The 57,474-nt window shown below is 62.8% G+C and carries 50 protein-coding genes, 1 tRNA gene and 2 pseudogenes (1 of these 53 only partly in view); 33 read left to right on the forward strand and 20 right to left on the reverse strand.

Annotated features, from left to right (window positions below):
* A pseudogene (locus AC0L3C_RS25220) lies at positions 1-1,062 on the forward strand (caspase family protein); the annotation flags it as partial.
* Between the two features lie 65 nt (positions 1,063-1,127).
* Here the strand turns inward: AC0L3C_RS25220 and AC0L3C_RS25225 are convergent.
* The gene (locus AC0L3C_RS25225) at positions 1,128-1,361 is read right to left on the reverse strand and encodes a hypothetical protein (protein WP_473263872.1); all 234 of its coding nucleotides are present in this window, start codon (positions 1,359-1,361) and stop codon (positions 1,128-1,130) included.
* A 210-nt stretch (positions 1,362-1,571) separates the two neighbouring features.
* On the opposite strand from AC0L3C_RS25225, the gene AC0L3C_RS25230 reads away from it, so the two are divergent.
* The 19 genes from AC0L3C_RS25230 to AC0L3C_RS25320 all read left to right on the forward strand — a co-directional run bounded on the left by AC0L3C_RS25230 (position 1,572) and on the right by AC0L3C_RS25320 (position 25,071).
* Positions 1,572-2,234: a response regulator gene (locus tag AC0L3C_RS25230; protein WP_473263871.1), complete on the forward strand. Its 663-nt coding sequence runs from the start codon at positions 1,572-1,574 to the stop codon at positions 2,232-2,234.
* A complete protein-coding gene (locus AC0L3C_RS25235) occupies positions 2,234-3,655 on the forward strand; it encodes a sensor histidine kinase (RefSeq protein WP_473409218.1) in 1,422 nt (473 codons plus the stop codon). Before AC0L3C_RS25230 ends, AC0L3C_RS25235 begins: the two co-directional genes overlap by 1 nt.
* A gap of 137 nt (positions 3,656-3,792) precedes the next feature.
* On the forward strand, positions 3,793-4,812 hold the full coding sequence (locus AC0L3C_RS25240) for an ABC transporter substrate-binding protein (RefSeq protein ID WP_473409219.1): 1,020 nt from the start codon (positions 3,793-3,795) through the stop codon (positions 4,810-4,812).
* 269 nt (positions 4,813-5,081) lie between these two features.
* Complete coding sequence (tcuC, locus tag AC0L3C_RS25245) at positions 5,082-6,389, forward strand: tricarballylate/proton symporter TcuC (RefSeq protein WP_473409220.1); 1,308 nt, start codon at positions 5,082-5,084, stop codon at positions 6,387-6,389.
* A 77-nt stretch (positions 6,390-6,466) separates the two neighbouring features.
* On the forward strand, positions 6,467-7,264 hold the full coding sequence (locus AC0L3C_RS25250) for a substrate-binding domain-containing protein (RefSeq protein ID WP_473409221.1): 798 nt from the start codon (positions 6,467-6,469) through the stop codon (positions 7,262-7,264).
* 50 nt (positions 7,265-7,314) lie between these two features.
* Positions 7,315-10,029 carry an aconitate hydratase AcnA gene (gene acnA, locus AC0L3C_RS25255; protein ID WP_473409289.1) on the forward strand — a complete coding sequence of 905 codons (2,715 nt, stop codon included), beginning with the start codon at positions 7,315-7,317 and terminating at the stop codon, positions 10,027-10,029.
* A gap of 23 nt (positions 10,030-10,052) precedes the next feature.
* Positions 10,053-11,375: an MFS transporter gene (locus AC0L3C_RS25260; RefSeq protein ID WP_473409222.1), complete on the forward strand. Its 1,323-nt coding sequence runs from the start codon at positions 10,053-10,055 to the stop codon at positions 11,373-11,375.
* 63 nt (positions 11,376-11,438) lie between these two features.
* The gene (locus AC0L3C_RS25265) at positions 11,439-12,479 is read left to right on the forward strand and encodes an isocitrate/isopropylmalate dehydrogenase family protein (RefSeq protein ID WP_473283531.1); all 1,041 of its coding nucleotides are present in this window, start codon (positions 11,439-11,441) and stop codon (positions 12,477-12,479) included.
* A 3-nt stretch (positions 12,480-12,482) separates the two neighbouring features.
* Positions 12,483-13,805 (forward strand): MFS family transporter, encoded by a 1,323-nt coding sequence (locus tag AC0L3C_RS25270; RefSeq protein ID WP_473263864.1) that lies wholly within the window; start codon positions 12,483-12,485, stop codon positions 13,803-13,805.
* A 72-nt stretch (positions 13,806-13,877) separates the two neighbouring features.
* A complete protein-coding gene (locus tag AC0L3C_RS25275) occupies positions 13,878-15,536 on the forward strand; it encodes an acetolactate synthase large subunit (RefSeq protein WP_473409223.1) in 1,659 nt (552 codons plus the stop codon).
* Positions 15,537-15,608: 72 nt separating this feature from the next.
* Entirely contained in the window at positions 15,609-15,977 is a 369-nt protein-coding gene (locus AC0L3C_RS25280; RefSeq protein WP_007597440.1) for a phasin family protein, read from the forward strand.
* 124 nt (positions 15,978-16,101) lie between these two features.
* Positions 16,102-18,072: an acetate--CoA ligase gene (acs, locus tag AC0L3C_RS25285; RefSeq protein WP_473263861.1), complete on the forward strand. Its 1,971-nt coding sequence runs from the start codon at positions 16,102-16,104 to the stop codon at positions 18,070-18,072.
* The gene (gene ppa / locus AC0L3C_RS25290; RefSeq protein ID WP_354169193.1) at positions 18,069-18,596 is read left to right on the forward strand and encodes an inorganic diphosphatase; all 528 of its coding nucleotides are present in this window, start codon (positions 18,069-18,071) and stop codon (positions 18,594-18,596) included. Before acs ends, ppa begins: the two co-directional genes overlap by 4 nt.
* 21 nt (positions 18,597-18,617) lie before the next feature.
* Entirely contained in the window at positions 18,618-19,232 is a 615-nt protein-coding gene (locus AC0L3C_RS25295; protein WP_473263860.1) for an adenylate kinase, read from the forward strand.
* Positions 19,229-20,401 carry an iron-containing alcohol dehydrogenase gene (locus AC0L3C_RS25300; RefSeq protein ID WP_473409224.1) on the forward strand — a complete coding sequence of 391 codons (1,173 nt, stop codon included), beginning with the start codon at positions 19,229-19,231 and terminating at the stop codon, positions 20,399-20,401. Before AC0L3C_RS25295 ends, AC0L3C_RS25300 begins: the two co-directional genes overlap by 4 nt.
* Positions 20,402-20,425: 24 nt before the next feature.
* Complete coding sequence (locus AC0L3C_RS25305; protein WP_473409225.1) at positions 20,426-21,100, forward strand: poly(R)-hydroxyalkanoic acid synthase subunit PhaE; 675 nt, start codon at positions 20,426-20,428, stop codon at positions 21,098-21,100.
* Positions 21,097-22,218 (forward strand): class III poly(R)-hydroxyalkanoic acid synthase subunit PhaC, encoded by a 1,122-nt coding sequence (phaC, locus tag AC0L3C_RS25310; protein WP_473409226.1) that lies wholly within the window; start codon positions 21,097-21,099, stop codon positions 22,216-22,218. Before AC0L3C_RS25305 ends, phaC begins: the two co-directional genes overlap by 4 nt.
* The gene (locus tag AC0L3C_RS25315; RefSeq protein ID WP_473263856.1) at positions 22,218-24,140 is read left to right on the forward strand and encodes an acyl CoA:acetate/3-ketoacid CoA transferase; all 1,923 of its coding nucleotides are present in this window, start codon (positions 22,218-22,220) and stop codon (positions 24,138-24,140) included. Before phaC ends, AC0L3C_RS25315 begins: the two co-directional genes overlap by 1 nt.
* 82 nt (positions 24,141-24,222) lie before the next feature.
* Positions 24,223-25,071 carry an alpha/beta fold hydrolase gene (locus tag AC0L3C_RS25320; RefSeq protein WP_473409227.1) on the forward strand — a complete coding sequence of 283 codons (849 nt, stop codon included), beginning with the start codon at positions 24,223-24,225 and terminating at the stop codon, positions 25,069-25,071.
* Positions 25,072-25,145: 74 nt separating this feature from the next.
* Here the strand turns inward: AC0L3C_RS25320 and AC0L3C_RS25325 are convergent, their stop codons facing one another.
* A complete protein-coding gene (locus tag AC0L3C_RS25325; RefSeq protein ID WP_473409228.1) occupies positions 25,146-25,298 on the reverse strand; it encodes a hypothetical protein in 153 nt (50 codons plus the stop codon).
* A gap of 44 nt (positions 25,299-25,342) precedes the next feature.
* Here AC0L3C_RS25325 and AC0L3C_RS25330 point away from each other — a divergent pair, with 44 nt between their 5' ends.
* Positions 25,343-25,669 (forward strand): EthD family reductase, encoded by a 327-nt coding sequence (locus AC0L3C_RS25330; RefSeq protein WP_473263853.1) that lies wholly within the window; start codon positions 25,343-25,345, stop codon positions 25,667-25,669.
* A gap of 596 nt (positions 25,670-26,265) precedes the next feature.
* Here AC0L3C_RS25330 and AC0L3C_RS25335 read toward each other — a convergent pair.
* Positions 26,266-26,350: transfer RNA gene (locus AC0L3C_RS25335), tRNA-Leu, on the reverse strand.
* A gap of 155 nt (positions 26,351-26,505) precedes the next feature.
* Here AC0L3C_RS25335 and AC0L3C_RS25340 point away from each other — a divergent pair.
* Positions 26,506-27,045, forward strand: a complete 540-nt coding sequence (locus tag AC0L3C_RS25340; protein WP_473263852.1) for a disulfide bond formation protein B — start codon at positions 26,506-26,508, stop codon at positions 27,043-27,045.
* A gap of 3 nt (positions 27,046-27,048) precedes the next feature.
* Here AC0L3C_RS25340 and AC0L3C_RS25345 read toward each other — a convergent pair whose 3' ends face one another.
* Positions 27,049-28,134, reverse strand: a complete 1,086-nt coding sequence (locus AC0L3C_RS25345; RefSeq protein ID WP_473283517.1) for an AbrB family transcriptional regulator — start codon at positions 28,132-28,134, stop codon at positions 27,049-27,051.
* Positions 28,135-28,231: 97 nt separating this feature from the next.
* Positions 28,232-28,516: a PsiF family protein gene (locus AC0L3C_RS25350; protein ID WP_473409229.1), complete on the reverse strand. Its 285-nt coding sequence runs from the start codon at positions 28,514-28,516 to the stop codon at positions 28,232-28,234.
* Positions 28,517-28,718: 202 nt separating this feature from the next.
* Here AC0L3C_RS25350 and AC0L3C_RS25355 point away from each other — a divergent pair, with 202 nt between their 5' ends.
* Positions 28,719-29,210: a hypothetical protein gene (locus tag AC0L3C_RS25355; protein WP_473263849.1), complete on the forward strand. Its 492-nt coding sequence runs from the start codon at positions 28,719-28,721 to the stop codon at positions 29,208-29,210.
* Between the two features lie 47 nt (positions 29,211-29,257).
* Here the strand turns inward: AC0L3C_RS25355 and AC0L3C_RS25360 are convergent, their stop codons facing one another.
* Positions 29,258-29,806 (reverse strand): TetR/AcrR family transcriptional regulator, encoded by a 549-nt coding sequence (locus AC0L3C_RS25360; RefSeq protein WP_473409230.1) that lies wholly within the window; start codon positions 29,804-29,806, stop codon positions 29,258-29,260.
* A 108-nt stretch (positions 29,807-29,914) separates the two neighbouring features.
* On the opposite strand from AC0L3C_RS25360, the gene AC0L3C_RS25365 reads away from it, so the two are divergent.
* The 3 genes from AC0L3C_RS25365 to AC0L3C_RS25375 all read left to right on the forward strand — a co-directional run bounded on the left by AC0L3C_RS25365 (position 29,915) and on the right by AC0L3C_RS25375 (position 31,581).
* Positions 29,915-30,343 carry an acyl-CoA thioesterase gene (locus AC0L3C_RS25365; RefSeq protein ID WP_473409231.1) on the forward strand — a complete coding sequence of 143 codons (429 nt, stop codon included), beginning with the start codon at positions 29,915-29,917 and terminating at the stop codon, positions 30,341-30,343.
* A gap of 3 nt (positions 30,344-30,346) precedes the next feature.
* Positions 30,347-30,823, forward strand: coding sequence for a PaaI family thioesterase (locus tag AC0L3C_RS25370; RefSeq protein WP_473283509.1), 477 nt, complete (start codon positions 30,347-30,349; stop codon positions 30,821-30,823).
* A gap of 98 nt (positions 30,824-30,921) precedes the next feature.
* Entirely contained in the window at positions 30,922-31,581 is a 660-nt protein-coding gene (locus tag AC0L3C_RS25375) for a DsbA family protein (protein WP_473409232.1), read from the forward strand.
* Positions 31,582-31,663: 82 nt separating this feature from the next.
* Here AC0L3C_RS25375 and AC0L3C_RS25380 read toward each other — a convergent pair whose 3' ends face one another.
* The 3 genes from AC0L3C_RS25380 to AC0L3C_RS25390 form a co-directional block, all read right to left on the reverse strand.
* Positions 31,664-31,870 (reverse strand): hypothetical protein, encoded by a 207-nt coding sequence (locus AC0L3C_RS25380; RefSeq protein ID WP_473263845.1) that lies wholly within the window; start codon positions 31,868-31,870, stop codon positions 31,664-31,666.
* A gap of 82 nt (positions 31,871-31,952) precedes the next feature.
* Positions 31,953-33,023 (reverse strand): phospholipase, encoded by a 1,071-nt coding sequence (locus AC0L3C_RS25385; RefSeq protein ID WP_473409233.1) that lies wholly within the window; start codon positions 33,021-33,023, stop codon positions 31,953-31,955.
* Positions 33,024-33,051: 28 nt separating this feature from the next.
* Positions 33,052-34,023 (reverse strand): S1C family serine protease, encoded by a 972-nt coding sequence (locus AC0L3C_RS25390; RefSeq protein WP_473263843.1) that lies wholly within the window; start codon positions 34,021-34,023, stop codon positions 33,052-33,054.
* A 279-nt stretch (positions 34,024-34,302) separates the two neighbouring features.
* Between AC0L3C_RS25390 and AC0L3C_RS25395 the strand changes: the two genes are divergently transcribed.
* From AC0L3C_RS25395 to AC0L3C_RS25420, 6 genes are all read left to right on the forward strand, one after another.
* Positions 34,303-35,721 (forward strand): M20 family metallopeptidase, encoded by a 1,419-nt coding sequence (locus AC0L3C_RS25395; RefSeq protein WP_473263842.1) that lies wholly within the window; start codon positions 34,303-34,305, stop codon positions 35,719-35,721.
* A 262-nt stretch (positions 35,722-35,983) separates the two neighbouring features.
* The gene (locus tag AC0L3C_RS25400; RefSeq protein ID WP_473263841.1) at positions 35,984-37,774 is read left to right on the forward strand and encodes a peptide ABC transporter substrate-binding protein; all 1,791 of its coding nucleotides are present in this window, start codon (positions 35,984-35,986) and stop codon (positions 37,772-37,774) included.
* A gap of 28 nt (positions 37,775-37,802) precedes the next feature.
* The gene (locus tag AC0L3C_RS25405; protein WP_007597394.1) at positions 37,803-38,762 is read left to right on the forward strand and encodes an ABC transporter permease; all 960 of its coding nucleotides are present in this window, start codon (positions 37,803-37,805) and stop codon (positions 38,760-38,762) included.
* Positions 38,728-39,645, forward strand: coding sequence for an ABC transporter permease (locus tag AC0L3C_RS25410; RefSeq protein ID WP_007615333.1), 918 nt, complete (start codon positions 38,728-38,730; stop codon positions 39,643-39,645). The genes AC0L3C_RS25405 and AC0L3C_RS25410 overlap by 35 nt, the downstream gene beginning before the upstream one ends.
* Positions 39,645-40,640 carry an ABC transporter ATP-binding protein gene (locus tag AC0L3C_RS25415; RefSeq protein ID WP_473409234.1) on the forward strand — a complete coding sequence of 332 codons (996 nt, stop codon included), beginning with the start codon at positions 39,645-39,647 and terminating at the stop codon, positions 40,638-40,640. Before AC0L3C_RS25410 ends, AC0L3C_RS25415 begins: the two co-directional genes overlap by 1 nt.
* Positions 40,637-41,605: an ABC transporter ATP-binding protein gene (locus tag AC0L3C_RS25420; RefSeq protein ID WP_027565638.1), complete on the forward strand. Its 969-nt coding sequence runs from the start codon at positions 40,637-40,639 to the stop codon at positions 41,603-41,605. The genes AC0L3C_RS25415 and AC0L3C_RS25420 overlap by 4 nt, the downstream gene beginning before the upstream one ends.
* Positions 41,606-41,629: 24 nt before the next feature.
* Here AC0L3C_RS25420 and AC0L3C_RS25425 read toward each other — a convergent pair.
* From AC0L3C_RS25425 to AC0L3C_RS25435, 3 genes and pseudogenes are all read right to left on the reverse strand, one after another.
* Positions 41,630-42,277: pseudogene (locus AC0L3C_RS25425) on the reverse strand (HAD family hydrolase).
* A 65-nt stretch (positions 42,278-42,342) separates the two neighbouring features.
* Positions 42,343-44,247, reverse strand: coding sequence for a sensor domain-containing diguanylate cyclase (locus AC0L3C_RS25430; RefSeq protein ID WP_473409235.1), 1,905 nt, complete (start codon positions 44,245-44,247; stop codon positions 42,343-42,345).
* Positions 44,248-44,414: 167 nt separating this feature from the next.
* On the reverse strand, positions 44,415-44,636 hold the full coding sequence (locus AC0L3C_RS25435) for a dodecin (protein ID WP_473263838.1): 222 nt from the start codon (positions 44,634-44,636) through the stop codon (positions 44,415-44,417).
* A gap of 293 nt (positions 44,637-44,929) precedes the next feature.
* On the opposite strand from AC0L3C_RS25435, the gene AC0L3C_RS25440 reads away from it, so the two are divergent.
* Entirely contained in the window at positions 44,930-45,931 is a 1,002-nt protein-coding gene (locus AC0L3C_RS25440) for a glycoside hydrolase family 16 protein (protein ID WP_473409236.1), read from the forward strand.
* A gap of 676 nt (positions 45,932-46,607) precedes the next feature.
* Here the strand turns inward: AC0L3C_RS25440 and AC0L3C_RS25445 are convergent.
* The 8 genes from AC0L3C_RS25445 to AC0L3C_RS25480 form a co-directional block, all read right to left on the reverse strand.
* A complete protein-coding gene (locus tag AC0L3C_RS25445; protein ID WP_473409237.1) occupies positions 46,608-48,524 on the reverse strand; it encodes a TniQ family protein in 1,917 nt (638 codons plus the stop codon).
* Positions 48,525-48,526: 2 nt separating this feature from the next.
* Entirely contained in the window at positions 48,527-49,672 is a 1,146-nt protein-coding gene (locus AC0L3C_RS25450) for an AAA family ATPase (protein ID WP_473409238.1), read from the reverse strand.
* A gap of 8 nt (positions 49,673-49,680) precedes the next feature.
* Positions 49,681-52,146 (reverse strand): Mu transposase C-terminal domain-containing protein, encoded by a 2,466-nt coding sequence (locus AC0L3C_RS25455; protein WP_473409239.1) that lies wholly within the window; start codon positions 52,144-52,146, stop codon positions 49,681-49,683.
* A gap of 87 nt (positions 52,147-52,233) precedes the next feature.
* Positions 52,234-52,896, reverse strand: coding sequence for a TnsA endonuclease N-terminal domain-containing protein (locus tag AC0L3C_RS25460; protein ID WP_473409240.1), 663 nt, complete (start codon positions 52,894-52,896; stop codon positions 52,234-52,236).
* A complete protein-coding gene (locus AC0L3C_RS25465; RefSeq protein WP_473409241.1) occupies positions 52,893-53,285 on the reverse strand; it encodes a hypothetical protein in 393 nt (130 codons plus the stop codon). The genes AC0L3C_RS25460 and AC0L3C_RS25465 overlap by 4 nt, the downstream gene beginning before the upstream one ends.
* A 937-nt stretch (positions 53,286-54,222) precedes the next feature.
* Positions 54,223-56,112, reverse strand: a complete 1,890-nt coding sequence (locus tag AC0L3C_RS25470; RefSeq protein WP_473409242.1) for an AAA family ATPase — start codon at positions 56,110-56,112, stop codon at positions 54,223-54,225.
* Between the two features lie 254 nt (positions 56,113-56,366).
* On the reverse strand, positions 56,367-56,957 hold the full coding sequence (locus AC0L3C_RS25475) for a hypothetical protein (protein WP_473409243.1): 591 nt from the start codon (positions 56,955-56,957) through the stop codon (positions 56,367-56,369).
* 81 nt (positions 56,958-57,038) lie between these two features.
* Positions 57,039-57,474, reverse strand: the 3' portion of a protein-coding gene (locus AC0L3C_RS25480) for a metallophosphoesterase (protein WP_473409244.1). 419 nt of this gene lie beyond the right edge of the window; only the last 436 of its 855 coding nucleotides appear in the window; its start codon lies beyond the right edge, outside the window; its stop codon occupies positions 57,039-57,041.

Raw genomic sequence — 57,474 nt, forward strand, 5'->3', positions numbered from 1 at the left:
TCGCTCGGTGGCGACACCGTGGCGCTGGTGCCGCAGGTTGCGCCGCCGGTCGATCCGAACGCGGAAGCCCGGCGGGATTATGAGCTTGCAGCTCAGGCCGGCACCAAGCAGGCTTGGCTATCCTTTCTCGCCGTTCATGCCAGCGGTATCTATGCCAGCTTTGCGCATGCGGCGCTCGACAAGCTCGAGGCCGCAGAAAAAATAAGTGAGAACGCCGATGCCGTACAGCGGCAGGCCGAGCAGCAGGTCCGGCAGAAGAGCGACGATTTCAGGAAACAGATCGAGGAGCAGGCGGCGCGCGAGACCGAACGGGCCACGCAGCAGATCTCCGAGCAGGCCCGGCGCGATCTGGAGAAGGAGCGCCAACGCCTCGCCGACCAGGCCAGGCGCGAGCTCGACGATGCCCGGCGGCAGGTTGCGGAGGCGCGCCGGCAGGCCGAGGACGCGGCCCTTCAGGTCGAGCAGGCGAAGAAGCAGGCCGCGCTGGAAGCGCAGCAACAGATCGAGGCGGCGAAGCGCGAGGCAGACCGGCGCGAGAAGGAGCGCCAGGCTACGCTTGCGGCTCTGACCCCGCCCGCCGCGCCGCCTGCTGCTCTCGCCGTGGCGCCGACCACTGCGCCGGCGATGGATCCTGCGGACATCGCCCGCTTGCTCCAGGCGCACCTGAAGCGCGTCGGTTGCGATCCCGTTGCGGCCGATGGCGCCTGGACTGCACCGTCGCAGAAGGCGCTCGACAGCTTCAACAGATATGCCGGCACCAAATTCGACGTCAAGATCGCAAGCCTCGATGCGCTCGATGCGGTGCGCGCCCGGCCCGATCGCATCTGTCCGCTGGTTTGTGCGAGGGGGCAAAAGGCGGTTGGCGACCGCTGCGTCCAGATCGTCTGTGACAACAAATTCGTGCTGGACGCCCAGGGCGTGTGCCAGCGGCGTCCCGATCCGCCGCCGCAGAAGCCAAAGGCTGTGTCCCGCCACGAACCGAGCTCGCGCGCGCCGTCTGCTCCGGCCAGCAGCGAGGGCGGCAAATGTTATACCTATGGCGGAAAGCAGTACTGCCAGTGATGCAACGTTGCTCGCCCCGAGTTGAGGGGCTGGTGAGATCCTCGCGTCCGTCCAGGATGCTCCCTCTACGAAGCCTCTCCCCGCGGCGGCGGATATCTCCGGGCCAGCGCCGACAGCGGCAAGTGTCGCTCGCCCTCCGGCAGCTCCAGATAGGCGAGCACGAGCGGCCGTTTCCAGTCACCGACGCCGAAATCCATCGCCATCCATTTCTGCGGTTCGGGGCCCTCGAGACCGCGCACCCAGACGAAATAGCGGGGGAGATCGTCGGTTTCCCTTTCCGTCGCGCGTCTCCTGGCCATCAAAGCTGCTCGCTGTATCATTACCTGTTACACACGATATAGGGACTGGCCCGGCGAAGTCGAACCGTCGGGGGAGGGGAGGGACTGGTCTCGTCGATCCAGTCCGCTAGGATCCGCGAGGAAGCTCCGATTTGATCTTTCGATACTGTCCTTCTAGCCTCACGTTGACGTCTCCCTCGCACGGGTGGTGCGAACGCAAGGGTTTGTTCAGTGAGGATTCTGATTGTCGAGGACGATGCCGCCATGGCGCGGGGCCTTGCCGAGCGGCTCAAGCTGTCCGGGTTCGCGGTCGATATAGAGTCCGATGGCGCTTCGGCGGCGCAGACCGCTTTGCTGGAACCCTACAGCCTCATCATCCTGGACATCAACTTGCCGAACGTGTCGGGTTTCGGCGTCCTGCACAGGATACGGCAAGCCGGGGCGACCGTTCCGGTCATGATTCTGACTGCCCGTTACGCGACCGGCGACAAGGTCAGCGGGCTCGATCTCGGCGCCGACGATTATCTCTCCAAGCCATTTGATATCGCCGAATTTGATGCCCGCGTTCGTGCGCTCGTGAGGAGGGGACAGGGGCTTCCCAATCCAACCTTGATCTGTGGCCCGCTCGCGTTCGACCGCGCCGCGGGCACGATTACATTGAGCGGCCGGCCGCTTGAATTGCGACGGCGCGAGTTTGCCGTGCTGGAGGTGCTGATGACCCGCGCCGGCAAAGTCGTGTCGAAGGAGCGCCTGATCGCGGAGGTGTTTGGCTTCGACGAGGCGGTAGCGCCGAACGCGGCGGAACTCTATGTTGGTCGCGTTCGCCAGAAACTCGGTCCCGCCGGGCCGCGGATCCGAACCGTCCGCGGGCTGGGCTATCTGCTGGAGGTATAGTGATCGCCACCTGGCGGCCGTCGTTGAGGCGAACGCTCCTCACCAATCTGGTGGCGCCCGCCATCGTACTGGCGATGGTGCTTGGACTCGGCGGTATGCTGCTGATCCAGCGCGTTGTGCAGACAGTTCATGACCGGTTGCTCGATGGGTCGGTTCTCGCTATCGCCGAACGCGTCGGCGTGGAAGATGGCGAACTGACCGTCGACTTGCCGCAGGTTGCGCTCGGCATGCTGGAAAGCCAGTCGCACGACAGCATCTATTACAGCGTGACTTATCTTGGCGAATTGATCACCGGTTACAAGGATCTTCCGCTCGCCGGGTTCGATCGATTGAAGGCCGGCGAAACCGGTCATGGCGATGGCGCGTATCGCGGCAAAGCGGTTCGTATCGGTGCGCAGGCGCGGCAGGTCTACGGCCGGCCAGGGTTGGTCGTCGTCGCAGTTGCCGAAACGGTGCAGGCGCGCCGCGTCGTCGAACGTGAAATGCTGATTGGATTGGTGATGCTCGAGGGCGGGTTGATTGGCCTCATCGCTTGCCTCGGCTGGTACGCGGTCGATCGAGGCCTGAGGCCGCTTGGCGAACTCAAGCAAGAAATCGACGCGCGCGGTATTCAGGGCGGTCCAAATCTCAATCCGCTCGACCTTTCCCGGGTGCCGCAGGAAGCTTTAGCACCGGCGCTCGCGGTAAATTCCCTGCTACAGCGGCTGGATCTGGCCATTGGACTGGTACGCCGATTCACCGCCGATGCCTCGCACCAGATGCGAACGCCATTGGCGATATTGCGGACGCATCTCGATCTGGTGCGACGCCTGGGGTCGGAGACGCCGGCGGGCAAATCTGCCCTCGACGAGGTCGATAACGCCATCAACCGCCTTGAACGGCTGCTCGGACAGCTCGTCACATTGGCTCGGGCCGACGAGCAGAACATTGCGCAACCGGCCGCGGAGAACGTTGACCTGAATGAGGTCGCCTTCAATGTCCTGTCGGAGCGTGCCCCACAGGCTTTCGCGCGCGACATCGACGTCCAGTTCGATCGATTTGACGGTCCCGCGGTCATCGCCGGCAATACCGTCCTGATTGGCGAATTGCTGGCAAACCTGATCGACAATGCCATCCGCTACAACCGACCCGGCGGGTTGGTCCTAGTTCGCGCGGTTGTTGACGCCACGACCGCGCGAATTGAAGTCGAGGATACCGGTCCGGGAATTCCGGAAGCCCATCTGGCCCGTGTCTTCGAGCGTTTCTATCGGATTCCGACGGCGAACGGACCTGAGGGCAGCGGCCTTGGACTGGCCATCGTGAAAGCGCTGTCGGACCGCCTCGGAGCTCAAATCGTGCTTGCACCTGGCCCGGAAGGCCGGGGTCTGCGGGTTTCCGTGAGCTTTCCTCTTGCCAAGCGTGACCGTGAAAGCTCAAGTTGAGGCTGGATTGTGCGCTGCTGTAGAAGTGGCCGCAGTCCCGAACCAAACTGAAGTTCGCAAGCCGATGAGGAAACGTCACGATGGCGGCTACGAGAGCCTTGGCCTTGTGCGTTGGAATCTTGCTGGCGTGGCCTGCCATGTCGGAGCAGGCGCAGCTCGGCCCTCTCAAGGGGCAAGCATCCGCTACCGCCGGAGCTCGAGAGCAACTCAACATCGTATCGACTACCCAGGACGCGGACGTCGCCGACTTGCTTGCCGATTTCCGGGCAAGTCATCCGGACATCGAGATCGTCCATACAAAGATCAATTCCAACGACATCTACAATCAAGTCGTGGATCCCTCGACCTCGAGCGCAGCCCCCGGAGACATTGTCTGGAGCTCCGCGATGGATCTGCAGATCAAGCTCGTCAATGACGGCTATGCCCAACCCTATGTGTCGAAGGAAATTGCGCATATCCCGGATTGGGCAATCTGGAAAGACGAAGCCTATGCCATCACGGCGGAGCCGATTGTCATTGTTTATAACAAGAACCTCGTTGCGGAGTCCGATGTCCCTCGAACCCGCGCAGATCTGAAGAGCCTTCTGAGCCGGAGGCGCGATACCTATCGGGGCAAGATCGCAACCTATGACCCGGAGCAGAGCGGGACCGGATTCCTGTTCATCACGCGCGATGCCGGAATCACGAGGACGACGTGGGATATGGTCCGTGCCTTTGGCGGCGCCGGTATCAAGCTCTACTCGACCACCGGAACGGTGCTTGATCGAATTTCATCCGGCGAACATCTGATCGCCTACAATATGATAGGGTCTTACGCGATCGAACGGGCCAAGGAAGATGCCTCTATCGGAATCGTGTTTCCTGCCGACTACATCACCTTGATGTCGCGCATAGCCTTCATACCGGTCACCGCGCCGCACCCGGAATCCGCGAAACTGTTTCTTGACTACTTGCTTTCGGAGCGCGGCCAGAAATTTCTCCTGGCCCGATCGGTCGGTCCTGTGCGTCTCGGCCTCGGTGCACAAGGCGTGATACCTGCGGATCGCAGCGGCGCGGTCAAGCCGATCCATATTGGTGCAGAATTGCTCACCTATCTCGATCAATCGAAACGAGCGAGCTTTCTCAAAGAGTGGCGCCGCGCATTGCAGGACCGATAGAAATCCACGGATCTGGATTTCAAACGGAACAACATCGAGAGAAGCCCCCGTATCTGCCGGCTCGTCAGGCGCGCCGTCTTCAACCCGATTTTCCTGCGGGGTGCATCAGCGACAGGTTGGTGACAGGCAGCTGATATACGATGAGGCAGCAATCGTGGCTTGAACGATCGCACCTCGCGTATCGGTCAACCCGGCCGCGATCAGGTTTCCAACACCTGCCAGACGGGTGGACAAGAGAAAAAATCATAAACGATAAAAGGGAGGACGGCATGACGGCTACCACCGGACAGTCGAAGCTTGGCATGGTGCTCCGCGTCACCAGTGGCAACTTTCTTGAGATGTTCGATTTCTTTCTGTCGGGCGTCTACGCGTCGTACATCGCCAAAGCATTCTTCCCGCTCGAAAATGAATACGCGTCATTGCTGCTGACCTTTGTCGCGTTTGGCGCAGGCTTTCTGATGCGTCCGCTCGGCGCCATCATCCTCGGCGCCTACGTGGATCGGATCGGCCGACGCCAAGGCCTGATCGTTACATTGTCGATCATGGCTGCCGGCACGGTGCTCATCGCGTTCGTGCCAAGTTACGCAACCATTGGCATATTGGCCCCGATCCTCGTCTTGGTTGGACGCCTGCTGCAAGGCTTCTCGGCTGGCGTCGAGCTTGGTGGTGTTTCCGTCTATCTCTCGGAAATGGCCACACCGGGAAAGAAGGGTTTTTACGCCAGCTGGCAATCGGCAAGTCAACAGGTCGCGATCATCGTCTCGGCCTCGCTGGGTTTCGCTCTCAATGCATGGCTTGCACCGGCGCAACTTGACGATTGGGGCTGGCGCATTCCGTTCTTCATCGGCTGCCTGATCGTTCCTTTCGTGTTCTTCATTCGACGCTCGCTGCAGGAAACCGATGAATTCCTGGCGCGGAAGCATCATCCGACACCCCGCGAGATCTATCGCTCCATCCTCGCAAACTGGAGCATTGTTCTTGCCGGGATGATGATGGTGATCATGACCACGGTGTCGTTCTACCTCATTACCGTCTACACGCCGACATTCGGCAAATCGGTCCTCAAGCTGACCGCGGCCGATGGCCTGATCGTGACGATTTGCGTGGGAATATCGAATTTCATCTGGCTTCCCATCATGGGCTCGTTGTCCGATCGGATTGGTCGTCGGCCGATCCTCATCGCCTTTTCGACTCTGGCAATTCTGACTGCATATCCCGCGCTTTCTTGGTTGGCCGCAGGCCCGACGTTCCCGAAGATGCTGACGGTCCTACTTTGGTTGTCTTTCATCTACGCCAGCTACAACGGTGCGATGATCGTCGCATTGACCGAAGTCATGCCGGTGGGTGTACGAACGTCGGGATTCTCCCTCGCATATAGTCTGGCAACGACGTTCGGCGGGTTTACGGCAGCGATCTGCACCTGGCTGATCGCTGCCACTGGTGACAATGCGTCACCGGGATATTGGATGAGCGCGGCTGCGCTCTGTGGTCTGGCCGGGACGTACCTCGTTTACAGGCCGCAGGAACGACGCGCGCTATCCGGCGCCAATTCGGTCGAGACGGTGATAGGGACGTGACCACCAAAGTGCTCGATGACGTCGACCGTCATCGAGCATGCACAGTCCCCGAATAAATGCATCGAAGGAAATTGCCGATGAGCGTGACCATCGTCGTGCGCAGGCTAGTTGCGCTGAGCTTGCTGATTGTTTTGACGGCCGCGGCGGGAATCGCCGGGGCGTCCGAGGTCAGGGTCATGATCTCTGGGGGCTTGGCGACGCCTTATAAGGAGCTCGTACCGCAGTTTGAACGCGCTACGGGAAACACGGTCGTCACGGCCTATGGCCCTTCGATGGGTACGACGGAGAACGCCATCCCCGTGCGACTGGCACGTGGGGAGGCAGCGGACGTGCTCATCATGGTCGGCGACGCGCTGGGCGAAATGATCGACCAGGGCAAGGCGGTCAGAAGCAGCCGCGTCGACCTGGTACGTTCGCCGATCGGGATCGCGGTACGCGCCGGGGCGTCAAAGCCTGACATCGGTACGCCCGACGCATTGAAACAGGCGCTGTTGAACGCGAAGTCGGTTGCGTACTCCGATAGCGCCAGCGGCGTCTATGTCGGCACTGAGCTGTTCAAGCGTCTCGGGATTGCCGCCGAGATGAAGGACAAAGCCAAAATGATTCCGGCGGAGCCGGTCGCGAGTGTTGTTGCACGCGGTGACGCCGAACTCGGCTTTCAACAAATCAGTGAACTTCTGCCGATCGCTGGAGCCGACCTTGTCGGGCCGCTCCCGCCAGACGTCCAGAAGATCACGATCTTTTCTGCAGGCATAACCTCCAGTGCCAGTCAGCCGGAAGCCGGACGGGCTCTCATTGCCTTCCTAGCTTCAGCTGCAGCTGCTCCGGCTCTGAAAAAAGCGGGTCTCGATCCCTTCGCAGCATCGGAGAAATAGACCGGCTTCAGATCTGCGGGAGGCGGACGATTCCAGGGAAGGGGGACTTTATAGTGAAGCAGTATCTCAACAGCTTCGGTGCACGCCAGACACTTGTCGTCGGTGCAAAGACCTACGCCTACTATTCGCTTGCCGCGGCGGAAAAGAATGGCCTTCCCAGCGTCTCCCGGCTGCCATTCTCCCTGAAAGTCATCATCGAGAACATGCTGCGCAACGAAGACGGCCGCAGCACGAGCAAGGCTGACATCGAGCATGCCGCGCTGTGGAGCCAGGACAAGGGCTCGGCCGAGAAGGAAATCGCCTTCAGGCCGGCCCGGGTGCTGATGCAGGATTTCACCGGCGTTCCGGCAGTCGTCGATCTTGCCGCGATGCGCGACGCCATGAAATCCCTCGGCGGAGATCCACAAAAGATCAATCCGCTGGTGCCCGTGGATCTCGTCATCGATCACTCCGTCATCGTCGATGCTTTCGGCAATGGTCGGGCGCTGGCCAGGAACGTCGAGCTCGAATACCAGCGCAACGGCGAGCGATATCGCTTCCTGAAATGGGGGCAGGGCGCATTCTCGAATTTCCGGGTGGTCCCTCCGGGGACCGGTATCTGCCACCAGGTCAACCTGGAATTCCTGGCTCAGACGATCTGGACCGGCCCGGCCGAAGACGGCGAGAGTGAACTGGCCTATCCCGATACGTTGGTCGGCACGGATTCGCACACTACGATGGTCAACGGCCTGGCCGTACTCGGATGGGGTGTCGGCGGTATCGAGGCTGAGGCTGTCATGCTCGGCCAGCAAATTTCGATGCTGCTGCCGCAAGTCGTCGGTTTCAAGCTCACCGGCCGGCTCAAGGAGGGCGTCACGGCGACCGATCTTGTGCTGACCGTGACGCAGATGCTGCGCAAGCGCGGCGTCGTGGGCAAATTCGTCGAGTTCTACGGCCCGGGGCTCGACGACATGACGGTGGCGGACCGTGCGACCATTGCGAATATGGCGCCGGAATATGGCGCGACCTGCGGCTTCTTCCCGATCGACCAGCGAACGATTGACTATCTGACCACCACCGGCCGCGATGCCGCCCGCGTCGCGCTGGTCAAGGCCTATGCCGAAGCCCAGGGCATGTGGCGCTCCGCCGATACCCCGGATCCGGTGTTCACGGACTCCCTGCAACTCGACATGACCGATGTCGTGCCGTCGATCGCCGGACCAAAGCGGCCACAGGATCGCGTGACGCTCGATACCGCGAAAAGTGCCTTCCTCGGCGCTATGGATCAGGAGTTCCGGCAAATCGCGCAGACCGGCACGCGGCATCGCGTCGAAGGCGAAAACTTCGATCTCGGTCACGGCGACGTGGTGATCGCCGCCATCACGTCGTGCACGAACACGTCGAATCCCGGCGTCATGCTGGCGGCAGGACTGCTGGCGCGCAATGCCGTCGCCAAAGGGCTGAGGACAAAGCCATGGGTCAAGACCTCGCTCGCGCCGGGGTCGCAGATCGTCGAGGAGTACTTCAGGAAATCGGGTCTTCAAACCGATCTCGACAGGCTCGGCTTTAATGTGGTCGGTTTCGGCTGCACGACCTGCATCGGAAATTCCGGCCCGCTTCAGGAAGCAATCTCCGACACCATCTCGGGCAACGACCTCGTGGCGGTCGCGGTTCTCTCCGGCAATCGCAACTTCGAGGGGCGGGTCAATCCGGACGTGCGGGCGAACTATCTGGCGTCGCCGCCGCTGGTCGTCGCCTATGCGCTTGCCGGATCGATGGCATTGGATCTGGTGAAGGAGCCGCTTGGCCTGGGCAGCGATGGAAAGCCGGTGTATCTGCGGGATATCTGGCCCTCGAGCAAGGATGTGCAGGATTGCATCGATCGCACGATCGGCAGCGAGATGTTCAAGGCGCGCTATTCGGACGTCTTCAGCGGCGATACCAACTGGAAGAATATCGGCGTCACCAAGGGGCAAACCTACGAGTGGGACCAGGTTTCGACTTATGTCCAGAACCCACCATACTTCGTCGGGATGACCAGGGAGCCGACGCCTCCCACCGACGTGATCAATGCACGCATTCTTGGCATGTTTCTCGATTCGATCACCACCGATCACATCTCGCCCGCTGGTTCGATCAAGGAAAGCAGTCCCGCCGGGCGTTATCTGCGCGACCACCAGATCCGCGTCGTCGACTTCAATCAATACGGCACCCGCCGCGGCAACCATGAAGTGATGATGCGGGGCACGTTCGTCAACATCCGCATCAAGAACCAGATGGTGAAGGACGAAGCCGACAAGGTGGTCGAAGGCGGCTATGCCATTCACCAGCCGAGTGGCCAGCGGATGTCGATCTACGATGCCGCCATGCGCTACCAGGCCGACAAGGTGCCGCTGGTGGTCTTCGCCGGCAAGGAATACGGCACAGGTTCGTCGCGCGATTGGGCGGCCAAGGGCACCAACCTTCTCGGTATTCGCGCCGTTATTGCCGAAAGTTTTGAGCGCATTCACCGATCCAACCTCGTCGGCATGGGCGTGATGCCGCTGGTGTTCGAGGAGGGTACGTCCTGGCGGTCGCTCGGACTGAAAGGCGACGAGATCGTGACCTTGCGCGGAATCGAGAGCGGCCTGCTGCCGCGCCAGAAGCTTGCGATCGAGATCCGTGGGTCCGATGGCGCGAGTAGGGCCGCGGTCCCCTTGACCTGCCGCATCGATACGCTCGACGAGCTCGAATATTTCCGCAACGGCGGAATTCTTCAATACGTCTTACGCCAACTGGCCGTCTAGCCCCGACCGATCATGAGGACGCCATGACTTCAACTGCTGCGCAGCCATCGCACATGGAAAAGGAAACGATGCGGAAGGTGACGTTCCGCATCATTCCCTTCCTGATGGTCTGTTACTTCATCGCGTTCGTCGACCGCGTCAACGCCGGTTTCGCCGCGCTGCAGATGAACCAGGATATCGGCCTCTCGTCGGCCGCGTTCGGCCTTGGAGGCGGGCTGTTCTACATCACCTATGTCCTTTGCGAGGTGCCTAGCAATCTGGCGATGGAGAAGGTAGGAGCCCGGCTCTGGATCGCGCGGATCATGATTACGTGGGGCATCGTCGCCGCATGCATGGCGCTGGTGGTTGGGCCCAACTCGTTTTATCTCGTGCGAATGTTGCTGGGAGCTGCCGAGGCAGGGTTCTTTCCGGGCGTCATTCTCTATTTGACCTACTGGTTCCCCGCCGAATACCGCGGCCGGATCGTCGCGATCTTCATGGTTGCCATTCCGATTTCGAGTTTCCTCGGCTCGCCGATTTCCGCCTCGTTGCTGCAGCTTGAGGGATATCTCGGCTATCACGGCTGGCAGTGGATGTTCGTGCTGGAGGCGGTACCTGCGGTCCTTCTCGGCATCGCCTCGTTCTTCGTGCTGCCCAACGGTCCTGCCAATGCGCGATGGCTCACCGATGCGCAGCGCAACTGGCTGGCCAATAGATTGGCCGCCGACACTTCTTCGCCGAAAAAGGCCGCGGCGCATTTGTCGCTTTGGCAGGTCGTGTCCAACAAATATGTTCTCGCCGCGTCGCTGATCTATGCCGGCGCGTCCGGCTCGAGCCAGGTTCTGTCGCTGTGGCAGCCCCAGATCATCAAGTCGTTCGGCCTGAGCAACATGGAAACCGGGTTGGTCAATTCCATCCCGTTCGGAATTGCATCGGTGCTGATGGTGCTCTGGGGCCGGAATTCGGATCGCACGCGCGAGCGAACCTGGCACACCGCGATTCCGCTGCTGCTCTTGGCGGTCAGCCTTTCGCTTGCTCCATTCACCAGTGCGCTGCTTCCGGTGGTCCTGTTGCTGTGTGTCTCCGTCACCGCCACCTACATCGTCAAGGGGCCGTTCTGGGCGCTTGCGACGGAATGGATGTCGGCTGGCGTTGCCGCCGCCGCGATCGCGCAGGTCAACGCGATTGGAAATATCGGCGGATTCCTGGGGAGCTATCTGCTCGGCGTGATCAAGGATGCCACTGGCAGCTACTCACTGGGGCTGCTGCCGCTTGCCGCTCTGTCCGGCGCGGGATGCATCATGGTGCTGGCGCTCGGCCGAAATCCGCAACGCGACGCCGTGGCCGTGCAGGAGCCAGTCCATTGAACGCCGGGCCAACGTTTCGAAGGACGCCGGCTGAGAACGCCGTTTCATTCATGGGGATTTGCGATGACCACAGCTAAATCACTGCAGAAGCGGCCCGCCACGCTCATTCCAGGCGACGGTATCGGCCCCGAGATCGTGAAATCGGCCGTCGACATTCTCGAAGCGCTAGGCTCTCCATTCGAATGGGATATCCAGCAGGGTGGCTTGGCCGCGATCGAGGATTGCCGTGATCCGCTGCCGCAGGCGACGCTGGACAGCATCCGGCGCACGCGGCTTGCCCTGAAGGGCCCGCTAACGACCCCGGTGGGGGGAGGATTCCGCTCGATCAATGTTCGTCTGCGCGAGGAGTTCGGCCTTTACGCCAATCTGCGGCCGGTTCGAAGCATGGTTCCCGGAGGACGATTCGACGAAATCGATATCGTGCTGGTCCGAGAGAACCTCGGCGGCCTCTATGTCGCTTTCGAACACTACATCCCGATCGGGGACGATCCGCACGCGGTCGCCATTTCGACCGGGGTCAATACCCGCGAAGGATCGCGCAAGATCATCGAATTCGCATTCGACTACGCGCTCAAGAACGGTCGCAAGAAGGTGACCGTCGTGCACAAGGCCAACGTGCTGAAGGCGCTGACCGGCATCTTTCTCGAGGTCGGTCACGAGGTTGCAAAGAAATACGAAGGCAAGGTCAAGATGGACGATCGAATCGTCGATGCGACCGCCATGCAGCTCGTCATGAATCCCTGGCAGTTCGACGTCATCGTCACCACCAATTTGTTCGGTGACATCCTGTCCGATCAGCTCGCCGGCCTGGTCGGCGGCCTCGGTATGGCGCCCGGTGCCAACATCGGACCGGATGCGGCGATCTTCGAGGCCGTGCACGGCTCGGCGCCGGATATCGCTGGTAAGGGAATCGCCAATCCGCTCGCTTTGCTGCTGGCAGTCGGGCTGATGCTGGAGCACATTGATCAGCCTGATCTCGCAATCCGTCTTAGAGCGGCAATTGATCAGGTCTTGCGCAAGGACGGCGTCCGCACGCCCGATCTGGGCGGAAAGGCGTCCACTGGCGACTTCACGCGAAGCATCATCCGTCGGTTGGGAGGGTAAGCAATGACCGCTATTGTTGCGTCGCACGCGGCAATCCCCGTTGATAGCACGGCGCAAAAGCTCTCGCGTATCAAAGCGATCGTGGCTGCCTCGTCGGGAAACCTGGTCGAGTGGTACGACTTTTATGCTTACGCATTTACCTCGATCTATTTCGCGGCCGCGTTCTTCCCGTCGGGCGACCAGACCAGCCAGTTGCTGGCGACGGCGGGCATTTTCGCCGTAGGGTTCTTCATGCGGCCGCTCGGTGGCTGGCTGTTCGGTTGGATCGCCGACGCGCATGGCCGCAAGAATTCGATGGTGCTGTCGGTGCTCCTGATGTGTGCCGGATCCCTGATGATCGGGATGCTGCCCACGTACCAAACAATCGGCGCGGCGGCGCCGGCTTTGCTGCTGTTTGCGCGCATGGCGCAAGGCCTGTCGGTCGGCGGAGAATATGGAACGGCGGCAACTTATATGAGCGAGATTGCCGGCAAGGGCAACCGCGGGTTCTATTCGTCCTTCCAGTATGTCACGCTCATCGGCGGACAACTTCTCGCGCTCCTCGTCGTAGTGGTTCTGCAGCAGACCTTGTCGATCGACGAGTTGAAGGAATGGGGATGGCGGGTTCCATTCCTGTTCGGAGCCGTCGCAGCCGTTGTGGCGTTGTATCTCCGCCGCTCGTTGCAGGAAACGGCGTCGGCAGAGACCATGCATCGCAAGGAGGCTGGTTCTCTCGCCGGCCTCTGGCATCACAAGCGCGCGCTGCTGATCGTTCTCGCATTCACGATCGGCGGATCGCTGTTTTTCTATACGTTTACGACCTACATGCAGAAGTTCCTGGTCAATAGCGTGAAGCTGGATGCCAAGGTGGTCAGCTCGATCATGACCGCTGCCCTGATCGCCTTCATGCTGCTGCAGCCGGCGTTCGGGATGCTCTCGGACCGGATTGGTCGCCGCAACAACATGCTTCTGTTCAGCGGATGCGCGACGCTGGCCGCGGTGCCGCTGTTGATGATGTTGTCCAGCACGACCAGCGTCTATGCCGTTTTCGGCCTGATCATGGTCGGCCTCATGATTGCATGTTTCTACACCTCGATTAGCGGCGTCGTGAAGGCCGAGCTGTTTCCGCCCGAGGTACGCGCGCTTGGGGTCGGGCTTCCTTACGCTATTGCAAATGCGATGTTCGGCGGAACCGCCGAGTATGTTGCGTTGTCACTGAAATCGTCCGGATACGAAACGGTATTCTTCTGGTACGTCGCGGCGATGGCTTTCGTTGCCTTCATTGCCTCGCTCTGGATGCCAGACACGAGGACGCGAGGCTATCTCGAAGGCGATGGCCGGATCTGATCGAACACCACGGGCCTCGTCCATGCGTGGGATGGTGTCTGCTGAGAAGTGAATTGAAAGGGAGACGCGCTAATGCCGAAGGGTTCAGATCTACTGGTTGCCGCGCTCGAGAACGAGGGCGTCGACCGGATTTTCGGTGTTCCCGGTGAAGAGAACCTCGATGTCGTGGAAAGCCTGCGCAACTCTTCGATCAAGCTGATCCTGACACGCCACGAGCAAGGCGCGGCCTTCATGGCCGCGACTTATGGACGGCTGACCGGCAAGCCCGGCGTGTGCATCACCACGCTTGGCCCTGGCGCATTGAACCTGACAACTGGCGCCGCCTACGCGCTGCTCGGTGCCATGCCCATGATCATGCTCACGGGTCAGAAGGGCATCATGAGCAGCCGGCAGGCCAAATTCCAGATCGTCGACGTGGTCAGCGCTTTCAAGCCGTTGACCAAGCTGTCGCTCCAGATCGTCAGTACGACAAGCATTCCGACGATCGTTCGCGATGCCTTCCGGATCGCCATGGAAGAGCGTCCGGGTCCGGTTCTCCTGGAACTGCCCGAGGACATCGCGGGCGAGGAAGCCGAAGACGTCGCGATGGTGGCGCCGCATCCGATCGAGATTCCGGTCGCTCATCGTGCCTCGCTGGACCGCGCCGCCGACATGATCCTCAAGGCCAAGCGGCCATTGATCATGCTCGGCGCCGCCGCGTCCCGGCCGCGCAGCACGGCTGGCATCGGTGGCTTCGTCCGCCGCACGAAAATTCCGTTCTTCACCACACAAATGGGCAAAGGAACGGTACCTGGCGGCAGCAATCTCTACATGGGAACGGCGGCGCTCAGCGAGCGCGATTACGTGCATGAAGCGGTCGACCGGGCCGACCTGATTATTGCCATCGGTCACGACACGATCGAAAAGCCGCCATTCATCATGGGCCCGAAAGGTCCTCAAGTCATCCACGTCAGCTACACGCCGGCCAACGTGGAGCGGGTCTACTTTCCGCAATGCGAAGTGGTCGGCGATGTCGGGCCGAGCCTGGAGTTGCTGGCCGACCGTCTCGAGGGGCGATTGCATCATGCCGGCGCGCTGTTGAGCCTTCGCGAGGGCATCTTGGCCCGGATCGGCGATCGCGCCACCGAGGAGCGCTGGCCGCCGACACCGCAACGCATCGTGCACGATGTGCGAAAGGTCATTCCCGAAGACGGCGTCGTCGCGCTGGATAACGGGATGTACAAGATCTGGTTCGCCCGCAACTACCGCACCTATGTGGCGAACACGCTGCTGCTGGATAACGCGCTCGCGACAATGGGCGCCGGGCTGCCATCCGCCATGATGGCGGCGATGTTGCATCCGGAACGTCGCGTGCTCGCGGTCTGCGGCGACGGCGGCTTCATGATGAATTCGCAGGAGATGGAAACCGCGGTTCGCCTCAAATTGAATCTCGTCGTGCTGATCCTGGAAGATTCGGCCTATGGCATGATCCGCTGGAAACAGGCGGTCGATAGTTTCCCGGACTTCGGCCTTACGTTCGGCAATCCGGATTTCGTCAAATATGCCGAGAGCTACGGCGCGAGAGGCTCGCGGGTCGAAAGCACGGATTCATTGATTCCGACGCTCGAAAACGCGTTCAAGGGCGGCGGTGTGCACCTCGTCGTGGTGCCGATCGACTACAGCGAAAATACACGCGTGCTCGTGGATGAACTTCGCGAGAAGCTGAAACAGGTCGTTGAGCCGGCCGTGTGAGCCGTCGGCAAGGGTCGATTGAGCAGCTGAGCTGAAATTGGCGTGGTCGTAACGCCGGCAATGGAGAGTGCAATGAGTGAGCAGATCAACGAGCAGGCCGAGAAGATGCGGGAAATGGCGCAGACCACGCTCGACAAGGCGAAAGAGGCCGTGTCGAAGTACATAACCGAATCCCAGAAATTGAGAGAGAAGGCCGATTCCAGCGTTCGCTCAACCTATTCGGCTGCGAAGGAGATGAACGAAAGAGCCGTCGCGTTCGCCGAGGAAAATGTGGCTTCGGGTTTCGAGCTTGCGCAACGGCTGTTGCATGCCAAGGACCCGCAGGAAATGAGCGCGGTTTATCAAAGCCATCTCAAGGAGCAGATGGACAAAATGAACGCGCAGTTTCGCGAGCTTGCAAGTGCGATGAGCCCACCGTCGACCGTCGACCTGAATAAGTGAGGCCGGTTGCCTCAAATCGAGATCAAATCGCCTGATCACTGGATGTTGCTTGCACGCGGTCCGAGCGCGGACGATGCATCATCCTCAAGACAATCGTATCGCGGTGTGTCGGGGAGGCTCCAGGGTGGGCACAGAAAAGTCAGATACAGTGATCCATGACGTGCCGGCCGGCTGGTCACAGCGGGCTCATGCTGACGCTGCGAAATACAGCCGCATGTATGCCTCGTCGGTATCGACGCCGGATGCTTTCTGGGCGGAGCACGGCAAGCGGATCGACTGGATCAAGCCGTTCACGAAGGTGAAGAACACGTCCTTCGCGCCCGGCAACGTCTCGATCAAGTGGTTCGAGGACGGCACCACGAATGTCGCCACGAACTGCATCGACCGGCATCTTGCCCGGCGTGCCGGCCAGGTCGCGATCATCTGGGAGGGCGACGATCCCGCCGAATCCAGGCACATCACCTACGCGGAGTTGCACGATCAGGTCTGTCGTTTCGCCAATGTCCTGAAAAGTCACGGTGTGAAGAAAGGCGACACCGTCACGATCTACCTGCCCATGATTCCGGAAGCCGCCTATGCCATGCTCGCCTGCGCGCGGATCGGGGCGGTCCATTCCATCGTGTTCGGCGGGTTCTCGCCGGATGCGCTGGCCGGGCGCATCGAGGGCTGCCAGTCCAAAGTCGTGATCACCGCCGATGAGGGGTTGCGCGGCGGCCGCAAGGTACCGCTGAAGGTCAATGCCGACGACGCGGTCAAGAAGGCGACCGGCATCGTCAAGACGGTGATCGTGGTCAAGCGCACCGGCGGTGCAATCGACTGGGTCGACGGCCGCGACGTCTGGTACGCGGACGAAGTGGCAAAGGCTTCGACCGATTGCGCGCCGGTCGAAATGAATGCGGAGGACCCGCTGTTCCTTCTCTACACGTCGGGTTCAACCGGTGCTCCAAAGGGCGTCGTTCACAGCACGGGTGGCTATCTCGTTTTTGCGTCGATGACGCACCAATATGTGTTCGACTATCACGACGGCGATGTCTACTGGTGCACCGCCGATGTCGGCTGGGTCACCGGCCACAGCTACATCGTCTACGGCCCGCTGGCCAACGGCGCGACCACGCTGATGTTCGAGGGGATACCGAATTATCCCTCGACATCGCGCTTTTGGCAAGTCGTCGACAAACACAAGGTCAACATCTTCTACACCGCGCCGACCGCGATCCGTTCGTTGATGGGGGCGGGCGAAGGGCCGGTCAAACAGACCAGCCGTGCATCGCTGCGGTTGCTCGGCTCGGTCGGCGAGCCGATCAATCCGGAAGCGTGGGAATGGTATCACCGCGTCGTCGGTGATGGACGTTGTCCGATCGTCGACACCTGGTGGCAGACCGAGACCGGCGGCATCCTGATCTCGCCGCTTCCCGGCGCGACGGCCTTGAAGCCCGGTTCGGCAACCCTGCCGTTTTTCGGGGTGATGCCGGAAGTGGTGGACGCAAATGGCGTCGTGCTGACCGGCGCGTGCGAAGGCAATCTCGTCATTGCGGACTCCTGGCCGGGCCAGATGCGCACGGTCTATGGTGATCACGAACGCTTCATGCAGACCTATTTCGCGACATATCCGGGCAAGTATTTCACCGGCGATGGCTGCCGCCGCGATGCCGACGGGTACTACTGGATCACCGGTCGCGTCGACGACGTCATCAACGTCTCCGGTCATCGCATGGGGACCGCCGAAGTCGAAAGCGCGCTCGTTGCCCACCAGAAAGTCTCCGAAGCCGCCGTCGTCGGCTTTCCGCACGACATCAAGGGGCAGGGCATCTACGCCTACGTCACGTTGATGTCCGATGCGGAGCCATCCGGGGAATTGCGCAAGGAGCTGGTGGCCTGGGTCCGCAAGGAGATCGGACCGATCGCCGCACCTGACGTCATTCAGTTTGCGCCGGGCCTGCCCAAGACCCGCTCTGGAAAGATCATGCGTCGGATTTTGCGCAAGATCGCCGAGGACGAAGTCGGCGCGCTCGGCGATACCTCGACCCTGGCCGATCCCGCCGTGGTCGACGATCTCATCAAGAATCGCCACGGCCGAAAGCCGGTGTCGACATGAATATTGAAGCGATTTCGATCGGTGACAACCCTCCTGAAGACGTCAATGTCATCATCGAGGTTCCGATCGGCGGTGAACCGATCAAATACGAAATGAACAAGGCGGCCGGCGCGCTGTTTGTCGATCGCTTCCTGTATACGCCGATGCGCTATCCCGGAAATTACGGCTTCGTGCCGCACACGCTTTCAGACGATGGCGATCCGATCGACGTCCTCGTGGCCAATTCGCGGCCGATCGCTCCCGGCGCCGTAATCAATGTGCGGCCGATCGGCGTGCTCAAGATGGACGACGAGGGCGGCGGCGACGAGAAGATCATCGCCGTGCCGATGCCGAAACTGACGATGCGCTATGCCCACGTCAACGGGATCGCTGACATGCCGCAGATCGCGATCGAGCAGATCCAGCACTTCTTTGAGCACTACAAGGATCTGGAGCCTGGGAAGTGGGTGAAGGTGATCGGATGGGGCGACAGTGCCGAAGCGCGCCGGCTGATCGTCGAGGCCATCGCGCGAGCAAAGAGCTGAAACCGAGATATGGGCAACGATATGAGATTGGTTCTGTTGGGGCCGCCAGGCGCAGGCAAGGGCACGCAGGCGACGAGGATCGTGACTCGATTTGCGATCCCGCAATTGTCGACCGGCGACATGCTGCGCGAAGCGGTCGCGCAAGGCACGGCTGCGGGATTGCGGGTCAAGCACATCATGGATCGCGGTGAACTCGTGCCCGACGATGTCGTGGTGTCCGTGATCGCCAACCGAATCGATCATTCCGACGCGGCAAGCGGCTTTATCCTTGACGGCTTCCCGCGCACGGTCGCCCAGGCCGAAGCGCTCGATCGGGAACTCGCCACCCGGGGCATCAAGCTCGATGCCGTGCTCGAGCTCGAGGTCGACGAAGGTGCGCTGCTCGACCGCATCAAGGGGCGCGCCGACGAGGCGGCAAGCCGAGGCGAGCCGGTGCGCCGCGACGATAATCCCGAGGTCTTCAAGACCCGGCTCGACGTTTATCGCGAGCAAACCGCGCCGGTCACGCAATACTACCGGTCTCAGGGACTGCTCAACATCGTCGACGGTTTGCAGCCGATTGACGCCGTGACCGAACAGCTCGCCGCGGCGCTTGCGGCAGTAACGTCCGATCAGATCAGGAGTGATGTCAGATGAAAGCGTTTACCTTCCAGGCGCCGCCCAACATCCTGTTCGAGGCAGGCGCCTCGAAAAAGCTGGCGGAGTTGGTCGCTGGATACGCGGCAAAACGTGTCCTGCTGGTGACCGACAAGGGTGTACGCAATGCCGGCCTGACTAAGAACGCCGAGGCTGGCCTGATTGCCGGCGGCTGCGAGCTGACAATATTCGAGGACGTGGAGGCGGATCCGCCGTCGCATATCATCGAGCGGGCGGTCGCACTTTGCCGTGACAAGGACATCGAGCTGGTTGCCTCGATCGGCGGCGGCAGCGCGCTCGATACCGCGAAATTGGTGGCCTATCTGGCCAAGACACCTGATCGCCTCGAAGATATCTACGGCGTCGGTCTTGCCAAGGGCGAACGCCTTCCGCTGCTGCTGGTGCCGACAACGGCCGGAACGGGCTCGGAGGTGACCCCGATCGCGATCGTCACCACGCCGACGACTGAGAAAAAGGGCGTCGTTGCGCCCCGCCTGCTTCCGGACTGGGCGATCCTTGATCCGGAGCTGACGCTCGGCCTGCCCGCGCATGTCACCGCGGCGACCGGCATCGACGCCATGGTCCATGCCATCGAAGCCTATACCAGCAAGCACCGGAAGAATCCGATGTCGGACCAGTTGGCGCGGCAGGCTCTCGCGCTCCTGTCGGCGAATGTCCGGACGGTCTGTGCGGACGGATCTAATCTCGAAGCGCGGTCGCAAATGCTGCTGGGTTCGATGCTGGCCGGCATGGCGTTCGCCAATTCCCCGGTTGCCGCCGTGCACGCGCTGGCCTATCCGATCGGCGCGCTGTTCCACGTGCCGCATGGCCTATCGAATGCCTTGGTGCTGACCCAGGTGCTGCGGTTCAATTTGCCGGAGGCAGAAGGCCTCTACGCCGAACTGGCGCCGATCGTCGATCCCAAGTCGGAAGGAATGAGTGTCAGCCAGCGGGCACGGCTGTTCGTCGATGCGATCGCGGCGATCTGCCGGGATTGCAACGTGCCGGCCTCGCTGGCCGATGTCGGCATCGCGAAAGGCGACCTGAAGAAGCTCGCCGAGGACGCGATGAAGCAGACGCGGCTTCTCGTCAACAATCCCAGGGAATTGAGCTTCGACGATGCGCTGGCGATCTACACCGAGGCGTTCGGCAACCGCGCGGCGGCCTGAACGGGCACACAAACAGTGAGCAGCATGAGCGAGAACAATAAACCGGCTTCCGCCGATTCCGATCCTGGCGTCGAATGGACGAAGCTTTGGCAGACGATGGCGGAATCCTCAAACCGCATGGTCGAGGCGTGGTCGGGGTCGATGGCACCGTTCATGATGGCGCGTCTGTCCGAGAAGCCGGGTGGATTTGGCGACGGCAACGAATTGTCCGCGGCGATCGAGCGAATGGCGCAGGGGCCGCGGCTTGCCGACGTCTGGGACATCGACCGGAAAATGGCGTTGGCCTTTGGCGCCTGGATCGAGATGCGCCAGCGGCTTGCGAGCTACAATGCGGTTGCCGCCGCGCCCTGGCCCGAAGCGTCGAAGCGGTTTTACGAGACGATGTCCGCAACCGGTAGCGGTGGCTCCCCACCTCCGGACTGGCGCGAGGCGTTCGCCAAATGGAGCGAAATCTCCAACGAGGAACTTATCCGTAACCAGCGCACCGACGGCTTTTTGCAAGCTCAGAAAGAGCTACTCCAGGCGGGACTCAAATTACGGAGCCGGCAGGATGACGTGGCTGAAGCTGCGTCAGCCATGTTGGGCCTGCCGACTCGCAAGGATTTCGACGATGTGACGCGGCAATTGACCGAACTCCGCCGTGAAGTCCGTACGCTCTCCCGCCAGATGCGCGACCAGAAGAGCGAAGGCGCACGATGAGCGACCAGGAGAATCAGACCTCGCGCTTCGCCCGCGACATGGCGGCCAACGCCGAGAAAATGTTCAAGGCGACACAGCTCATCGCCAACACGCGGGACGAAGACGTCGTCATCGGCACGACGCCGAAGCATCTCGTCATGCGCCGCGACAAGGTCGAGCTGTTCCATTACGAGCCGCTGGCGGAAGCGACCGCGAAGACGCCCGTCCTTTTGGCCTACGGCCTGATCGGGCGGTATACCATGGCTGATTTACAGCCGGACCGTTCGCTGGTGCGCAGCCTGCTCTCAAAAGGGCTCGATCTCTGGCTGATCGACTGGGGCCAGCCGGGCCGAACCGAGCGATGGCTGAAGATTGATGATTACGTCAATGACTACATCGATGCCGCGGTCGACCGCATCGCGCAGGAAACCGGCCATGACAAGATCACGCTGCTCGGCATCTGCGAAGGCGGCGTCTTTACGACGTGCTACGCCGCTCTGCATCCGGAGAAGGTGAAAAATCTCGTTATCACCATCACCCCGATCGATTTCCATGCCGACGTCAACGACAAGGCCGCGCACCACGGTTTCCTCAATATCTGGACCCGGAGCCTCGATCCCGATGACATCGACAAGCTGGTCGATACCTATGGCGTGCTGCCGGGCGAGTTCATGAGCTCGGTGTTTTCGATGATGACGCCGATGCGCTCGCTGACGAAATACAATGTCGATCTCATCGACGTCGTCGATGACGAGGCGAAGTTCATGAATTTCCTCCGCATGGAAAAGTGGCTCGCGGACCGTCCGCATCATCCCGGCGAAGCGGCAAAGCAGTGGCTGAAGGATCTCTACCAGGAGAACCGCTTGGTCGATGGCAGCTTTGAACTGTCCGGCCGTCGGGTCGATCTGAAGTCGATCACGGCTCCGGTGCTGAATGTTTTCGCGCTGGACGACCATATCATTCCGCCGGACTGCTCGCGTGCGCTCGCAGCGAAGATCGGCAGCACGGATTACACTGAAATTCCGCTGCCCGGCGGCCATGTCGGCCTGTTCGTCTCCAGCAAATCACAGGGCAAGCTGAGCCAGAGCATTGCCGACTGGTTGGTCGCCCGCGACGCCAATCCCGGAAGTGAAGCCTGATGCGCAACAAGATCGTCGACGCCGCCGAGGCGGTGGCCATCATCCGTTCCGGTGACACCGTCGCGTCGTCCGGCTTCGTCGGCGTGGGAACGCCCGATGAGATCATCAAGGCGCTGGAGCGGCGCTTCGTGCAGACCGGAGAGCCGCGGGACCTTTCGCTGGTGTTCGCGGCGGCGCCGGGGGACGGCGCCGATCGCGGCCTCAATCGCCTGGCGCATCCCGGCCTGATCAAACGCCTGGTCGGCGGACATTTCGGCCTGGTTCCGAAGCTCGCCCGGATGGCGGTCGACAATCACGTCGAGGCTTATAACTTGCCGCTCGGATGCGTATCGCATCTGTTTCGCGAAATTGCGGGGCGCAAGGCCGGGCTTCTCTCCAAGGTCGGGCTCGGCACCTTCGTCGATCCAGTCAACGGCGGCGGAAAGCTGAATGCGCGCACCACCGAAGAGCTGGTGCGGTTGATCGAAATCGACGGCGAGCAATGGCTCTTCTACAAGGCATTTCCGATCAACGTTGCGATCATCAGAGGTACCACCGCCGACCACAACGGCAACATCTCGATGGAAAAGGAGGCGCTGACCCTCGATAATCTGGCGCTGGCAACGGCCGCCAAGAACTGCAAGGGATTCGTCATCGCGCAGGTGGAGCGCATCGCCGCCTCCGGCTCGCTCAATCCGCGCCATGTCAAAATTCCGAGTGTCTTGATCGACTGCGTCGTCGTTGCGCAGCCCGAAAATCATGTCCAGACCTATGCCACCGGCTACAACGGCGCGTTCTCGGGTGAATTGCGTGCGCCGGCCGATCGCAATGTTCCGATGGCGCTGGATAACCGCAAGATCATTGCGCGCCGCTGCGCCCTGGAACTGCCGATGGGCGGCGTGGTCAATCTCGGCATCGGCATGCCCGAGGGCGTTGCGTCGGTTGCCGCCGAAGAGAAGCTATTCGACTTTGTGACGCTGACCGCCGAGCCCGGCATCATCGGCGGCATTCCGCAAGGCGGCCTCGATTTCGGCGCTTCGATCAATGCAGAATCGATCATCGACCAGAACCAGATGTTCGATTTCTACGACGGCGGCGGGCTCGATCTGGCCTGTCTCGGCATGGCTCAGGTCAATGGCCGCGGGGACGTCAACGTCAGCCTGTTCAATGGCCGCCTGGCCGGCGCCGGAGGCTTCATCAACATATCCCAGAATGCGCGGCGGCTGATCTTCGCAGGCACCTTTACCACCGGCGGCCTCAAGACGTCGGTCGTGGATGGTCAGCTCAAGATCCTCGGCGAAGGCAAGTCCTCGAAATTCATCGACAAGGTGGATCAGATCACGTTTTCGGGCAAGCTTGCCGCAATCAACAGGCAGCCCGTTCTCTATGTGACGGAGAGATGCGTGTTCCGGCTCACTTCCGAGGGTCTCGAACTGATCGAGATCGCACCAGGTATCGATATGGAGCGCGACATTCTCGCTCTCATGGGTTTTCCGCCCATCATCCGCTCGCCGAAATCCATGGATGTTTCGCTGTTCAGCGAAGCGCTGATGCAGCTCGACGACCGGCTGCTCAATCGCCCGCTGGCGGAGCGGCTGTCATATGATGCCGATCGCAACACGCTGTTTCTCGGTCTCGACGGCTATCGAGTCCATTCCGACGCCGATGTCGAGGTGATCCGGGCCGCCATCCTAGAAATCTTTAACCGGGTCGGACATCGGTTTTCCGCTGTGATCAACTACGATTCGTCCGATATCGCGTCCCACATGACGGACAAGTGGTTTTCGATGGCCGCCGAAATCGAGCGGACCTGCTACGATCATGCCTCGCGCTACACCACCAGCGCATTCATGCGCCTGAAGCTCGGCGACGCGCTGTCCCGCCGCGACGTCGCACCGCATATCTTCGAAACGTCGGCCGATGCCCACCAGTTTGTCGAATAGACCGATGGGGCTGAAATCCACCGAGTTGCGCCCCGCGGACTGGCCTGTAGGACGGCAGAGGGCGCCCGACCGCACCGGATCGGTGCGCGGGCTGACCCGGCGCAGTTTCCATCGCATCGCATTCACGGATTGGGGGCCCACGCCCGCGGTGCGGCCAGTGCTCTGCGTCCATGGGTTGACCAGAAACGGTCGGGACTTCGATCACCTCGCCGCAGTTCTCGCGATGGCAGGGCGGCAGGTCGTCTGCCCGGACTTGCCGGGCCGCGGACAAAGCGAACGGCTGCACGACAGCAGCGACTATGCCTTGCCGCAATATTGCAGCGACATGACCGTGTTGATGGCAGCTCTTGATGCAACGGAGATCGATTGGGTTGGAACGTCGCTGGGCGGCCTGATCGGGATGGTGCTGGCTGCCCTTCCGGGCAGTCCGATCCGTCGCATCGTCATCAACGATATCGGACCCTATCTGCCCTGGACCGGATTGCTTCGCCTCGGCGCCAATCTCAACGATGCGCCAAAATCCTTTGAGACGATCGAACAGGCCGAAGGCTACTACCGGCGGGTTCTGGCTCCGTTCGGGCGATTGGAGGATGCGCACTGGCGGCATCTGACGACGCATAGTGTGGTCTGGAGCGCGGAGGGGCGCTGTTTCAGGCCGCTGTGCGATCCGAATATCGCCCATGCCTTTCGAAATCCTTGGCACTACAGCGTCGATCTCTGGAAATACTGGGACGCGATCGACATCCCCGTTCTTGTGATACGCGGGCAGCAATCGGATTTGCTTTCCGAAGGCGTCCTCAGGGACATGATGCGGCGCAATCGCAATGTCCGCGTTCACACCGTGGCGGACTGCGGGCATGCGCCGGCCCTGATCGCTGACGAACAGATCGAGGTCGTGACACAGTTTCTGAGCGGCCACGACTCCACTTGACGCTGAGCGCTTTGTGAATTGCTCACTCGCTTTTCCAGATCCTGCCCTCGACCGATCTTGAAAATTTCTCCCCACTAAATGAGGTAGATGTAGCTGTCTTTAGAACGCGCCGCTTTTTCTTCCGCTTCAGGCGGGAACAGCTCCGCAACGTCGGCAAATTCCTCGTGCTCGACACCCACTTGCGAACTCGTGCAAGCATCTGCATGTTTGACATCGTCGGCGGTCACGAGAATCCCTAGGCGACGACGGCAATGATGACAAGGAGAACCGCATGATCAAGATCAACCTGATGTACCCATACACCGAAGGCGCGCGCTTTGACCACGCCTACTACCGCGACCGGCACATGCCGATGGTGAAGGCCAAGCTGGGAAGTGTCTGCGCCTACTACACCGTCGAAAAGGGCCTGGCCGGCAGAGCGCCCGGTGCGCCGCCCGCCTACGTGGCGATGTGCGCTTTCATCTGTACTTCGGCCGAGGGCTATCAGGCCGCCGTGGAGGAGCACGCCGCCGAGATCCGGGGCGACCTCGCCAACTACACCGACATCGTGCCGGTGCTCCAGTTCAGCGAGGTTGTCGTCGAGCGGTCGGATCGTTGAACGCACCGGATCGGGCCTGACGACACCCGGGCGCCTGGTATCGGCCGTAAGCACCGGTAACACACTCGCCAGGACCATCCGGCTGAGAACGCAAATAACATAAGGCGGCCAGGTGATGCATCGTCGGTCGTGCGGGATCGAGATCATTTGGTACCTGCAAATGCATCGATACATTTTCCGTTCTTGAGAAATCCTGAGCCGAGGTGTCTTGCGAGCAGCGAGGCGATTGGTTTGATGGTGAATGTCCATCGAGAAGGCATTGCCTACTCACGACTAAACCGGATCTGTCGTTGGAAATCTCCGTGCATGTTGTTGCGAGTCCTGTCGAATGGCCTCGCTTGATTAGGCGGATAAAAATATTGAACGTGCGCGGCGTGCGAGCGCGATGGCATCGCGATGCGTTTCGTGATCCAATGGGCGGAGCGCTGTGTGAGTACGATCCGCATGTGTGAGTGCGCTCGCTTGAATCGTACTCACATCCGGAATTTCAACGCCGAACTTTTACGTGTGTTTTCAATGCGCGATCAAAAATTTCCCTGAAGAATCAGGACTCTAACTTCTTCTGTAAGTTATTGTAATTGCTTCGTCTTTAGTTTTGGTGCCCCTGGCCGGAATCGAACCAGCACTCCTTGCGGAACTCGATTTTGAGTCGAGCGCGTCTACCAGTTCCGCCACAGGGGCCCTCGGTCAGCCCCAAACAAGGCGTCGCGAAGCCGGCGGACTATAGCCATGGACCAAGCGGGGTCAACCCGCGCCAAAGTGATCCCGGCCGTTCTCGACAGCCGCATGGGCCGGGGTTACAGCCTTGGAAAGCGACCCATCGAAATGAGGCTGCCGTGACGACCCAGAGTGCCGCAATACCTGCGTTCAAACCGGCGGCGACGAGCCCCGCGCTGGCCGCTTCGCTCGCGGTCGCACTGACGGCAGCCGCGACCATCGCGGGCGCCTGGTTCTTCCAGCTGGTGCTCGGGATCGTGCCCTGTCCGCTCTGCCTGGAGCAGCGCTACGCCTATTACCTCGCGATCCCGCTCGGCCTGCTCATCGCACTCGCGGCGCGGGGCGGTGCGCCGAGGCCGCTGCTGTTCGCGGGCCTTGCGATCCTTGTGCTGGCGAGCCTCGCCAATGCCGGACTCGGCACCTATCACGCCGGCGTCGAATGGGGTTTTTGGAAGGGACCGACCGACTGCTCCGGTCCCGTGGTCAATCTCGGCAGCGCCACCGACCTGCTGTCGCGGCTCGACACCGTGAAGGTGATCCGCTGCGACGAGGTGCAGTGGCGCTTCCTCGGCCTCTCGCTTGCCGGCTACAATGTGCTGATCTCGCTCCTGATGGCTGCGATCGCCGCGTGGGGATTCGTTGCGACGGCGAAGCGCTGAGGCTCAATCATCCACATCGTCCTGCGTCCGGCCGAACAGGTGCACGATGCCTGGCGTCGCGATCGTCACGAAGACGAAACGCGAGAGGTGATGTGCGCCGACGAAGATCGGGTCGATGTGCAGCGTCAGGGCCAGCGCCAGCATGGCGTCCATCGCGCCCGGTGCGTAGGCGACCACGACGTCAGAGAATTTCACCTGCGTGGTGAGCGCCACGATGCCGACGAAGATCGCGGAGACGGCGATGGCCACTGCAAACGAGCCCAGCGCCGCGTTGATGTGGCCGGCAAGCGTCTTGATCCGCATCCGCGCGAAGCGGCTGCCGATCAGGGCGCCGATGCCGACCAGCGCCACGCCGCGTACCCAGTCCGGCAGGCCGCCCTCCACCCAGCCTGCGCCATGCAGCACGCTTGAGCCGATCATCGCACCGAACATCCAGCTCGCCGGAAACCTGATCAGCCGCAGGACGAGCGCCGCAGCCAGCGAGGCCGCGACCAGCTCCACGAGGTCAAGCGGCGAGGCAATCGTCGTCGTCAGCGACGGCGCGACGGAGGGCGCGACGCCGGCGAACGCCAGCACCATCGGCAGCGCCGCGGTGAGGATGATGACGCGCATGGTCTGCACCACCGCGATGCCCGGCAAATCGGCGCCGCGCTCGACCGCCAAAATCGTGATCTGCGACAGCGCGCCGGGGCTGCCGGCGAGGAAAGCCGAGGTGCGGTCCCAGCCGTGGATGCGCTGGAGATAATAGCTGGAGCCGAAGGTCGAGCAGAAGGTCGCGAGCGCGAGCAGCCCGATGGTGAGCGGATAGGCACTGACCTGTTGAAGCAGGTGGCGCGAGACGACTGATCCCAACGAAATGCCGAGCAGCACCAGCACGGTCTGGGTCAGGATCGGCGGCAGCGTCAGCTGGCGACCGGCGATCGCGGCGATCCCGACCGCGATCATGGAGCCCGAGATCAATCCCCCGGGAAGGCCCGCGAGCAGAAACACGAGGCCGCCGGCGGTGCCGATGACAAGCGTTTCCACCGTGCTCAAGATCTTGGCACGGCTCGGCCATTCGAACGGCAGGGAGGCGGTGATTTGCTTCACACCGCCTTATCGCAAATCAGCGAGAGACGCACAATTGCGGCCACGTCATGCCGCAATGCGCGCGCCTCTCGCCGAAGCCGCGAGCAGGGGGAAGGATTTACTTCTTGTCCGCAGCCGGCGCGGTCATGCCGGCCTTGGCGGTCTTGATGCATTCAGAGCGGAATTTCTTGCGCTCCTTGCCGTGCAGGCCCTTGGCGTCGGCCTGCTTGGAGCATTCGAGCGACTCGGCCGAGTGCTCCTTCGGTGCCTTCTTGTCCATGGGGGCGGCGGTTGTGGTCTTGGTGTCGGTCTTTGCTGCCGGCGCGGCGGTCTGCGCGTAGGCGGTGCCGGTGGCGAGCAGGGAGGCGAGAGCGACGACGGCGAGGCGAGATGTGAAAGTCATGGTGCTGCACTCTTCTTGCGGGAATTGCGAAGGGCGCGAAAGTCGGCTGGCGTTGCTGAACGCGACATGAATAATTCGAACGTGGAGGGTCACTATATTTTGGCGGCAGCAGCCATCGCTTCCTTGTCGCGAGCGGGCGGCACGCTAGGATAGCAATCCTCGGTTCACTTCCCTCGGGGGAAGATCAAGGAGGAGACCAAGGATGACCATTCAATCAAAGTTGCTGTGTGCAGTTGTGCTGTCGGGCTTTGCCGCGCTGGTGGCAAGTGCGCCGGCGCAGGCGCTGACCTCGCAGGAGTGCAGCGCGAAATACCAGGCCGCCAAGAAGGACGGCTCGCTCGGCACCACGAAGTGGAATGACTTCCGCAAGGCCCAGTGCGGCGCGGACGCGACGCCAGCGGCTGCACCGACCGCGGCCGCTCCTGCTGCGCCCGCCGCTCCCGCCGAGCCGAAGCAGGCGAAGAAGGAGGCCGCCCCGGCTGCCGCGCCGACCCTGCCGGCCGGCCCCGCGATCTATCCGAATGCGGTCGATCCGAAATACGCCAAGGAGACCCCCGGCAAGGGACGCCTGCACACCTGCGTCGACCAGTACAACGCCAACAAGACCACCAACGGCAATGGCGGCATGAAGTGGATCGAGAAGGGCGGCGGCTATTACAGCGAATGCAACAAGAAGCTGAAGGGCGCCGCCTGACGCTTTAAGACGACACAGAGGCCGGAGCCAAGCTCCGGCCTCTTGCTTTAATCCAGTAGCTTCTCGGCCGATTTCGCCACGAGCTGCGATCGCTTGCGCGGGCCGCGCTCGACGAACAGCAGGCTCTGGCCGAAGATGAAGCAGTAGAACAGGAAGGCCTGCGCTTCGGCTGCCTCGGTATCGAGGCCGGTCGCGCGATAGAGTTCGGCGACGTGCTTCAGCCGCGCCGCGTCCACGATCGCCACCGCTGCCGCGGCGCCCTCGTCCGAGCGGGCCCATTGCCGGATCGCAAGCTCGATTGCCATCCCGTCCGGATTGAGTCGCTCCGAATAGAGCTGGATCACCGCCCTCAGCCGTTCACGGGGCTCCTGGCCATCGAGACTCGTCTGCTGCGCGATCGCCGTTGAGCGCCCCTCGCGCCACCGTTCCAGCATGGCACCGAGCAGCGCGGCACGGTCGGCGAAGCGGCGGTAGAAGCCGCCCTTGGTGACGCCCAGGTTCTTGGCGAGCACCTCGACCCGCACCCCCTCGACCCCGGATCGGGCGAGCTCGGTGAGCCCTGCCTCGACCCAGATATCGCCTTTGCCGTCACTCATGCAGGAAGCCTCGCCGATTCTTGATACGGTGCCGTATTGCTAACGCGGGAGGAGGTTGATACGCTACCGTATCAATACCAAAGGCAGAAAAGGCCAGGGAGAATTGCGATGGAGCGGGAGGCGACCTATCGCGGCACGGTCTACCCGTGGCAGTGCGATCACGTCGGCCACATGAACGTCATGTGGTATGTCGGCAAATTCGACGAGGCCAACTGGAATATGTTCGCCCGCCTAGGGCTGACGCCGAGCTATCTGCGTGCCTCCGGCCGCGGCATGGCCGCCGTGCAGCAGAACATCACCTACAAGCGCGAGCTGCTCGCCGGCGACATCGTCGAGATCCGCAGTTGCCTGCTCGAGATACGCGACAAATCGATCCGCTTCCGGCACGACATGACCAATGCCGAGACCGGCGAGATCGCCGCGTTCTGCGAGATCGCGGGCGTGCACATGGACCGTAGCCAGCGCAAATCGGTGCCGTTCACGGATGCCATACGCGAGATCGCTTTGAGGCATCTCGCCGAGCCGGCGGAGGCCTGAGCCATGGCTGCATATGAGCCGAAGAACCCGGGCTATCGCGCGGCTGCCATCGCCATGTTCGACGGCCAGCCGGCGATGCACACGCTCGGCATCGTGATCGTCCGCCTTGCGCCGGGCGAGGTCGAATTGGCCATGCTGCATTCGCCGGCCCTCACGCAGCAGAACGGCTTTGTCCACGCCGGCATCGTTACCGCAGGCCTCGACAATGCCTGTGGTGTCGCCGCCTTCACCCTGATGCCGCGCGAGGCCGATATCCTCACCGTCGAGTTCAAGACCACGCTGCTCGCGCCGGCGCGGGGCGAGCGTTTCGTCTTCAAGGCAGAGGTGGTCAAGCCCGGCCGCACGCTGACCTTTTGCGAGGCAAAGGCGTTTGCCGAGCACGAGGGCAAGGTCACGTTGATCGCCATGATGACTGGGACGCTGATGGCAATGCTGCCCCGCGTTGCGGCTTCGCACGAGCCGACCCCGATACCCGCATAGCGTGGCGATGACATCGGCTCTGCGACACTCTATATGAGCTGTAACAATTCCCAGTCTCGAACCGTATCGACGGAGATGGGACCGAAATGGAACGAGATATGGCTGGATTCAGGAACAAGGGCCTTGTACCGACGCGGCGCGCGGCGCTGACGCTGATCGGGGCGGGCGCCCTTGTAGCGGGTGGGATCACTTCGGCGCGCGCGGCGACCGAGGAAGACGAAGTGCTCACAGAAGCCAAGGTGCTGCGCGACCCCGATGTTCCCGTCGCCGGCAATCCCGACGGGAATATCAGCATCATCGAATGGTCCGACTATAACTGCCCCTATTGCCGCAAGCTCGAGCCCGAGTTGCGTCAGGTCATCCAGGACGACGGCAAGGTCAGGCTGGTGATGAAGGACTGGCCCATCCTCGGTCCGGTTTCGGTCACGGCGGCGCGGACCGCGCTCGCGGCGAAATTCCAGGACAAGTACCACCAGGCCCACGACGCCATGATGGGCGTCAGCTCGCGCCTGACCGAGCCGCGCATCAACGAGTTGCTCGCGGTCGCCGGTGTCGACATGGATCGGTTGAAACGCGATCTCGCCGACCGCGCCAAGGACATCGACGCCGTGCTCAAGCGCAACAACGAGCAGGCCGAAGCCTTCGGTTTCCGCGGCACGCCGTCCTTCATCGTCGGCAAGTACCGCGTACCGGGCGTGCTGAGCATGAACGAGTTCGAGCAGGTCATCGCCGACGCCCGCAAGGCCAAGATGAACTGAGCCGAGCGATATTTACCGCGCAATACGAAGGCGCCGCCGCGGACCCGCGACGGCGCCTCATTTCATTCATGACACCACGTCGTTACTTCGAGGAGATGCGGACCCAGTCCTTGTGCGCGCGATCGCGCAGCGCGTCCCAATCGGCCTTGGCGACATCCCAGTTCACGATGGTGCGATTGGTCGTGGCGACTTCGCCGTTGGCGACCGGCGACGTCTGCATGGAGTCATAGACATACACGCCGCAGCCAAGCAGCAGCGCGCCCAAAATCATTCCAAGAAACATCCGCATCGCGAAACCTCCAATGACGGGCGATAACGTCGACCCGGATCGATTGTTCCGCGACAGTGCGGCGCAGGTAAGGACGATCCGTTCACGCTTCATTCAGCCACTGCACCAGCTCCCCGTTGATCTCGCGAGGATAGGTGTGGCTGAGGTCGTCGATCTCGCGATAGGTCACGTCTGCGCCGGCGGCGGCGAGGGCCGCCTGTGTCTGCCGCGCGGTCTGCACCGGAAACATCCAGTCGAGCTTGCCGTGCGTGATGAAGATCGGAAGGCGCTGCAGGCGCGTGGCGTCGGCCATCTCTGCCATCAGGGGATGGAAGGTTGCCGACACCGGCGCGAGATGCGTGAAGGGCGAGGCGCCGTCGAGCCCGGTGACGTAGCAGAAGGTGCCGCCGTCGCTCATGCCTGTCAGCAGCATGCGCGAGGCGTCGATGGTCCAGCGGCTGCGCACGGTTTCGAGAATGCGGATGAGGTTGGGCGTGTCGGAATCGTCACCCATCAGTGCCCAGGTCGGGCCGGTCGCGGTCGGCGCCACCAGGATCGCACCGAGGCTGCGGGCGTCGCGCAGCCAGCTCCACAGAAAGCCGCGGCCGTTGCCGCTGCCGCCATGCAGTGCCATCACCAGCGGCATGGCGCGGTCGGGCCTGTAATACTCGGGCACGTAGACCGAAAAGCCGCCGCGGCTGCCGGGCTCGTTGTGATCGTGGATGATGCCGGTGTGCGCGTCCGCGCCGGCTTCGAGTCGCGACAACAGGTCGGCATTCTCGCGATGGGCGGCGTTGAGGAAGAAGCTGCTGACCGGCGGAAACTGCACGGCCAGCGGATAGAGTGCCTCCTGCGCGCGCGGCACATGACGCAGCGCGCGGAAGACCGCGACGAGGTCGCCATTGCCGTGCTCGACCTCGCGCAGGCCGGCAAAGGCGGCGAGCGTCTCGTCGCAGGCACGGTCGAGCCGCTCACGCAGTCCGGTGAACTGCTCCGGCCATTCTCCGATTGCCGCGCGCGCCGTTTGCAGCGTCTCGTCGGGAGCGCCGATCGCGTTCATCACGGAGCCGAAGGCCGGCGGGTGCAGGTTGCGCTGAAAGAAGGCGAGCGCCTCCAGCGCATTGAGCAGCGGCGGCAGCACGGCCACGATGTCGTCAACGACGGCCTCGCTCATCGTCGTTTCCTTGCTTCAGTTCGGCTTGTCAGTGCAGCTTCGGCGCCTTCAAGAGCTTGAAGCGATCGGTCGAGGTCACCGTAACGTCGAAGGTGACGCCTTCATGATGTACCGTCAGCGGCACGTCGACGCCGGCAGCGCCGAGGCCCCACAGCTTCTTGTAGAAGCCGGTCTGACTCGTGACCTTCTCGCCGTCAACCGCGAGGATGACGTCGCCGGTCTTGAGCTCGGCACGGGCGGCCGGGCCGTTGGCGGAGATCCCGATCACCACCACGCGGTTGTCGATCTCGGTCGAAAAGAGTCCGAGCCACGGGCGTGCCGGCTTGTTGACGCGGCCGAATTTGCGCAGGTCGTCCAGGATCGGTTTCAGCAGGTCGATCGGCACGATCATGTTGACGTGCTCGGCCTTGCCGTCGCGCTCACGTTCGAGCTGGAGCGAGCCGATGCCGATCAACTCGCCGCGATCATTGAGGAGCGCCGTGCCGCCCCAGTTCGGGTGCGCGGGATGGGTGAAGATGGCCTCGTCCAGCAGATATTCCCAGTAGCCCGCGAATTCCTGCTTGGCCACGATCTGGCTCGCGACCGAGCGCGTGCGTCCGCCGGCGCCGCCGACCACGACGCGGTCGCCGAGCCGGGTCTCGGCCGAGATGCCGAGCGGCAAGGGATCGACGTCGAGCTGGCCGAGCGCCTGCACCAGGCCAAAGCCGGTGACGGCATCGAAGCCGAGCACATGTCCCTCCACCACGCGCCCGTCTCCGACATGCAGCCACACCGACTCTGCTTCGGTGATGAGATATCCGATGGTGAGCACCAGCCCGTCGTCGATCACGACGCCGTTGCCGGCGCGTTCGGTGCCCAGTGTCTCGGCGCTGAAGGCGTCCGGCGGGATGATGGCATGCAGGCCGACGACAGAGGCGAGCGCGTGGTCGAGATCGAAAGCGTAATCGCTCGCACGCGGCTGATTGGCCGGTGGCACTCTCCATTCGGTCAGGGCGGGCATGGAGTTCTCCTGGCTGAGAGCATCGCTCCGCCGATTAGCGGGACGACGCGCGAAGCACGGATAATTTAGGATGGAGGAGGCCGTCTTGAAAGCCTCGTTCCCCAACTATTCCCGACGCACCGGGTGAAATCTTTGAAAGGCGCGGGAAGCTTGATGCACGGTCGGTCGAGCGCCTCCGGCATTGGCCGCATGGCTGCTGTCCGGCGAGGTGCTAGGCGCCGTACAATGAAGCTGCTAACCATTGCCGCTTCGTTTGACCCAGGGATCACGGACCAAAGCATGGACAACCGCAGCGACATCTGGCGTGGCATCGACACGATCAAGGCACGTTTCATCGACCTCAGCGACAAGGTCTGGGGCATGCCCGAAGTCTGCTACACCGAGGCGCGGTCCGCCGCCGAGCATCTTGCCGAGTTGCGTCATCAGGGTTTTCGTATCACCGAGCAGGTCGCGGGCATTCCGACCGCGGTGACGGGCGAATGGGGCGAGGGCGGGCCGGTCATTGCCTTCATGGGGGAATATGACGCGCTGCCGGGCCTCAGCCAGGAGGCGGGCGTCGCGGAGCATCGTCCGGTCGAGACCGGCGGCCACGGTCATGGCTGCGGCCACAATCTGCTCGGTTCCGCAGCTCTCCTCGCCGCGACAGCGGTGAAGGACTGGCTCGCCGAGAACAAGGTGCCGGGCCGCGTGCGTTATTACGGCTGCCCCGCCGAGGAAGGCGGCGCGGCAAAAGCCTTCATGGTGCGCTCCGGTGCATTCGAAGACGCCGACATCGCCATCACCTGGCATCCGCACAGCTTCTGGGAAGTCGCGGTGACGCCGTCACTCGCCAACACCCGCGCCGATTTCATCTTCACCGGCCGCACCTCGCATGCGGCAGCCTCGCCGCATCTCGGCCGCTCCGCGCTCGACGCCGTGGAGCTGATGAATGTCGGCGTGAACTATATGCGCGAGCACATGCCGAGCGACGCGCGCGTGCACTACGCGCTGCTCGACACCGGCGGCATCGCCCCGAACGTGGTGCAGGCGCATGCGCGCGTGCGCTATTCGATCCGTGCCCGTGATCTGCCCGGCATGAACGAGCTGGTCGGACGCGTGAGCAAGATCGCGGAGGGCGCGGCGCTGATGACCGAGACCAAGGTCGAGATGAAGATCATCTCCGCGGTCTCCAATATCCTGCCGAACACGCCGCTGGAGCAGGCGCTGCACCGGGTCATGGAAGAGCTCGGACCACCGCATTTCGACGACGCGGACAAGGGCTTTGCGACGGAGATCCGCGCGACGCTGAGCGACAAGGACATCGAGGCGGTCTATTACGCGATCGGCATGGAGCCGACCGACCGGCCGCTGGCTGACTTCCTGGTGCCGCTCGATGCCAAGCGCAATCCGCTGGTCGGCTCGACCGACGTCGGCGACGTGAGCTGGGTGGTGCCGACCGTGCAGGTCCACGCACCCACGGTTGCAATCGGGACCCCCTTCCACACCTGGCAGGTGGTCGCGCAGGGCAAGAGCGCGCATGCGCACAAGGCCATGGTGCAGGCCGCGAAGGCGATGGCCGGCATCGGCATCAAGGCGCTGACGGACCCGGAGCTGATCGAGGCCGCCAAGGCTGACCTTGAGAAGCGGACGGCCAAGACGCCTTACGTCTGTCCGCTGCCAGACCACGTCGCGCCGCCGCTCGACATGTCCGTGGCGTAGAATTTCGCCTCGATACTTCGTCTGATGCGGCGATCAAATTTTCTGCAGTGCAGCGCGGAATTCAGCGTGTTTTGATGCTGGATTGCCGAACGGATGGGCTGCGGAATATGGTTTTGCCCAACAGACAGTCAGAAGACCGTTTGCATACACACGGTCGCAGTTGACGCGCACCCCATTCGGTGTGCCATCTACCGCCAGCCAAGCCCGGTGGTCGTCTCGCGCGACCGCCTGCATCCATACGGGAACCAGACGGGGGACAACCATGCTGGATAAACAACTGCGTTCGATGATCGGTGACGTGAAGGACGGGCGGATGGATCGCCGCGGTTTCATTCAGCGCCTGGCTGCCGTGGGTCTCACCGCACCTTTGGCCAACCAGATCCTCGCGCTTGGCGGCGTCGCGATGGCTGAGGGCGTCTCGACCTACAAGCCGACCAAGCGCGGCGGCGGTGGTGCGCTCAAGCTGCTGTGGTGGCAGGGGCCGACCCTGCTCAATCCGCATTTCGCCACAGGCACCAAGGATCAGGACGGCGCGCGTCTGTTCTACGAGCCGCTCGCCTGTTGGGATCCCGACGGCAACATGAAGCTGGTTCTGGCCGCCGAAATTCCCTCGATCCAGAACGGCGGCCTCGCCGCCGACGGCAAGTCGGTGACCTGGAAGCTCAAGCCCGGCGTCAAATGGCATGACGGCACGCCGTTCACAGCCGACGACGTCGTGTTCAACTGGGAATATGCCAAGGATCCGGCGACCTCCGCACTGACGATCGCGACGCTCCGCGACATCACGGTCCAGAAGGTAGACGACCTCACGGTCCGCATCCTCTTCAACAAGCCGACGCCGTTTTGGGCCGACGCTTTTGTCGGGGCTCCCAATACCATCATCCCGAAACATCTGTTCAAGGACTATATGGGGTCCAAATCGCGGGAGGCGCCGACCAACCTCTCGCCGGTCGGCACCGGCCCCTACAAGTTCGTCGAGTTCAAGCCGGGCGATCTCGTCCGCGGCGTGATCAATCCCGATTATCACATGGCCAACCGCCCCTATTTCGATTCGATCGAGATGAAGGGCGGCGGCGACGCCGTCTCTGCCGCGCGCGCGGTGATCCAGACCGGCGAATATGATTTCGGCTGGAACATTCAGGTCGAGGACGACGTGCTGCTGCGCCTGGAGAAGGGCGGCAAGGGAAAGACCGTCTACGCCGTCGGCGGCGACACCGAATTCATCGCGCTGAACTTCACGGATCCCAACACGGAGGTCGATGGCGAGCGCTCCTCGATAAAGACCAAGCACCCGCTGTTTTCCGATCCGGCGGTGCGCAAGGCGCTCTCGCTGCTGATCGATCGCGAGTCGGTCAAGAAGGCGATCTACGGCCGCGCCGGGCGCACCACCGCCAACTTCCTCAACGGGCCCGAAAAGTTCGTGTCCAAGAACACATCGTGGGAGTTCAGCGTCGAGAAAGCCTCGAAGATCCTGGACGACGCCGGCTGGAAGCCGGGCGCCGACGGCATCCGCGAGAAAGACGGCAAGAAGCTGAAGCTCCTCTACCAGACCGCGATCAACGGGCCGCGCCAGAAGACGCAGGCGATCGTCAAGCAGGCGTGCCAGAAGGCGGGCATCGACGTCGAGCTGAAATCGGTCGTCGCCTCCGTGTTCTTCTCCTCCGACGTCGGCAATCCCGACACCTATTCCAAGTTCTACGCGGACATGGAGATGTTCCAGATCCCGCTGAGCCAGCCCGATCCGTCGCAGCACATGCGTCGCTACCTTTCGAACCTCGTCGCCACCAAGGAGAACAAGTGGCAGGGCACCAACTTCCCGCGCTGGGTCAACAAGGAGTACGACGCGACCATCCTGGCCGCCGACGGCGAGATGGATCCAGTCAAGCGCGCGGCGCTCTACATCAAGGCCAATGACCTCATGTACCAGGACATCGTTTTCATCCCGGTGCAGCACCGCCTCAAGGTCGAGGCGGCCGCCAACAATCTGCGCCCGGTCGTTTCGGGCTGGGCTAACGAGACCGACAATTTGTTCGACTGGTACCGCGAAGAATGATCACGCACGCCTAGAGCGGTCCTTCTTCATGAGCCAGTATGTCCTGCGTCGCCTCCTGATCGCGATTCCGAGCCTGCTCGGAATTTCGCTCGTGCTGTTCGTCGTGCTCGCACTAGCCCCGGGCGATCCCTTCTCGGAGCTGGCGACCAATCCGAACGTGCCGCCCGAAGTCGCTCTCGCGCTTCGGGCGAAGTTCGGCCTCGACGATCCGATCTACCTTCGTTACCTGCACTGGCTCAACGCCATGCTGCACGGCGACTGGGGTTTCTCCTTCGTCAGCCGGATGAACGTCGACACGCTCATTCTCCAGCGACTGCCAACGACGCTCTACGTGATCGGCTCGGCGCAGATTCTGGCGCTCCTGATCGCGATCCCGGTCGGGGTCTATGCCGCGACGAAACCTTATTCGCTGTTCGACCAGGTCGCCAACACGCTGGCCTTTGTCGGCTTCTCGCTGCCGACCTTCTTCACCGGCATCCTGTTCATCCTGATCTTCTCGGTCACGCTGGACTGGCTGCCTTTCGTCTACACGACTGACATCAAGGGCACGGGTATTCACTGGGTGCTGGAGATGATCCGTCAGGCGATCATGCCGGTGGCGGTGCTCGGCCTGTTCCAGGCTGCGTCGATGACGCGTTTCGTGCGCTCGGCGATGCTCGACGTGATCCGGCTCGACTATGTCACCACCGCGCGCGCCAAGGGCATCGGCCAGCGGCGGGTGATCATCAAGCACGTGATGCGCAACGCGATGATTCCGGTCGTCACGCTGATTGCGTTGCAAATCCCGGCGGTGTTCGGCGGCGCCATCGTCACCGAGCAGATTTTTCGCATCCCCGGCATCGGCTCGCTGCTGATCTCCTCCATCCTTTCCAACGACACGCCGGTGGTGATGGCCGTCACCTTCGTCTTTGCGTGCCTGGTCGTGCTGTTCAATCTCATCGCGGACGTTCTTTATGGCTGGCTTGACCCTCGCATCTCCCTCCGCTGAGCGGCGCGTCTACTCGCCCTGGCGCGAGACGTGGCGGCGCTATAGCCGGCACAAGCTTGCCGTGGTCAGTGCGTTCCTGCTCCTCGTTCTGATCCTGGCGGTGGTGGTCGGCCCCTTCGTCTGGCGGGTCAAGATCGACGACATCGATATCGTGGCGGGCATGCAGGGGCCGTCTCTGGCCCATCCCTTCGGCACCGACGATCTTGGGCAGGATATCCTCGCCCGGATGATCTATGGCGGGCGCATCTCGCTCGCGGTCGGTCTCGCCGCGATGCTGGTCTCGGTCTTCGTCGGCGTGCTGATCGGCGCGCTCGCCGGTATGTCGCGCGGCGCGCTCGGCCATGGGCTGATGTGGCTCACCGATCTCTTCCTGTCGCTGCCGCAATTGCCCCTGCTGCTGCTGCTGATCTATCTCTTCCGCGACGGGCTGAAGGCCGCTTTCGGCCCCGAGGGCGGCATTTTCATCCTGATCGTGCTCGTGATCGGTGGCTTGCGGTGGATGCCGGTCGCCCGCCTCGTTCGCGCCCAGTTCCTGTCGATCCGGGAGAAGGAATTCGTCGAAGCCGCGCGCGCGCTCGGGGCAAGCCCGGTGCGGCAGGTGGTGCGCCATATCCTGCCCAATGCGCTCGGTCCGGTGATCATCGCCGGCACGATCGACGTGGCCGCCGCCATCATCGCGGAATCCACGCTGTCCTTCCTCGGCCTCGGCTTCCCTCCGGATACGCCAACCTGGGGCCGGCTGCTCTATGATGCCAAGGACTTTCTCGACATCGGCCCGCATTGGGCGCTGTTCCCGGGCGGCGCAATCTTCATCGCTGTGGTCGCCATCAACTTCATCGGTGATGGCCTGCGCGACGCGCTCGATGCGCGGCGGGTGATCTGATGGCGCCGCTGCTCGAGATCAAGGGACTGAAAACCCACTTCTCCACCGACGACGGCATCCTCCAGGCCGTCGACGGTGTCGACATCTCCATCAACCGCGGCGAGACGCTCTGCGTCGTTGGCGAATCCGGCTGCGGCAAGACCGTCACCGCGATGTCGATCCTGAAGCTGATCGCGATGCCGCCGGGCCGCATCGCGGCGGGCGAGATCATCTTCGAGGGCCGCGATCTCGTGCCGCTGACGAGCAGTCAGCTCGACGAGATCCGCGCCAAGGAGATCGGCTTCATTTTCCAGGAGCCGATGACCTCGCTCAATCCAGTGCTGACGATCGGCGAGCAGATCGCCGAAAGCCTGCGCCGCCATGAGAACGTCACCAGGAAACAGGCGCTCGAGCGCACCATCGAGATGCTCAAGCTGGTGCAGATTCCCAACGCCGAAGGCCGCGTTCACAACTATCCGCATCAGTTCTCCGGCGGCATGCGCCAGCGCGTGATGATCGCGATGGCGCTTGCGTGCAAGCCGAAGCTGATCATCGCCGACGAGCCCACCACGGCTCTCGACGTCACCATTCAGGCGCAGATCCTCGACCTGCTCCAGGACATGAAGGAACGCTTCGGCATGGCGGTGATGTTGATCACCCATGCCATGGGCGTCGTCGCCGAGACCGCGCAACGCGTCGTTGTGATGTATGCCGGCAAGGTCGTGGAGGAGGCGCCTGTCGACGACCTCTTCGGCAATCCCGGCCATCCCTATACCCAGGGATTGATCCGCTCGATCCCGCGCATCGATCTCGCCAGCGAGCACAAGCTACGGCTGGAGGCGATCGGCGGCTCGGTGCCGATCCTGATCAATCCGCCGGTCGGCTGCCGCTTCGCTCCGCGCTGCCGCCACGCCATGAGCGTCTGCACCGAGAGGGAGCCGCTGCTGCGCGAGATCGCGCCCGGCCACCGCATGGCCTGTCATCTGGGAGATACGCAGTTGGGAGGCGCAGTATGACCGAGCCTTTGCTCCGCGTCAGCGGCCTGAAGAAATATTTCCCCGTGCATGGCGGGCTGTTGTCGCGCCAGGTCGGCAGCGTTTACGCGGTCGACGGGGTCTCGTTCTCGGTCAATCGCGGCGAGACGCTCGGCCTCGTCGGCGAATCCGGCTGCGGCAAGTCGACGACGGGACGCTGCGTGCTGCGCCTGATCGAGCCGACCGACGGCGAGGTCGTGTTCGACGGCCAGGACGTCGGCCAGCTCGGCGGCACCGATTTGCGCGCGATGCGGCGGAACATGCAGCTCGTGTTCCAGGACCCGTTCGCCTCCCTCAATCCGCGCATGACGGTCGGCGCCATCCTCGGCGAGGCGCTCGTCATCCATAAGCTCGGCTCATCGGCCAAGGAGCGCGAGGATCGCGTCGCGAGCTTGCTGGTGAAGGTCGGTCTCAAGGCCGAGCACATGCGCCGCTATCCGCATGAGTTTTCCGGCGGCCAGCGCCAGCGCATCGTGATCGCGCGCGCGCTCGCGGTCGAGCCGAAGCTGATCGTCTGCGACGAACCGGTGTCCGCGCTCGACGTCTCGATCCAGGCGCAGGTCATCAATTTGCTGGAAGATCTCCAGGCCGAGCTGAACCTCACCTATCTCTTTGTCGCGCATGATTTGTCGGTGGTCGAGCACATCTCCGACCGCGTCGCGGTGATGTATCTTGGCCGTATCGTCGAGCTCGCCAAGGCCAGCGACCTCTACCGCAATCCGCAGCATCCCTACACGAGGGCGCTGTTATCAGCGGTGCCGGTGCCCGATCCCAAGCTCAAGCGCGAGCGCATCCGCCTCAAGGGCGACGTTCCGAGCCCGATGAAGCCGCCGTCGGGCTGCCACTTCCACACCCGTTGTCCTATCGCCCAGCCGCGTTGCGCGGAAAGCGCACCGGAGCTGAAGGAAGGAGCGGGCGGGCACTTTGTGGCGTGCCATCTCGCCTGACGCCGACAAATGCGGAGCGCGCATTCATGCGTGAAGCAGGCCGTGCTCCGAAAGGGCCCGCCTGAAAGCCTCAACCGAGGTGTGGTGATGCGCGAACAGACCCGCCTCTCGCGCGCCGGCGACATTGGCCATGAGATCGTCGACGAACAGGACGCTCTCGGGTTTGACGTCGAGCTCCGACAGACAAAGCCGGAAGCAGCGCGGGTCCGGCTTCGCCGTCTTGAACCGGGCCGAGGCGTAGATTCGCGAGCCGAACAGTGGCGGCAATTCCGGCAGCAGCGCAGCGATATGGTCGGCGACCAGCGTGGTGTTGTTGGTCAGGACGGCAATATCGACGGTTTGACGCAAGCTGCCGGCAATCTCCAGCATCGCACGGTCGGCCTGCATTGAACGGCGTCGCGCCTCGATCTACTCGTCCAATGACAGCGGATAGCCGATGCGGTCACCGAAACCCTGCAAATACTCCGCGGCATCGAGAGTGCCGGAATCGCCGAGCAGCTCGAAGCCGCTGTCCCAGATCGCCTTGTGGACGGATTCGCTCGTGGTCCCCGCAACCTTCGCCAGCGATGCGACACGCTTTGCCCTGTCGTAGTCGCAGAGGACATTGTCCATGTCGAAGAGGACGAGTTTTATTCTACCAGCCACAGCAGCACTCTCGGATTGGCCGAACATCCGGCCGTGATTCAAGCCATACCGCGCTGGAGCGCAGGCGACAATCCGAGGCAACGGTCGATCCGTCACGCGCTCCTGGCGGGCCAGGGAACGACCTGCCCCGACATCACCAGCCGGTCACGGCCGTTGTCCTTGGCGGCGTAGAGCGCGCGATCGGCGGCGACGACCAGCGTGCTGCAGTCCGTCGTGGTTTGAGACGGAAGACTCGTCGCGCCGCCAACGCTTGCGGTCACCAGGCGCGAGGGGGGACTTTGCGCATGCAGAATGGCGAGATCGTGCAGCGCCTTGCGAATTGCTTCGCCGACCTCGGCGCAGCCCTCGGGGCCGGTGTTCGGCAACAGCACGGCGAATTCTTCGCCACCGTAGCGCGCCGCGAGGTCGGCTGGGCGCTTGGTGTGGGCTGATAGCATCCGGCCCAGCGCGCGCAGGCACCCGTCGCCCGCCGGATGTCCGTAATGGTCGTTGAACTTCTTGAAATGGTCGACATCGATCAGCAGGAGCGAGAGCTGGGTGCCGTCGCGCCTTGCGCGCGCCCATTCGTCCACGAGACGCTCGTCGAAGGCGCGCCGGTTGGCGAGGCCGGTGAGGCCGTCGGTCGTTGCAAGCGAGGCGAGCTTGTCCTGAAGATCCTTCTGCTCGGTCATGTCGCGCACCACCGCGACGACGCCGTCGATCTCGCCGCTGTCCGACGCCAGGGTCACGTGCAACGCTGCCTCCGCCCAGATCTCGCCCTTGTCGCGATGACGCTGGCGATAGACGAACCGCGCCTCCTCGGCCTCGCCATTCTTAAGAGCAGCGATGGCCTGCTCGACGCGCTCCATGTCGTCGGCGTGAATGCCCGCCAGTGCCGAGGTGGCCAGCAGCTCGTCGGAGGACCAGCCCGTGATGCGTACGCACGAGGGAGAAACGTAGAGCAGCCGGTTGTCCAGCCCGATCCGGGTCACCATGTCGCTGGATTGCTCGGCCAACAGGCGGAAGTTTGCTTCGTTGACGACGAGAGCCTGGGCCATGCGCTGCCGCTGCACGAGCTGACGGACCAGGTAGAAGCCGATCACGGCGATTAGCAGCACGAGGCCGAGGACGAAGGTCGTGCGCGCGGCGGCAGCGCGCCGCCAGGGCGCCAGCACGTCGTCCCGCGACTTGCTCGCGAGCACCATCAGAGGATAGCGGCTGCTGCGCTGGTAATAGCTCAGCCGCTGCACGCCATCGAGCGGTGATTTGAAATAGTAGACCGCCGCGGCGGGACGGCTTTCCCAATCCTTGAACAACGGCGTGTTGGACAGGTCACGCCCGACGAAGGCGGCAACATCATCGCGGCTGCGTGCCAGCAAAATGCCGCCATTGTTGAGCAGCGATGTCGAGCCGTTTGGACCGATGTCGAACCGTTCGTAGAACTTGACAAAATAGCCGACGTCGATCGTGAGCAGGGCAACGCCGGCGAAGCCGCCGTCGGCATCGTTGATCCGACGGGATGCAGTGATGATCCATTGTCCACCTGACCGGCTCTTGACGGGCGGCCCGATCAGCGTGCCCGTTTCCGGAGAGTCGCGATGGCGCTGGAAATATTCGCGGTCGCTGTTGTTGAGCTTGGAGAAGTCGAGGTGCTCGGTCGTGGCCAGCCACTGCCCGGTCGCGTCATAAACGAAGATCCCGCGGATGCGATCCGATGATTTCCGTGTCGGCAGATAGGCCTGAAGCTTGGTAATCGTGTCCGGACCCGTCCCGTCGATTTCGAGCCGATGGACCAGGCCTACGAGGATCGTATCAACGAGTTCGAACGTGTCGTCCGCGTGCTGGATCAGCGAATGCGCCAGATTGGCGACGTCGATCTCGGCGTTCCTGAGTTCGGCGTTGCGGGTTTCCCATTCGCGCCAGCCGCTCAAGCCGAGGATGGCGAAGCAGGTCAGTATGACGAAACCCGCCGCCCAGAGCGGAAGGCGCGTCTTTCCGAGTTCGCGGCCCGTGGCCATCAGGCTTGCTCCATTCCGGCGCAAACCTCCCACTTTGGCCTTAACGGCCTGTTGCAACATCCGTGCGGATCGTGCGCTTCCGGTCGGAACAGTCCTCGATAATTGACGGGCTATTGTCGAGCTAACCAGGCTGGCCTCGGGCGTCGGTTTCGCCTGGCCTTTCTGCCTCATTCATCCAGCGTGAAGCCGACGCGCAGCGTAACCTGGTAGTGGCGCACGGCACCGTTCTCGATATGGCCGCGCGTTTGCACCACCTCGAACCATTTCATCTCGCGAACGGTCTTGGCGGCACGGCTGACCGCGTTCTTGATCGCGTCCTCGATCGAGGTCTCGGACGATCCGACCAGTTCCAGGATCTTGTAGACGTGATCGTGCTCGGCTGTGGGCATCGCAAGTCTCCCCTCTTGTGCTGTGGCAGTGTGGCGTGTCGCCGACAATCGGCGCCTGTGGAAACGTCTGGCCTCGGCTTTGAACGGGCGCCGGCGCTTCAAGTTCCGTCCCCGAGGGAGACCCGCCGGCCGCTCGCCGCGCGCGGTGCTCCATTTTTTATAAGTGCACGAAAATCCGGATGGCGTGGGCGGGTGGCGCTCCCGAAATTGGCGCGCGGTCGCGGGCCTGCTCTTGCCCGTCCCGATACGAGCGAGCTAACCTCCCTTTCCTCTGGCATCTTCGAAGTGCGGTGATGATCGAGCGTTGGACGAGGGGCGCTCTGGCTGCGATCGGTCTCTGCATTGTGCCTGCGCCGGGCATCGCGCAGGACGATCTCGATGCTGCCCCGGCGAGCATGTCGCTGCAGGTCACGACTGATCCCTCCACCATCGAGTGCCGCCGGCTGGAGACGGTCAATCCGGCCTCGCTGGTCTTCTTGCCGCTGCGCCGGACCTTCAACGAAGATTTTGACGAGCATCCGCTGGCGAACGGACGATGGGTGCCGCACTACGCCGGTGGTGCGGCCTGGCCGGAGGCGCGCTACTGGGGCGGCGACGGCTCCGACTTCAAGCGCAAGACCAGCGCCAATGGCGAGCAACAGATCTATGTCGATCCGCGCTATGCGGGGCGCGCCGCGGCGCCGCTCGGGCTCGATCCGTTCAAGGTCAAGGACGGCGTGCTGTCGATCGTCGCCAGCCGCACGCCGCCGGGGTTGAAGCCGGTGCTGTTCAACAACGAGTACATCTCCGGGATCCTCACGACCCAGGGCACGTTCGCACAGAAGCACGGCTATTTCGAGATCCGCGCCAAGGTGCCGGTCGGGCATGCGGTGTGGCCGGCGTTCTGGATGCTGGCGGATGACGGCGGCTGGCCCCCGGAGGTCGACGTGCTGGAAGGCCGCGGCGAAAAGCCGGGTGATCTCGTGATGACGACGCATTGGCGGATTCCCTCGACCCAGAAGATCCAGTCCTGCGGCTTCGACTTCGCGGTCGGCGACGCTTCGAGCGCATTCCACACTTACGGTGTGCTGTGGGAGGAGGATCGCCTGGTCTATTTCATCGACCGCGGGCCGGTGTCCGACATCAAGGTACCGATCGGATTCGACGATCCCATGTACATGATCGTCAATCTCGCGATCGGATCGAAATTCTTTCTCGGCGTCGGACCTGTCGACGCGGAGTCGCCCTCTACCGTCGCATTCGAGATCGACCGGATTTCCGTCTATCAGATCGATTTGGAGCAGGCCCGGAGATAGCGATGGCAGCTGATTTCTCGCGGCTCGATCTTGCAGAAAATCGCGGGCCTTGGCGCGGTTGGCGCAGCGGCGATGCGCGGGCTCCACGCCGGCTTCATTGGTGTAGTCAGGCCAGTGTGGTGCACCTCATAAGGGCGTCATGGCACCTCATAAGGCTGTCATTCGAGCCCGAAAAGCCCCATGTTTTTCGGTGCGGGTTCGCCTCGCATGTCATCACAATATCTTAAAAAACTTCCGTGGTGGGGTTTGCACCTCATAAGATTGTCTTTTGAAACGCGAAGATCGACCGTAGAATTGCGACCCGTTTAGATGGCCCGTGGTGCGTTAGAAATTTGCCGACGACAGAATGGCCGAATTCGTCAATCACTTCCCCACAGGCTTCCTGGGCCCGTTAAAGGGCATCGACACAAACGGTAGCTCATGGGCGAGTGGATTCCGCCAGAATCGGCGCGTTTGAACGTAAATCGCCTGGTCACGGAGGCTTTTCGGCAATGTAAACGAGTTTCGGGCATCCGCCGCGGGCACAAATCGGCTCGCTTGAGCAGCGCTGGCCTACGGCGTGTGACGGTGCGACCTCTGCCGCCTTTAGCACGTTGCCCCATGAGGTTTGTTGGAAGCGGCCGCACTCGGCGGAGGTCGAGCCGTTGCGACCGCGGCGGCTCCCGGTTTCGCGCCGTCAGGCCGCCAAGTCTTCGGGCTGCTTGAACCTGAGATCGCTTTCGACCAGGGCCTTTAGCTCCCGCAGTTTCGCATCGACCTGTTCGCGGGAAAAGCCGTGGAAGCCGCACCGGCCCGCCGCCGGTTTGAGGCGGATTCCGAGCTTTGCGGCACGTGCCTCGACGCGGTCGACGTCGCAGCCCAGCGTCATGGCGGTCTCCTGCAGGCCAATGAACCTCTGCCGAAACCGAGCGAACGATTTCGCGGTCACCATCGCCTGGCCGTCGGTCTTCGCGGTGTAGAGAAACCGCTTATCGATCAGTTTTCGTACGACCGGGTTGGTCGTGGCGAGCGCGAGGGCGGCAACGGGAACGGGCAAGTCTTCTCGACTGGCCATCAGAACCAGCGCCGATCTGAGTTCTTGCCGGCCCACCAACGCGCCGGCGACCCCTGGCGACCTCGCGAGGTGCGCCACGACTTTCACGTGACCTTCTGCGATCAATCGCAGGAACAGGACGCCGGAAAGGTTGAAGCTTTGCCGTGCGTCGACGGCAGCCATCAGGCCTTCGGGTGGGGCGTCGACCGGCGGCGATTCGCCGAGTATTCGTGCGATGAAAGCATCCAAATCGCTTCGCAGAAAGGCGTATCGCTGTCTCCACTTGCGACCGCCGAACAGAGGAGCGATCATGCCGGACGAGATGAGCCCGTGCACGACTTTGCCTTCGACGCCAAGAATCGCTCTTGAGGATGTGAAATCCACGCTGTTTCGGAGATCTTTCGCGATCGCTCTGACGGCCTCACCGTCGAAGGCGAGGACATGTCCTTCGATGCCGCTAGGCCGTATGAGCCCGAGATTCACGCCGAGACTGCGCATCTGTTCTCTGATGATGCCGCATTCCTTGGCGGCTTTCTCCAGGGTGTAGGTGCCGGGCAGCACCGAAGCCTCTAGCGCGATGCGGCCGTTGAGATGGAAGTTTTCGTGGGCGTGCGCGACGAATGCGTCGAACAGGATCTCCGAGAAGGACCGGCCCCCCTTCGCGTTGAGCCAGTGATAAAGCCAACCGTATGCGGTGGTCAGCGCCGGTTCGGTATCGGGATTCGTCTTTCTGAATTCGGCGAGAAGGCCATCGAGCAGGCTGGCCAGGCCGCCCGTCGACAAAATCGAGAATCCCCGCCCGCGCACCGTGGCCGGATCCAGTCGGAGGGTGCCGGCACTCTGCCATTTTGGCGTCATTCCGCCGATCGCGGCGGCTCCGATCCGTTCCATGGTATCGACGGCGTCGTAGAAGCTCATGCCGTCGAGGAGGGGGCAGGGCGGCGCTTCGACGAGGCCGAAGCGCTTCAGCAGCGCCGCGTCCGCGGCGGCAACGTCCGGATCGGCCGGCTTGCGGGTGACCGGGACGTCACGGCTGCATTCTCCGCAGTAGAAGAGTTCGGAATCCTTCCAAGTGAGTTCGGTGTCGCTTCCGCAGCCGCAGCGATCGACCAGGCACAGATTGTGACGTGGGCAGGTGGCTACGGCGACGAAATCCCACCAGAAACGGTGGTGCCTGCTTTCCTCGAGGCAGGCCGGGCAGATCTTGCGTTTCGTCCGGTCCAACTGGTCTGCCCCGATGGGGACCCCGCGCAGCGACATTGTAACGGTGTTCCGTACTCGGTCGTTTCCGAAGGTACGTTCGGCGCGGGCATCTTTCGCCAGTTCGACCGGCGAGTCGCGCTCGAGGACGTATTGGGGGCACCGGATCGCCTTCGCGAAGGCCGCCATTGCGCTCCGCTTTCCCGAACGCAGATCGGACATGCGCACGCCCAGGCATTCGGCGACGGTCTTGACCGACGAATATCCGTTGAGTTCGACGAGGTGCAGGAGGAGCCCATGTGCGGGCTCCTCCGTCGCGGGTCGGCGCCATTTCGGGACGCCGATCGTGCCGGATGCCATGCTCAGTGCTTTCTTGCGAGAACGTCGTCGTTCGAACGGCTGCGGCGACCGGACGATGAGCCTCCCTTGCTTTGGGAGGTCTCATTGAACTTCTCGAGAAGCTCGGGAATCTCCATCATGAACCAGTTGTCCTTGTCGTCGACGCCGCTGTCGCGATAGGCGGCCTCGAGCACGCGGAGGTTCAGTTTGCTCATGCGCTTTTCGATGGCGAGATCTGTCGCCTGGAATAGGATTTCCATCATCTTTCCGACGTGGCCGTTGCCGGCACGCCAGAGGCGCAGGGCGAAGTGATACTTCGAGATCTCAGACGAAGCGTCGAAGGGCAGGACGATTGCCTGCGCATCGCTGCGGTCGTCGAGCGCCGCGCAGAAGTCGGTGAACGCAGTATCGCCGAAGCGGATATCCTTGCCGCCGTCCGTTCCCTCGCCTCGGATTGCGCCATCGCCCGCCACGAAGTCGTCGAGCGAGCACTTCAGGGGTTTGACTTCCACCTGCTTCTGCCTGAGGCGCAGCAATTGGTCGTTGGCGTTGTCGCCCTCGACGAGGTCGCGCATCCCGGGCAGGCCGACGCACACGACCTGAACGCGACACTTCATGATGATCTTGATGACGTCGGCCGCCTGGTATGAATCGAGACTTCCTTCCGTGAAGTGCTGAACCTCGTCGAAGATCATCATGCCGACCTTCTGCTGGTCGATCTGCTGCTTGATCTGATCGAAGGCTTCGCCGAAGTCGAACCGGCTCTTGAGCTTCACGCCCAGCGTCATGGCGACGCTGCGCAGGAACGAGTTGAACCGAGGGCGCGGCGGGACGACGATGACCACGACGTGGCGCAGCCAGCCGCTGTCGGCGGTCACTTCGTACACGGGGCGGATCGGCGTATCGGGGTGGCGCGGCCTGTGCCATTCCGAATCCGGGCGCTTGGACTTGAATTCCTCCGCCAGTTCGTCGACGAAGGCGGCGACGGCGGTGGATTTGCCGGTGCCGGTGTCGCCGAGGACGAATCCACCGTTCCCTTCGTTCTTGGTTCGCGACTGGCGATGGAGCCGCGCGCAGAAAGTCTTCACTTTCTTCACGTCGGGGGTTTCGATGACTTTGGATCCGAGCCATCGCAACCGGTCCTGATGGCTCATTTTGGCGAAATTCATGTTATTCTTTATTCCTCGTCGATTGGGCGTGAACGCACGGACGCCTTGCCGCCGAAGTTGTCTTCGACGAATTCGTCTTCGGAAGCTGGCGGCTGGCCTATGATCTTGGGCGGGGGCGGCGCCACCACCGCCTTCGCGACCGGCTTGCTCCGCTTCTTCCGCGGCGGCCGCGGAGGGGCGGCCGGTTCCGACGCGGACGCTGGCGCCGGCGTATCCGCCTTGCCCTCGTCGTCATCGCCGTCCACGTCCTCCTCGAGATCGAACTCTTCGAGATCGTCGGTCGCGCGCGGCGGCTGCGTTTGCCGTCCGGCGGCCGGTTGCGTGGCGTCGCGGTAGGGACCGGTCTCCGAGGGGTCGGCCTGCACCTTGGTCTCTCCGACGCGGTGCGGCTTCATCGGCCCGTCGTCCTCGGGATCGTGCACAGGCTGACGCACGGCTTCCCAGGCGCTGAGACCTTGCGACGTGAATTCGAGGTATCGCTTGTAGGCCTTGCTGTTCTGGTAGCCCGCGCGGATTCCTTCGACGAACTCCTTGATATCGGCGATCGCCTTTGCTCTGGCCTGTTCGCGCTCCATGCCGTGGATCTTCTGGTTCTTCTTGCGGTTGAATTCGATGAAGAACCACTGATCCAGCGAATATTCTCGCGCCTCAGTCGGCTCCTTAAGACGGCCGGTCAGCCATTTCTGCTTCTTCTCGTCCCAGACGTAGGCCTTTGACAGGTCGCGAGGATCGATGCGCACCGACACGTCGGCGTCCTGGGGGAGCCGTCCGCGCAGATTGGCGAACGCTTTCGAGTCCCACCGCAGACCGAGATATTTGACGCCGCCTCGCCGCAGGCAGCGGTTCACCACCACGCCCATGAGCGCTTCGAAGTGCTCTTTCGGCGCGGGCCGTACGGCGTGCTGGGTCGTCGTGCTGCGCGACCAAACTTCGGCGCGAGGAAGCCGCAGGGTCGGGTGGTCGCCCTGATGGTAGACGTCGATCACCCACATCGCGAGAATGAAGTTCAACTGGTCGATCGTGAGGACGGCGAATTGTTCTGACTTGTAGAACTCCCGTTCGTAGAACTTGGAGAACGTCGTGCCGGGAAGGCTGTGGATGAAATCTTCGAGCGTCCCGAACCAGCGCTCGATCTTGCCCTTGAGCCAAGGCTTGCGCTTCTTCGTCTGGAAGGACTTGATGCCCAGGAAGTCGAGCGTCTCGTCCATCGAACGCGATTTGAACTCGCGGCCGTGATCGGTGATCAGGAATTTCGGCAGGCCCTCGCACTTCCATTCGTTCTTGATCCCCTTCGCACCGCGATTCAGGCCTGCCATCAGATCTCCCTTTGGAAAGACCGCGATGCGGAGGGCATCCATGACGCTTACCCAGGAGGGCGGGGCGAAGCTGAGGGAGAATCCGACGATGCATCGGCTGTAGCGGTCGATGATGGCGGTGAGCCACGGGCGCGCGTAGGCCTTTCCGCTGAACGGATCGATGACGAAGACGTCGAGCGGAGTGTGGTCGACTTCCCATTGATGGTTCGCGTACGACCCTTGCGGGCCTAGTTCGACGGCCGAGAAGCGGCGCCTTGCTTCGTCGATCCCCAGTTGGCGGTTGGTGATCGTGAATTGACCGATGCGTCCGACGAGCCTGCTGACGAGGTTCTTGCCGAGAAGGCGTTCCCCGCCGCGATCTCGGGAGATCGCCGGAAGGTCCCGGCCGGCCGCGTTGTTGGTGACCTTGTTGCAGGCGAGCTTCAGCGCGTCGGCGTGGGTCGCCGGTGTGGGGCAAAGGATGGCTTCCTCGATCGCCTTGTCGACCTCTTCGCGCACCCATTCGGGATAGCGGGGACCGCGGTGGCCCTTGAGACAGTGAAGGGGCAGCAGGACACGGATGTCCTGCCCCGATGCGTAGTAGAGGCGGTAGAGGCGTCGGATCGTCCGCGGGCTGGGCGGGTTGGCTTCGGTCGGAGGCGGCGGCTGGTCGCCTTCGATGTCGCTCACGATCCGATTGATGAGCTTGTCGCGGACGGCCTCTTCTATCGTCGGCGGATCGTCATTCTCCTCGTCGAACGGTTCGGGCGCCAGAGGAGGCGCGAGCACGTGATCCGACCGCAGTTCTTCGAACACCTTCGAAATCGCATTCTTGATGTCCTCCTTGCGGCGGCGGAGTTTCTCAGGGAGGGCGTGGACCGCTCGAACGTAGCGCAGTCTACGGAGCGCGACCGTGCGATCGACGAAACTGAACACCTTGAAGTCGGTCGCGCGGGCACGCGCGATATGATCCACGAAGTTCTCGGGGAGGTCGTCGAGAACCAGTCTGAACTCGGTAGCCATGGCGAGCTGCTGCGCGCCCGTCAGCAGACGTTCGTCACCGGTCTTGAAATCCCGGTAGATCCTGCCGTCGCCGATGGCTTCGCCGGCGGTGTGCAGGATGCCGTCGAGCAATACTTTAGTGTCCGGTCTGATGCCGGTTAGAACGCGGCTGGACATTTACGCCTTACCCCTACGCGCGAGGATTGCAGAAAGAAGCGGAGAATCGGTAAACGGGCGGCGAGCCGCCCGTTTACCTGGTCTTAGTCACAAGGGTCGTCCGGTACGGACGAACGTGGTTTCCCAATCCCACTCGCGACGCGGGGAGAGCCGGATGAGGCCCTGCCAAGCGAGATGGATGGCGACGTCGAGGCCGTCGCCTCTTCCGCCGATCGTGCGTTCCAGATCGAGCACGCTTGAGCCGCTCGGCAGCTTGAGGACGCCGTCGATGCCCGCCTGGATGCGGTTCTTCGGAAAGAACCTGGTAACCACCCCGGAAGTCATCGTCGCGTTGTCGAGGCGCGGTTGGACGCGGATCTCGTTCTCCGTGTAGAGAGCGAAACCGTAGCCTTCTCCGATGGCCGCCCGCTCGATGGCCGCCCATTTCGCGCGCGCGTGCGCCGCTTCCTCGGCATCCTCCGGATAGAGGTCGAGCAGCGTCTTCACCTCGACGAGGATCCGACGCCTGTCGTCGCTGAGCGTCAGGGCGAAGTCCGGAATCCAGCTGCAGTGTCTGCCGTCGAAGAAATACTCGACGATCAACGGCTGCGCCTCGATCCCGAGCAGCGTGCGCAGGAACGCATCCGTCACCACCAGGAAGTCCATCTCGATCATGGACTCGAACGGAATGCCCTTCCATCCGCAGCGAGCCATCGGCACCTGCCCTGTATAGTTGTCCCGTGAAGGACGTCTTGGATCGCGAACGGTCATGGCACCCTCCTTCGGTTTGCCGGTGTCTCGATGCCGTGCTCGGCCAGGATGGAAGCGGGGATTCGCCGCAGCCACGATCGGCCGCGCCGGCGACTGCGGTTCGCGCAGCGACGGTTGATCCTGTCCAGCCGCTCGGCCTCGATCTGCACGATGATCGAAGCCACCCGGTAGCCGCCGATGAGCTCGACGACGTCGCCGACCGTGACGGTGGGCACGCCGCCGTCCGGACCTGGCGGAACGACCGCTTCACCGATGAAGGTGCCGGTCTCCCGGTCCGAACAGGTCACTCGGTAGTGAGCGACCGATTTGGCTTCGGGATCGCGCAGGACCAGGACCTCCCAGTCGATCCGGGAGAAGTCGAGGTCGTGGGATGTTGACGTGGTGCACATGGGTGCGCCCCCTTTCCTTCGGAGGCGGAGCTGCCGCGGACCGGGTGTTTCCGACGTCCCGCCGGAAACCGTTCACCGTGCCGCGGACTAGGCTCCGCCGTTCCCGCAAACGAGCCGTTTGCGGGTTTGCCTCGGGATCGACTTCGGGCTATGGACTGCGGTGATGAGACGCGACGCCCACGGCCCTCCATCGGGTTCGTCCGGATGTCGAAGGCAACGCTCCTGGCGGCGGAAGACCGGGCCCAAGAATCCCCGGTCCGTCGACGCGAAGGAGCGTTTCGCTTTTCAGCGACGCCCAAGACCTTCCGGTCGCCGCGCGACGGCGCGGCCCCTACGGAGGATCAATCAGGTTTGATGCACCTCCCCGGGCGTCTCCACATCGCGCGCCGTTGCGCGTGCGAGACATCCGTGGGGCTCGCCGAAGTCCTCCAGAGCGCATGGTCCGCGTGCGAGGCTCTCCGGGCGGATCGCCCGGACAACCTCAACATCGCGTCGTCGGCGTGGCGAGGGCTTCAGTCGTTGTGGGGAGGGTGGCCCGCTCCGGACGCATTGCGCGGTCGGGGAGGCGGGATTACGAAGCTAGGTCAGCTCCGAATGCTGTGACGCGAGGTATCATGGCGAACTCCTCGGAAAGCCGGCGGGGGGACGCCGGAAAGCGATGCGAACTAAAGACGCATCGAGGAGACTTGACCTCATCCGCCGGACAGAACCGGCGGATCCTTTCGAACGGATCAGCCGGCCTATGCCTGGCGTACGAAGCGCATCGCCCTCGGGCGCGCGGAAAGGATCGTCGGTATGACTTTGGTCATGTTCGCCCCATAGCACAGGAGCGATCGCTGTTCCGTTGACGGAATAGCTACACTTCTACGAAATCAGTCTCCATGGTCTACTCGCACGCTTCCTGCGCAGCACGCCATCGATCCTGCCGCCATCATGACTACAATTCCTTCTTGCTCGAGCCGCGAACCGGCGGATGCGCGTCAAAGATCGCGCGTACGGCGTCGCCGCTCAGGTGACGGCGGCGCTGCAGTGCCTTCGCGACCGCGATGACCGCTTCCCGATGCTTGTCCACGATACCGTCGGCGCGCTCCTGCAGTCTTTGCAGGTCGGCCTCGACGACATCCCGCAGCGAGCGGTCGTAACGGACCGCCTCCAAGGCGTCTTTCCGGGAGCCCAGGAAGGCGACGGTCCCGCCCACTCCCCAAGTCAGGTGGAGAGCCGAGATGGTTTCCGTTGCAAGACCGATGTCGGATTCCGCATCGCCACCTCCGCCGATCGACTGGCCCGTCTTGAGCAGCACGCGCTCAGCGGCGCGTCCGCCGAGAAACATGGTAGCTTGGTCCTCGATCGTGCGCCGCGTCGGCAGGTCGTTCGCGTCGGCCTGGACCAACGTGCGATGGGCGCTGCCGGTGCGGGCGCCCACGACGCAATGGCTTACCCTGCCGTACCCGATCGCGAGAGCAGTCACAGCATGGCCCGCCTCATGAACGCAGATGCGCCAGTCGGTTTTCAACGGGATCTTCTCCGCCGTCAGCACAGCGGCTCGGAGGTCGCCCGCTGCGAGCGGCCGACCGGCATGTCGGGCGATGCGACGTGCCTCCCGGACCAGTGCCATGATCTCCGCCCCCGTCGAGCGCTCCATCATGGCGGCGATCTCCGGCAGATGACGATCCGGAAAGTCGCCGGCGACGTGAAAGCGCAGCATGTTTTCGACGCCGGCGGCGTCCGCCCGTTCGAGCCTGACCATCTTCTCCAGGCGACCTGGACGCAGCAGCGCGGGGTCGACGCCATGCGGATTGTTGGTCGCGGCCACCACGATCACGCCGTGGCGCGGTGAACCCGTCGAGGACGATCCCATCGAATTATCCAGCCTGAGAAGCAGGTCTGTGATCAGCGGCAACCAATAGTCCTTGTTGCGCGAGCCCGAATTCGAGGAGTTGAAATCGTCCCGATTCGGGACGGCATCAATCTCGTCTAGGAAGGCGATCGCGCAAGGATTCGCCAGCGCAGCACAGCGGTCGAAAACCGACCTCATCGATCGGATCACATCGTCCAAGTACCCACTTTTTGTGAACCATTCTGCGACGTTCGTGACGACGATGGGCACCCCGCATTCGTGGGCCAAAATGCGCGCGTAGAGCGATTTCCCGCACCCCGGCTCTGACACCAGGCAAATTCCCTTCTGGAGGTCGCTCCACTTGGCTCGCCCCTCGCGGAATGCGGCAATATCCCGCGCAAGTTGTAATCCGAAAATTCTCGCCTCTCCGTACTCCACGGCGTCCTTCAAAGCAGGCAGCCGGTCCTCGACGGTTTCGCCCCGCGACGCCAACGTCGCGGCCTGCAGCCGCTGGACGATCTTCGCGGGACCGGATCCGGGCCGGAAGCAGGCGACCATGTCGTGCAGATCAAGGCCGATGCCGAGCCCGGGCGGGAGGTCCTTCGGCGTCCGCTTGGCGAAGCGCGCGATGGCGGTGGCCAACATGGTCGGCGTGGGCACCCCGACGCGGATCGTGATGTCGACGGCGGAGAGCAGGGCGCGCGGAAGCAGCGTAGCGTCGGCTGAAACGCCGGCCACGCACAACCCGCGCGCCAAATCGCGCGAGACCTCGTCCGACCCGACATCGCTGTTCTGGGTGCGGGCCTTGCCGTCCCGCGCCATCATCAGCCAGCGGCCGCCGAAGTTGACACGGAAATAATCCTTCATCGGCCCGACCCAGGCGGGCGAGGGCACCACGACGATGACCGCGAGAGCCTGATTGTGCTCCAGCTTGCGGTGGACCTCCTTCGAGACCGATGCCTCGAACGCCGCGCCGAGCAGCGCGGTCATTGCGGAATGGCGACCGCGTTTCGCCGGCTTGGGCGGCGAGGCTTCGTCGCCATCACCATCGGCGTCGATCTCAGAATCTTCGACCGGCGGCATCGTGTTGAAGATCATGCGGGTCTTGGCGTCGATAACGTGGCGCGTGAAGACGTCCGTGGGCGTAGCCCTGAGATCGACCAGGCGCTTGGGCTCCATCCGATAGGCTCGAGCCGGCTTCTTAAGCCCGGGCTTCTTTGCGGTGCGGCGGGACGTAGACTTCTTCATGAACGAGACCTCACAATGGAAAGCGGTCCGAGCGGAGCGGACGTCAGATCGATTTCGAGAAGATCGTCGCAGAACAGCGACATCACGGACGGCGTCGGATCGCGGTCCGATTGGATGCTCTCCAACAGGCGGACGAGTTCCATCGGCCCGTCGTCGCGCAGCACCTGTAGGATGCGGATCCGCAGGCCGAGCGGCACGAACCGACGATTGTGCGACCAGACCAGGTCCACGTCGGCCCGACGCGGCTCCGCCTTCAGATCCTCGGCCGTGACGATGAAGGGCGTAAGGCCGAGATCGCGCGTCGCGATCTGGACGAGGCCTTCATCGTCGATGTCGCGGACCCTGCGAGCGGGCACGACGTCGAGAAGGAAGCGACCGTCGTCCCTGTTCAGGACGGCGGCGTCGAGTTCTACCGGTACGGACGCAACATGTGCGGTCGCAACGTGAACGATCGAGCGCACTTCCGGGGCAAGCGACGCCTGGACGAGGCCCGTTCGAAGAGCAGGATGTCGCACCGGGATCGGGGCAGGTGCCTTTGCGGAAACGAAGTGATCGGGGCGGCCCCTGAGGGCTCTGCGGATGCGCATGTCGAAGAACTCGAAACCTGATTGACGGGCAGGGTGGCTTCGGTGCGCTTCTGGTCGTGTGCGTCGGTCATGGCGTCCCTTTCAGATCTCGAGAATGAAGTTCGGGTCGAAGTGCGGATTCTCCCAGCGCGTCTCCTTGGGCGGCCAGGGGCCGTACCCCTTCGAATTGCTGACCACCAAGGTCTCGCCAACCAAGGCCCGGAAGGTTTCGTGGGTGTGGCCGAACACCCATTCGTCCGCGGGGCGCAGCGGGTTCATGTCGCCATCGCCGGGCTGCGGCATCATCAAGGCCGTCAGGTCGCTGCGATAGGCGGCGTCGAGCACCTCGTCGTCGGAGAGCCGCAGCGCCAGGTCGGGTTGCTCATCGGGCGGAAGGGGCAGCGGCGAGTGGTGCGTCACGATCACCAGACGATGTTCCGGCTCCCGCGGCTTGCGCATTTCCGCCTCCAGAAAGGCGCGCGACTGCCGATGGCGAGCCAAAGCGTGCTGAGGCAGAAAGCGCTGCCTGTAGCCGCCG

The sequence above is a fragment of the Bradyrhizobium sp. WSM4872 genome, assembly GCF_055811715.1.

What these genes read in the sequence shown, in the direction of transcription:
- AC0L3C_RS25275 (WP_473409223.1), top strand. Translation starts at nt 13,878, where the DNA reads ATGCCGAAGGGTTCAGATCTACTGGTTGCCGCGCTCGAGAACGAGGGC.
- AC0L3C_RS25250 (WP_473409221.1), top strand. Translation starts at nt 6,467, where the DNA reads ATGAGCGTGACCATCGTCGTGCGCAGGCTAGTTGCGCTGAGCTTGCTG.
- AC0L3C_RS25260 (WP_473409222.1), top strand. Translation starts at nt 10,053, where the DNA reads ATGACTTCAACTGCTGCGCAGCCATCGCACATGGAAAAGGAAACGATG.
- AC0L3C_RS25385 (WP_473409233.1), bottom strand. Translation starts at nt 33,023, where the DNA reads ATGAGCGAGGCCGTCGTTGACGACATCGTGGCCGTGCTGCCGCCGCTG.
- AC0L3C_RS25430 (WP_473409235.1), bottom strand. Translation starts at nt 44,247, where the DNA reads ATGGCCACGGGCCGCGAACTCGGAAAGACGCGCCTTCCGCTCTGGGCG.
- AC0L3C_RS25370 (WP_473283509.1), top strand. Translation starts at nt 30,347, where the DNA reads ATGGCTGCATATGAGCCGAAGAACCCGGGCTATCGCGCGGCTGCCATC.
- AC0L3C_RS25380 (WP_473263845.1), bottom strand. Translation starts at nt 31,870, where the DNA reads ATGCGGATGTTTCTTGGAATGATTTTGGGCGCGCTGCTGCTTGGCTGC.
- AC0L3C_RS25270 (WP_473263864.1), top strand. Translation starts at nt 12,483, where the DNA reads ATGACCGCTATTGTTGCGTCGCACGCGGCAATCCCCGTTGATAGCACG.
- AC0L3C_RS25440 (WP_473409236.1), top strand. Translation starts at nt 44,930, where the DNA reads ATGATCGAGCGTTGGACGAGGGGCGCTCTGGCTGCGATCGGTCTCTGC.
- AC0L3C_RS25420 (WP_027565638.1), top strand. Translation starts at nt 40,637, where the DNA reads ATGACCGAGCCTTTGCTCCGCGTCAGCGGCCTGAAGAAATATTTCCCC.
- AC0L3C_RS25295 (WP_473263860.1), top strand. Translation starts at nt 18,618, where the DNA reads ATGAGATTGGTTCTGTTGGGGCCGCCAGGCGCAGGCAAGGGCACGCAG.
- AC0L3C_RS25450 (WP_473409238.1), bottom strand. Translation starts at nt 49,672, where the DNA reads ATGAATTTCGCCAAAATGAGCCATCAGGACCGGTTGCGATGGCTCGGA.
- AC0L3C_RS25300 (WP_473409224.1), top strand. Translation starts at nt 19,229, where the DNA reads ATGAAAGCGTTTACCTTCCAGGCGCCGCCCAACATCCTGTTCGAGGCA.
- AC0L3C_RS25375 (WP_473409232.1), top strand. Translation starts at nt 30,922, where the DNA reads ATGGCTGGATTCAGGAACAAGGGCCTTGTACCGACGCGGCGCGCGGCG.
- AC0L3C_RS25360 (WP_473409230.1), bottom strand. Translation starts at nt 29,806, where the DNA reads ATGAGTGACGGCAAAGGCGATATCTGGGTCGAGGCAGGGCTCACCGAG.
- AC0L3C_RS25265 (WP_473283531.1), top strand. Translation starts at nt 11,439, where the DNA reads ATGACCACAGCTAAATCACTGCAGAAGCGGCCCGCCACGCTCATTCCA.
- AC0L3C_RS25350 (WP_473409229.1), bottom strand. Translation starts at nt 28,516, where the DNA reads ATGACTTTCACATCTCGCCTCGCCGTCGTCGCTCTCGCCTCCCTGCTC.
- AC0L3C_RS25470 (WP_473409242.1), bottom strand. Translation starts at nt 56,112, where the DNA reads ATGACCGCGCTGCTCGGCGCGGCGTTCGAGGCATCGGTCTCGAAGGAG.
- ppa (WP_354169193.1), top strand. Translation starts at nt 18,069, where the DNA reads ATGAATATTGAAGCGATTTCGATCGGTGACAACCCTCCTGAAGACGTC.
- AC0L3C_RS25465 (WP_473409241.1), bottom strand. Translation starts at nt 53,285, where the DNA reads ATGTGCACCACGTCAACATCCCACGACCTCGACTTCTCCCGGATCGAC.
- AC0L3C_RS25390 (WP_473263843.1), bottom strand. Translation starts at nt 34,023, where the DNA reads ATGCCCGCCCTGACCGAATGGAGAGTGCCACCGGCCAATCAGCCGCGT.
- AC0L3C_RS25475 (WP_473409243.1), bottom strand. Translation starts at nt 56,957, where the DNA reads ATGCGCATCCGCAGAGCCCTCAGGGGCCGCCCCGATCACTTCGTTTCC.
- AC0L3C_RS25410 (WP_007615333.1), top strand. Translation starts at nt 38,728, where the DNA reads ATGGCTGGCTTGACCCTCGCATCTCCCTCCGCTGAGCGGCGCGTCTAC.
- AC0L3C_RS25455 (WP_473409239.1), bottom strand. Translation starts at nt 52,146, where the DNA reads ATGTCCAGCCGCGTTCTAACCGGCATCAGACCGGACACTAAAGTATTG.
- AC0L3C_RS25400 (WP_473263841.1), top strand. Translation starts at nt 35,984, where the DNA reads ATGCTGGATAAACAACTGCGTTCGATGATCGGTGACGTGAAGGACGGG.
- AC0L3C_RS25460 (WP_473409240.1), bottom strand. Translation starts at nt 52,896, where the DNA reads ATGACCGTTCGCGATCCAAGACGTCCTTCACGGGACAACTATACAGGG.
- AC0L3C_RS25305 (WP_473409225.1), top strand. Translation starts at nt 20,426, where the DNA reads ATGAGCGAGAACAATAAACCGGCTTCCGCCGATTCCGATCCTGGCGTC.
- AC0L3C_RS25225 (WP_473263872.1), bottom strand. Translation starts at nt 1,361, where the DNA reads ATGGCCAGGAGACGCGCGACGGAAAGGGAAACCGACGATCTCCCCCGC.
- AC0L3C_RS25405 (WP_007597394.1), top strand. Translation starts at nt 37,803, where the DNA reads ATGAGCCAGTATGTCCTGCGTCGCCTCCTGATCGCGATTCCGAGCCTG.
- phaC (WP_473409226.1), top strand. Translation starts at nt 21,097, where the DNA reads ATGAGCGACCAGGAGAATCAGACCTCGCGCTTCGCCCGCGACATGGCG.
- AC0L3C_RS25365 (WP_473409231.1), top strand. Translation starts at nt 29,915, where the DNA reads ATGGAGCGGGAGGCGACCTATCGCGGCACGGTCTACCCGTGGCAGTGC.
- tcuC (WP_473409220.1), top strand. Translation starts at nt 5,082, where the DNA reads ATGACGGCTACCACCGGACAGTCGAAGCTTGGCATGGTGCTCCGCGTC.
- AC0L3C_RS25415 (WP_473409234.1), top strand. Translation starts at nt 39,645, where the DNA reads ATGGCGCCGCTGCTCGAGATCAAGGGACTGAAAACCCACTTCTCCACC.
- AC0L3C_RS25315 (WP_473263856.1), top strand. Translation starts at nt 22,218, where the DNA reads ATGCGCAACAAGATCGTCGACGCCGCCGAGGCGGTGGCCATCATCCGT.
- AC0L3C_RS25240 (WP_473409219.1), top strand. Translation starts at nt 3,793, where the DNA reads ATGTCGGAGCAGGCGCAGCTCGGCCCTCTCAAGGGGCAAGCATCCGCT.
- AC0L3C_RS25330 (WP_473263853.1), top strand. Translation starts at nt 25,343, where the DNA reads ATGATCAAGATCAACCTGATGTACCCATACACCGAAGGCGCGCGCTTT.
- AC0L3C_RS25355 (WP_473263849.1), top strand. Translation starts at nt 28,719, where the DNA reads ATGACCATTCAATCAAAGTTGCTGTGTGCAGTTGTGCTGTCGGGCTTT.
- AC0L3C_RS25435 (WP_473263838.1), bottom strand. Translation starts at nt 44,636, where the DNA reads ATGCCCACAGCCGAGCACGATCACGTCTACAAGATCCTGGAACTGGTC.
- AC0L3C_RS25395 (WP_473263842.1), top strand. Translation starts at nt 34,303, where the DNA reads ATGGACAACCGCAGCGACATCTGGCGTGGCATCGACACGATCAAGGCA.
- AC0L3C_RS25445 (WP_473409237.1), bottom strand. Translation starts at nt 48,524, where the DNA reads ATGGCATCCGGCACGATCGGCGTCCCGAAATGGCGCCGACCCGCGACG.
- AC0L3C_RS25280 (WP_007597440.1), top strand. Translation starts at nt 15,609, where the DNA reads ATGAGTGAGCAGATCAACGAGCAGGCCGAGAAGATGCGGGAAATGGCG.